At 62.4% G+C, this 56640-nt stretch carries 52 protein-coding genes and 2 tRNA genes (2 of these 54 only partly in view); 28 read left to right on the top strand and 26 right to left on the bottom strand.

The genetic code is table 11. The features are described 5' to 3' along the window. The 11 genes from DEA8626_RS11475 to DEA8626_RS11425 all read left to right on the top strand — a co-directional run. Positions 1 to 209, top strand: the final stretch of a protein-coding gene (locus DEA8626_RS11475) for an ABC transporter transmembrane domain-containing protein (RefSeq protein WP_108853171.1). Its footprint begins 1582 nt before the window's first position; 209 of the gene's 1791 nt are visible here — the last part of the coding sequence; the start codon falls outside the window, past its left edge; it ends in the stop codon at positions 207 to 209. A gap of 146 nt (positions 210 to 355) precedes the next feature. Beyond that, positions 356 to 2251: an acyl-CoA synthetase gene (locus DEA8626_RS11470; RefSeq protein ID WP_108853169.1), complete on the top strand. Its 1896-nt coding sequence runs from the start codon at positions 356 to 358 to the stop codon at positions 2249 to 2251. Positions 2252 to 2664: 413 nt separating this feature from the next. Further along, positions 2665 to 3075 carry a TadE/TadG family type IV pilus assembly protein gene (locus DEA8626_RS11465; protein ID WP_108853167.1) on the top strand — a complete coding sequence of 137 codons (411 nt, stop codon included), beginning with the start codon at positions 2665 to 2667 and terminating at the stop codon, positions 3073 to 3075. 6 nt (positions 3076 to 3081) lie between these two features. Continuing rightward, positions 3082 to 4443 carry a pilus assembly protein TadG-related protein gene (locus tag DEA8626_RS11460; protein ID WP_108853165.1) on the top strand — a complete coding sequence of 454 codons (1362 nt, stop codon included), beginning with the start codon at positions 3082 to 3084 and terminating at the stop codon, positions 4441 to 4443. 201 nt (positions 4444 to 4644) lie between these two features. Continuing rightward, positions 4645 to 5895 carry a sarcosine oxidase subunit beta family protein gene (locus DEA8626_RS11455; protein WP_108853163.1) on the top strand — a complete coding sequence of 417 codons (1251 nt, stop codon included), beginning with the start codon at positions 4645 to 4647 and terminating at the stop codon, positions 5893 to 5895. A gap of 139 nt (positions 5896 to 6034) precedes the next feature. Further along, on the top strand, positions 6035 to 6352 hold the full coding sequence (locus DEA8626_RS11450; protein WP_108853162.1) for a sarcosine oxidase subunit delta: 318 nt from the start codon (positions 6035 to 6037) through the stop codon (positions 6350 to 6352). Beyond that, a complete protein-coding gene (locus DEA8626_RS11445) occupies positions 6349 to 9288 on the top strand; it encodes a sarcosine oxidase subunit alpha family protein (protein ID WP_108853160.1) in 2940 nt (979 codons plus the stop codon). Before DEA8626_RS11450 ends, DEA8626_RS11445 begins: the two co-directional genes overlap by 4 nt. After that, a complete protein-coding gene (locus DEA8626_RS11440; protein WP_108853158.1) occupies positions 9281 to 9829 on the top strand; it encodes a sarcosine oxidase subunit gamma in 549 nt (182 codons plus the stop codon). The genes DEA8626_RS11445 and DEA8626_RS11440 overlap by 8 nt, the downstream gene beginning before the upstream one ends. A 145-nt stretch (positions 9830 to 9974) precedes the next feature. Then, positions 9975 to 11909, top strand: coding sequence for a DNA primase (gene dnaG, locus DEA8626_RS11435; RefSeq protein WP_108853156.1), 1935 nt, complete (start codon positions 9975 to 9977; stop codon positions 11907 to 11909). Between the two features lie 113 nt (positions 11910 to 12022). Then, positions 12023 to 14017 (top strand): RNA polymerase sigma factor RpoD, encoded by a 1995-nt coding sequence (gene rpoD, locus DEA8626_RS11430; protein WP_108853154.1) that lies wholly within the window; start codon positions 12023 to 12025, stop codon positions 14015 to 14017. Positions 14018 to 14144: 127 nt separating this feature from the next. Next, positions 14145 to 14384 (top strand): hypothetical protein, encoded by a 240-nt coding sequence (locus DEA8626_RS11425; RefSeq protein WP_146188863.1) that lies wholly within the window; start codon positions 14145 to 14147, stop codon positions 14382 to 14384. 568 nt (positions 14385 to 14952) lie between these two features. Here the strand turns inward: DEA8626_RS11425 and DEA8626_RS11420 are convergent. The 4 genes from DEA8626_RS11420 to DEA8626_RS11405 all read right to left on the bottom strand — a co-directional run bounded on the left by DEA8626_RS11420 (position 14953) and on the right by DEA8626_RS11405 (position 17998). Next, on the bottom strand, positions 14953 to 15156 hold the full coding sequence (locus DEA8626_RS11420; protein WP_108853150.1) for a dodecin family protein: 204 nt from the start codon (positions 15154 to 15156) through the stop codon (positions 14953 to 14955). 181 nt (positions 15157 to 15337) lie between these two features. Continuing rightward, positions 15338 to 15526, bottom strand: a complete 189-nt coding sequence (locus DEA8626_RS11415) for a hypothetical protein (RefSeq protein WP_146188862.1) — start codon at positions 15524 to 15526, stop codon at positions 15338 to 15340. Between the two features lie 116 nt (positions 15527 to 15642). Further along, positions 15643 to 16935, bottom strand: coding sequence for an AGE family epimerase/isomerase (locus DEA8626_RS11410; protein ID WP_108853146.1), 1293 nt, complete (start codon positions 16933 to 16935; stop codon positions 15643 to 15645). Positions 16936 to 16984: 49 nt separating this feature from the next. Continuing rightward, the gene (locus DEA8626_RS11405; RefSeq protein WP_108853145.1) at positions 16985 to 17998 is read right to left on the bottom strand and encodes a LacI family transcriptional regulator; all 1014 of its coding nucleotides are present in this window, start codon (positions 17996 to 17998) and stop codon (positions 16985 to 16987) included. 217 nt (positions 17999 to 18215) lie between these two features. Here DEA8626_RS11405 and DEA8626_RS11400 point away from each other — a divergent pair, with 217 nt between their 5' ends. The 4 genes from DEA8626_RS11400 to DEA8626_RS11385 all read left to right on the top strand — a co-directional run bounded on the left by DEA8626_RS11400 (position 18216) and on the right by DEA8626_RS11385 (position 22471). After that, complete coding sequence (locus tag DEA8626_RS11400) at positions 18216 to 19460, top strand: ABC transporter substrate-binding protein (RefSeq protein WP_108853143.1); 1245 nt, start codon at positions 18216 to 18218, stop codon at positions 19458 to 19460. Positions 19461 to 19578: 118 nt separating this feature from the next. Beyond that, positions 19579 to 20475, top strand: coding sequence for a carbohydrate ABC transporter permease (locus DEA8626_RS11395; RefSeq protein WP_108853141.1), 897 nt, complete (start codon positions 19579 to 19581; stop codon positions 20473 to 20475). Beyond that, the gene (locus DEA8626_RS11390; RefSeq protein ID WP_108853139.1) at positions 20475 to 21353 is read left to right on the top strand and encodes a carbohydrate ABC transporter permease; all 879 of its coding nucleotides are present in this window, start codon (positions 20475 to 20477) and stop codon (positions 21351 to 21353) included. The genes DEA8626_RS11395 and DEA8626_RS11390 overlap by 1 nt, the downstream gene beginning before the upstream one ends. A gap of 5 nt (positions 21354 to 21358) precedes the next feature. Further along, positions 21359 to 22471, top strand: coding sequence for an ABC transporter ATP-binding protein (locus tag DEA8626_RS11385; protein WP_108853137.1), 1113 nt, complete (start codon positions 21359 to 21361; stop codon positions 22469 to 22471). Positions 22472 to 22864: 393 nt separating this feature from the next. On the opposite strand, the gene DEA8626_RS11380 is transcribed toward DEA8626_RS11385, so the two are convergent. Further along, positions 22865 to 24949 (bottom strand): ATP-dependent nuclease, encoded by a 2085-nt coding sequence (locus DEA8626_RS11380; RefSeq protein ID WP_181366415.1) that lies wholly within the window; start codon positions 24947 to 24949, stop codon positions 22865 to 22867. Between the two features lie 421 nt (positions 24950 to 25370). Between DEA8626_RS11380 and DEA8626_RS11375 the strand changes: the two genes are divergently transcribed. Together DEA8626_RS11375 and DEA8626_RS11370 are read left to right on the top strand one after the other, a co-directional pair. Further along, on the top strand, positions 25371 to 25934 hold the full coding sequence (locus tag DEA8626_RS11375) for a recombinase family protein (protein WP_108853439.1): 564 nt from the start codon (positions 25371 to 25373) through the stop codon (positions 25932 to 25934). Positions 25935 to 26891: 957 nt separating this feature from the next. Further along, positions 26892 to 27977 (top strand): tyrosine-type recombinase/integrase, encoded by a 1086-nt coding sequence (locus tag DEA8626_RS11370; protein ID WP_108853133.1) that lies wholly within the window; start codon positions 26892 to 26894, stop codon positions 27975 to 27977. An 18-nt stretch (positions 27978 to 27995) separates the two neighbouring features. Here the strand turns inward: DEA8626_RS11370 and DEA8626_RS11365 are convergent, their stop codons facing one another. Continuing rightward, positions 27996 to 29597 carry a site-specific integrase gene (locus tag DEA8626_RS11365; protein ID WP_108853131.1) on the bottom strand — a complete coding sequence of 534 codons (1602 nt, stop codon included), beginning with the start codon at positions 29595 to 29597 and terminating at the stop codon, positions 27996 to 27998. Positions 29598 to 29664: 67 nt separating this feature from the next. Beyond that, positions 29665 to 29748, bottom strand: a tRNA-Tyr gene (locus tag DEA8626_RS11360). Between the two features lie 130 nt (positions 29749 to 29878). Here DEA8626_RS11360 and DEA8626_RS11355 point away from each other — a divergent pair. From DEA8626_RS11355 to DEA8626_RS11340, 4 genes are all read left to right on the top strand, one after another. Next, the gene (locus DEA8626_RS11355; RefSeq protein ID WP_108853129.1) at positions 29879 to 30685 is read left to right on the top strand and encodes an SRPBCC family protein; all 807 of its coding nucleotides are present in this window, start codon (positions 29879 to 29881) and stop codon (positions 30683 to 30685) included. Positions 30686 to 30766: 81 nt separating this feature from the next. Beyond that, positions 30767 to 31552, top strand: coding sequence for a 23S rRNA (guanosine(2251)-2'-O)-methyltransferase RlmB (gene rlmB, locus DEA8626_RS11350; RefSeq protein WP_108853127.1), 786 nt, complete (start codon positions 30767 to 30769; stop codon positions 31550 to 31552). Between the two features lie 104 nt (positions 31553 to 31656). Beyond that, positions 31657 to 32121, top strand: coding sequence for a YHS domain-containing (seleno)protein (locus DEA8626_RS11345; protein WP_108853125.1), 465 nt, complete (start codon positions 31657 to 31659; stop codon positions 32119 to 32121). 160 nt (positions 32122 to 32281) lie between these two features. Then, positions 32282 to 32758, top strand: coding sequence for a CoA-binding protein (locus DEA8626_RS11340; protein ID WP_108853123.1), 477 nt, complete (start codon positions 32282 to 32284; stop codon positions 32756 to 32758). A 61-nt stretch (positions 32759 to 32819) separates the two neighbouring features. Here DEA8626_RS11340 and DEA8626_RS11335 read toward each other — a convergent pair whose 3' ends face one another. The 3 genes from DEA8626_RS11335 to hisF all read right to left on the bottom strand — a co-directional run bounded on the left by DEA8626_RS11335 (position 32820) and on the right by hisF (position 35211). Beyond that, positions 32820 to 34058, bottom strand: coding sequence for an MFS transporter (locus DEA8626_RS11335; RefSeq protein ID WP_108853121.1), 1239 nt, complete (start codon positions 34056 to 34058; stop codon positions 32820 to 32822). A gap of 86 nt (positions 34059 to 34144) precedes the next feature. Beyond that, complete coding sequence (locus DEA8626_RS11330) at positions 34145 to 34453, bottom strand: phosphoribosyl-ATP diphosphatase (protein ID WP_108853119.1); 309 nt, start codon at positions 34451 to 34453, stop codon at positions 34145 to 34147. After that, a complete protein-coding gene (hisF, locus tag DEA8626_RS11325) occupies positions 34450 to 35211 on the bottom strand; it encodes an imidazole glycerol phosphate synthase subunit HisF (RefSeq protein ID WP_108853438.1) in 762 nt (253 codons plus the stop codon). Before hisF ends, DEA8626_RS11330 begins: the two co-directional genes overlap by 4 nt. A gap of 101 nt (positions 35212 to 35312) precedes the next feature. Here hisF and DEA8626_RS11320 point away from each other — a divergent pair, with 101 nt between their 5' ends. Then, positions 35313 to 35759, top strand: a complete 447-nt coding sequence (locus DEA8626_RS11320) for a DUF302 domain-containing protein (protein WP_108853117.1) — start codon at positions 35313 to 35315, stop codon at positions 35757 to 35759. Here the strand turns inward: DEA8626_RS11320 and DEA8626_RS11315 are convergent. After that, positions 35756 to 36199: a DUF2867 domain-containing protein gene (locus DEA8626_RS11315; protein ID WP_108853115.1), complete on the bottom strand. Its 444-nt coding sequence runs from the start codon at positions 36197 to 36199 to the stop codon at positions 35756 to 35758. The two genes, DEA8626_RS11320 and DEA8626_RS11315, sit on opposite strands and share 4 nt — an antisense overlap. 3 nt (positions 36200 to 36202) lie before the next feature. Then, positions 36203 to 36922, bottom strand: a complete 720-nt coding sequence (gene hisA, locus DEA8626_RS11310) for a 1-(5-phosphoribosyl)-5-[(5-phosphoribosylamino)methylideneamino]imidazole-4-carboxamide isomerase (RefSeq protein ID WP_108853113.1) — start codon at positions 36920 to 36922, stop codon at positions 36203 to 36205. A gap of 138 nt (positions 36923 to 37060) precedes the next feature. On the opposite strand from hisA, the gene DEA8626_RS11305 reads away from it, so the two are divergent. Both DEA8626_RS11305 and DEA8626_RS11300 read left to right on the top strand, forming a co-directional pair. Next, positions 37061 to 37444, top strand: a complete 384-nt coding sequence (locus DEA8626_RS11305) for a DUF2147 domain-containing protein (RefSeq protein WP_108853111.1) — start codon at positions 37061 to 37063, stop codon at positions 37442 to 37444. 120 nt (positions 37445 to 37564) lie between these two features. Further along, positions 37565 to 37966 carry a DUF2147 domain-containing protein gene (locus DEA8626_RS11300; RefSeq protein ID WP_108853109.1) on the top strand — a complete coding sequence of 134 codons (402 nt, stop codon included), beginning with the start codon at positions 37565 to 37567 and terminating at the stop codon, positions 37964 to 37966. A gap of 8 nt (positions 37967 to 37974) precedes the next feature. Here DEA8626_RS11300 and hisH read toward each other — a convergent pair whose 3' ends face one another. Next, positions 37975 to 38613, bottom strand: coding sequence for an imidazole glycerol phosphate synthase subunit HisH (gene hisH / locus DEA8626_RS11295; protein ID WP_108853107.1), 639 nt, complete (start codon positions 38611 to 38613; stop codon positions 37975 to 37977). A 4-nt stretch (positions 38614 to 38617) separates the two neighbouring features. Beyond that, on the bottom strand, positions 38618 to 39205 hold the full coding sequence (hisB, locus tag DEA8626_RS11290; RefSeq protein ID WP_108853105.1) for an imidazoleglycerol-phosphate dehydratase HisB: 588 nt from the start codon (positions 39203 to 39205) through the stop codon (positions 38618 to 38620). A gap of 219 nt (positions 39206 to 39424) precedes the next feature. Here hisB and DEA8626_RS11285 point away from each other — a divergent pair, with 219 nt between their 5' ends. Beyond that, positions 39425 to 40072: a transglutaminase-like cysteine peptidase gene (locus DEA8626_RS11285; protein WP_108853103.1), complete on the top strand. Its 648-nt coding sequence runs from the start codon at positions 39425 to 39427 to the stop codon at positions 40070 to 40072. A 63-nt stretch (positions 40073 to 40135) separates the two neighbouring features. Here the strand turns inward: DEA8626_RS11285 and DEA8626_RS11280 are convergent, their stop codons facing one another. The 9 genes from DEA8626_RS11280 to DEA8626_RS11240 all read right to left on the bottom strand — a co-directional run bounded on the left by DEA8626_RS11280 (position 40136) and on the right by DEA8626_RS11240 (position 51116). Then, positions 40136 to 41227 (bottom strand): hypothetical protein, encoded by a 1092-nt coding sequence (locus DEA8626_RS11280; protein WP_146188860.1) that lies wholly within the window; start codon positions 41225 to 41227, stop codon positions 40136 to 40138. 283 nt (positions 41228 to 41510) lie between these two features. Next, a complete protein-coding gene (locus DEA8626_RS11275; protein ID WP_108853437.1) occupies positions 41511 to 43433 on the bottom strand; it encodes a beta-galactosidase in 1923 nt (640 codons plus the stop codon). A gap of 5 nt (positions 43434 to 43438) precedes the next feature. Next, positions 43439 to 44287 (bottom strand): SMP-30/gluconolactonase/LRE family protein, encoded by an 849-nt coding sequence (locus tag DEA8626_RS11270; protein WP_108853099.1) that lies wholly within the window; start codon positions 44285 to 44287, stop codon positions 43439 to 43441. Continuing rightward, positions 44284 to 44892 carry a 2-dehydro-3-deoxy-6-phosphogalactonate aldolase gene (locus DEA8626_RS11265; protein WP_108853097.1) on the bottom strand — a complete coding sequence of 203 codons (609 nt, stop codon included), beginning with the start codon at positions 44890 to 44892 and terminating at the stop codon, positions 44284 to 44286. The genes DEA8626_RS11270 and DEA8626_RS11265 overlap by 4 nt, the downstream gene beginning before the upstream one ends. Further along, a complete protein-coding gene (locus DEA8626_RS11260; protein WP_108853095.1) occupies positions 44889 to 45812 on the bottom strand; it encodes a 2-dehydro-3-deoxygalactonokinase in 924 nt (307 codons plus the stop codon). Before DEA8626_RS11260 ends, DEA8626_RS11265 begins: the two co-directional genes overlap by 4 nt. A 124-nt stretch (positions 45813 to 45936) precedes the next feature. Continuing rightward, entirely contained in the window at positions 45937 to 48021 is a 2085-nt protein-coding gene (locus tag DEA8626_RS11255) for an alpha-galactosidase (RefSeq protein WP_108853093.1), read from the bottom strand. Next, positions 48018 to 48863, bottom strand: coding sequence for a carbohydrate ABC transporter permease (locus DEA8626_RS11250; RefSeq protein ID WP_108853091.1), 846 nt, complete (start codon positions 48861 to 48863; stop codon positions 48018 to 48020). Before DEA8626_RS11250 ends, DEA8626_RS11255 begins: the two co-directional genes overlap by 4 nt. A gap of 1 nt (position 48864) precedes the next feature. After that, positions 48865 to 49779, bottom strand: a complete 915-nt coding sequence (locus DEA8626_RS11245) for a carbohydrate ABC transporter permease (RefSeq protein ID WP_219929196.1) — start codon at positions 49777 to 49779, stop codon at positions 48865 to 48867. Positions 49780 to 49871: 92 nt separating this feature from the next. After that, positions 49872 to 51116 carry an ABC transporter substrate-binding protein gene (locus DEA8626_RS11240; RefSeq protein WP_108853087.1) on the bottom strand — a complete coding sequence of 415 codons (1245 nt, stop codon included), beginning with the start codon at positions 51114 to 51116 and terminating at the stop codon, positions 49872 to 49874. A gap of 102 nt (positions 51117 to 51218) precedes the next feature. Between DEA8626_RS11240 and DEA8626_RS11235 the strand changes: the two genes are divergently transcribed. Both DEA8626_RS11235 and DEA8626_RS11230 read left to right on the top strand, forming a co-directional pair. Continuing rightward, positions 51219 to 52004, top strand: coding sequence for an IclR family transcriptional regulator (locus DEA8626_RS11235; RefSeq protein ID WP_108853085.1), 786 nt, complete (start codon positions 51219 to 51221; stop codon positions 52002 to 52004). A gap of 14 nt (positions 52005 to 52018) precedes the next feature. Next, positions 52019 to 53080 carry an ABC transporter ATP-binding protein gene (locus DEA8626_RS11230; protein WP_108853083.1) on the top strand — a complete coding sequence of 354 codons (1062 nt, stop codon included), beginning with the start codon at positions 52019 to 52021 and terminating at the stop codon, positions 53078 to 53080. 217 nt (positions 53081 to 53297) lie between these two features. On the opposite strand, the gene DEA8626_RS11225 is transcribed toward DEA8626_RS11230, so the two are convergent. Continuing rightward, positions 53298 to 53372, bottom strand: a tRNA-Gly gene (locus DEA8626_RS11225). Positions 53373 to 53798: 426 nt separating this feature from the next. Here DEA8626_RS11225 and DEA8626_RS11220 point away from each other — a divergent pair. Then, positions 53799 to 54437, top strand: a complete 639-nt coding sequence (locus DEA8626_RS11220) for a Hint domain-containing protein (protein ID WP_181366413.1) — start codon at positions 53799 to 53801, stop codon at positions 54435 to 54437. Between the two features lie 63 nt (positions 54438 to 54500). Here DEA8626_RS11220 and DEA8626_RS11215 read toward each other — a convergent pair whose 3' ends face one another. Together DEA8626_RS11215 and DEA8626_RS11210 are read right to left on the bottom strand one after the other, a co-directional pair. Further along, positions 54501 to 54968 carry a hypothetical protein gene (locus tag DEA8626_RS11215; RefSeq protein ID WP_108853080.1) on the bottom strand — a complete coding sequence of 156 codons (468 nt, stop codon included), beginning with the start codon at positions 54966 to 54968 and terminating at the stop codon, positions 54501 to 54503. A 79-nt stretch (positions 54969 to 55047) separates the two neighbouring features. Beyond that, positions 55048 to 56640: the final stretch of a pyruvate carboxylase gene (locus tag DEA8626_RS11210; RefSeq protein ID WP_108853078.1), read on the bottom strand. It continues 1851 nt past the right edge of the window; 1593 of the gene's 3444 nt are visible here — the last part of the coding sequence; its start codon lies beyond the right edge, outside the window; the stop codon is at positions 55048 to 55050.

The following is a 56640-nucleotide window of genomic DNA, read 5'->3' as shown; positions in this document are numbered from 1 at the left end:
TGCAGAAGGCGGTCGAACGGCTTGCCGAGGGACGCACGACGCTGATCGTGGCCCACAGACTCGCTACCGTGAAGAAGGCTGACCGGATCGTCGTCTTCGACCGGGGCCGCATCGTGGCGACCGGCACGCATGAAGCGCTTGTTGCCGAGGACGGCCTCTACGCCCGGCTCGCGCGCCTTCAGTTCACCGAGGGACTCGCGGCCGAGTAGCGCGCAATGCCCTGTTCGGTCGTTCGGCCCATTCTGACGTGGCGTCGCGCCGCCTCTGAGCCCCGTGTCAGTCTTGCCCTGCGGACGCTTTGGCCGCATCCTGCGCCCCAACAAAGAGCCCCCAAGGGGATCGAGGGAGGATCGGAATGGCAAGATTTGCAGGGATAGCCGACCGCGATGCGGTCGAACAGGAAATGCCGTACGAGAAGCGCGACCTGCCGGTCACGCTCTATCAATTCCTGAGCCGCACGCGCGATGCGCACGGCGCGCGAAACGCCGTGAGCTTTCAGATCCTGTCCGATCCGAAGTCCAAGGCCGAGACGTGGTCATGGAACACGCTTCTCGGCCGGGTCAATCAGACAGCAAACCTTTTCCGCGACCTTGGTATCGGCGAAAAAGATGTTGTGGCCTATCTCCTGCCCAACAGTCTCGAGACGGCGGCCACCCTGCTCGGGGGCGCCGTCGCGGGCATCGTCAACCCGATCAACCCGCTCTTGGAGCCCGAACAGATCGCCGCGATTCTGCGCGAAACCAACGCCAAGGTGCTGGTGACCCTCAAGGCGTTCCCCAAGACAGATGTGCCCCAGAAAGCCGCCGAGGCGCTGAAGCTCGCCCCCGGCGTCCAGACCGTGCTCGAAGTCGACCTGAACCGCTATCTGTCGCCACCGAAAAGCTGGATCGTGCCGCTCGTGCGTCCGAAGATCTCTGTCGAGCACAAGGCGGTAGTGAAGGATTTCAATGCCGAATGCGCGAAGATGCCCGCCGACCGGCTCAGCTTCGAGGACAGCGTCAAAGACCGCGTTGCGGCCTATTTCCATACCGGCGGCACGACAGGAATGCCCAAGGTGGCACAGCACAAATATTCCGGCATGATCTACAACGGATGGCTCGGTGGCAGGCTTCTGTTTGACGAGACCGATGTGCTGATCTGTCCTCTGCCGCTCTTTCATGTCTTTGCCGCCTATCCCGTGTTCATGTCGGTCATCGCAGCGGGTGCACACATGATCATGCCGACGCCCGCCGGCTATCGCGGCGACGGCGTGTTCGACAACTTCTGGAAGCTCATTGAGCGCTGGCAGGTCAGTTTCCTTATCACGGTGCCGACTGCCATCGCCGCGCTGATGCAGCGCCCGGTCGATGCCAATGTCTCCTCGCTCAAGACAGCGATCTCGGGTTCCGCGCCGCTGCCTTTGGAGCTTTACCGCCGGTTCGAAGAGGCTACCGGGGTGCAGATCGCGGAAGGCTACGGGCTGACCGAGGCGACCTGCATGGTGTCCTGCAACCCGATCAATGGCGAGAAGAGGGTGGGGTCCGTCGGCATTCCATTGCCCTACAGCCATGTCCGGATCCTGCACACGGATGCTGATGGCACAGTCAGGACCGAATGCGGCGTCGATGAAGTGGGCGAGATCTGCGTCTCCAATCCCGGAGTATTCGAAGGCTCGACCTACACGGAGGTGGACAAGAACCGCCATCTCTTCGCAGAAGGCCGCTACCTCCGAACCGGCGATCTGGGCCGGCTTGATCCTGACGGGTATCTCTGGATCACGGGCCGGGCGAAGGACCTGATCATCCGCGGCGGCCACAACATCGACCCGGCCGAGATCGAGGAGGCGTTGGCAGGCCACCCCGCCATCGCCTTCGCGGGCGCTATCGGACAGCCCGACGCCTTCGCGGGCGAACTGCCCTGCGCCTACGTCGAGCTTGTCGATGGCGCCAGCGTCACGGTCGAAGAGCTTCTGGAACACGCGAAGGCACACATCCACGAACGCGCGGCAATTCCGAAGCATATCGAAATCCTGCCGGAGTTGCCGAAAACGGCGGTTGGAAAGATCTTCAAGCCGGCCTTGCGCAAGCTCGCGATCCAACGTGTCTACGATGCCGCGCTGACCGAAGCGGGCTTCGCGGTGCGTGTTCGCGAGGTCACCGAAGACAAGAAGCGCGGGCTCGTCGCATGCCTGAAGAAAACCGGCGACGTGGACGAGGAGGCGCTGAAGCACAAGCTTGGCGAATTCACTCGGCCATGGGACTGGGCCGAATAAGCCGCCCTAACATTGTTCCGCGTGCCTTACCCGCTTCGGTTGAAGCCCCGACTGAAGTCATGGCGCGCGCTCGCCGGTGCACGCCCGATGCATTCCGCCCAGCGGGCACAGCACGAGTGATCAAGGCCAAGTTGTGACGTTTTCGCGGCGGCGTCATGCCGGCACGGAAATCCGCACCGAATCGGTCCACAGGGGGGCCCGAAGGACGCGTGTATTGGCAATCTTCAATATGAATGGGGTGTTAACAAACATGAACGCATGATTAACGGAGGTATAAAATCGCCGGAAATCCCGCGTTTGTTTACGGAATCCGAGGGGCTGCCACATTTTCGCCAGATTTCGGGCGAGTTTGAAATGCGGGGGCGAAAAAGCGCGCTGGTTAAACCGGCGGTTGATCTGGGGAACGTGTAACGATGCGCTGCCGCTTCGCTTGCTTCCGGCCTTTTGTCCGATTTTCGCGCGATGAGCGCGGGGCGGCGACGATCGAGGCCGTCCTCTGGCTGCCATTCTTCCTGACGATCCTGGCGTTGCTCGCCGACGTCTCGCTGATCTTTCATGGGCAGTCTCGCATTCTAAGTGTGGTGCAAAGCGCCAACCGGAACATGGCGGTTGGTCGCCTGACGACCGAGTCCGAGACCGAAGCATTCGTCCTGACCCGGCTTCAGACGCTCAGCAGCAATGCGCAGGCCGATACCGTGCTCTCAAGCAGCGGTCTGATCATGACAACCGCCAGCGTCCCGCTCACCGATCTCGACATATTCGGCATTGTCGGCGCCTTCGCCAACACAAGGCTCACGGTGCGCGCAGAACATCTTCAGGAGTGACCAGCGATGACCGGCATGGAACAATGGGGCTGCACGAATATGAATCGCTTTCTGAATGACGAGAACGGCGGCATTACGGCGCTGAACCTGCAGCTTTTTGTAGCGTCATTGATACTCGGCGGACTGGCTGTGGACTACGGCAACGCAATGGCGAACCGCACCCATCTGCAAGTCGCTGCCGACTCCGCAGCTCATGCCGCGATCTTGACGCGCGAGCTTAACGGCGCCGAGGACGCAAAGGCGAGGGCGATCGAACTCGCGTCGGCGTCGATGCCGGCGCCATCGTTCGGCAGCGTTCTGAGTCAAGAAGACATCATGTTCGGCGACTGGGACCGTGACGCCGAGCTCTTTACCGCCGATTCGAACTCGCGCAATGCGGTGCTTGTCTCGACCAAGCGCCACGCCGCGAATGGCAACGGCGTGGCGACCTACCTGCTGGGGCTCGCGGGCCTCGCGAACTGGGATGTCACCAGCGGTACGGTCTACGAGACTTACTATCCGGCATGCTTCAGGGAAGGCTTCGTCGCTCAGGACCGCGTCGAGGTGCAAAGCAACAGCTACTACACCAACGGCTTCTGCATTCATTCGCAAAGCCACGTCAAGCTCAGCTCGAATAACGTTTTCGAGCCGGGCGTGGTGATCTCAATGCCAGACACGGCGGATGTCGAACTGCCCGCGTCGGGCTTCAAAACCAACTCAGGCGCTCAAGAGGCGTTGCGTTCGGGCTCTTACCGGCTACGCATCCTGCAACGGATTGATAGCATTCTTCAGGGCATCGAGGATCCTTACCATACTGACTACGGCATCATGTCCTCAAGCGCGACGGAGTATTATCGCCAGTACATCTCGAACGCGGGCGTCGTCAGACTGAACTACCGAAAGGATGCCGAGCCGGGCACCTTCACCGAAAACGCGATCCATGACGTCACCTGCAAGAAGGACAAGATGAACTACTCCCTAAACCCAGGCTCGGAGCTGAAAAACGCGGTGCTATTCACCAACTGCCGGCTCCAGATCAAGGCCGGGGCGGTGATCGAGAACGCGGTCATCTTCAGCAACAACGCCGAATCCACTGCTGTGACCGGCAGTGCCGGCGTCGTGATCGGGCGTGACGACAATTGCCTGCCCGGCGGCGATGTCCAAATCGTCTCGCATGGCAGCGTCAGCTTTCCTTCGGATGCCAGCATCTTCGGCAGCCAGATCATCGCGGCGCAGGACATCTCTCTGACGGCGAGAGCCGACGGGCTCGAGGGCGTGTCGCTCGTCGCGGGCGGCATGATCGACGTCACCTCGAACGGCGGCTACGGGTTCTGCGGCTCGGGTATGGAGAACAGTTACGAAGCGGCGTATTTCAGACTCGCCAAGTGACCCGTGCGGCCCCGGGAAGCGGGCCTGTGATTCCCTCGTCGGTTTCCGACGCGCGTTCCGGTCGGGTCATCGCGAACCGGCCGCTTTTTTGCCTCGGGCGCGTCCGGGCGACATCTGATGTCGTGGAATGACAGGATTTTACGCGTGGGCATTGAAATCTCTGCCCCGTCCCGGTTCACTAGAACCGGGACGGAGGACACAATGCGCTATTCGGGTTTCAAGGTCATCTCCGAGGGTTTTTCCGGCAACAAGGGCTGGAAGCCCGCCTGGCGCGATCCTGATCCGAAGCCGGAATACGAGGTCTTAATCATCGGCGGCGGCGGACATGGGCTCTCGACCGCCTACTATCTCGCGAAAAACCACGGCATCACAAACATCGCGGTGCTAGAAAAGGGCTATCTCGGCGGCGGCAATGTCGGGCGCAACACGACGATCGTGCGCGCCAACTACTTCCTGCGGGGCAATCAGGAATTCTACTCGCACTCCTTGAAGCTCTGGGAGGGGCTCGAGGCCGACCTCAACTACAATGTCATGCATTCGCAGCGGGGCCTCATCAACCTCTTCCATTCCGATGGCCAGCGCGATGCGTTTGCGCGGCGCGGCAACGCGATGGTGGGCCAGGGCGACGATGCCGAGCTCCTCGACCGCGAGGGCGTGCGTCGGTATCTGCCCTATCTCGATTTCGAGCAGACGCGCTTCCCGATCTATGGCGGGCTCCTGCACCGGCGCGGTGGGACCGCGCGGCACGACGCGGTCGCCTGGGGCTATGCCCGCGGCGCCGACCAGCGCGGAGTCGATCTGATCCAGAACTGCGAGGTGACGGGAATCGACATCGTGGACGGGCGCGTTCGCGGCGTAGAGACGACACGGGGCCCGATCCGCGCCCGCAAGGTAGGCATCATCGTCGCCGGGCGGTCCGGTCAGGTGGCGGCGATGGCGGGCATCCGGCTGCCGGTCGAAAGCCACGTCCTGCAGGCCTTCGTGACCGAGGGGCTGAAGCCGTGTATAGACCATGTCGTCTCATTCGGCATGGGCCATTTCTACATCAGTCAGTCTGACAAGGGCGGGCTCGTGTTCGGCGGCGATCTGGACTTCTACGCCTCCTACGCGGCGCGCGGCAACCTGCCGATGGTAGAGCATGTTATGGAGGCCGGCATGACACTGATGCCGATGATCGGCAAGGCGAAGGTGTTGAGGAGCTGGGGCGGTATCATGGACATGACGCCCGATGGTTCCCCGATCATCGACAGTACCGATGTCGGCGGCCTGTATATCGATTGCGGCTGGAACTACGGCGGGTTCAAGGCCGTGCCCGCCTCTGGCTGGTGCATGGCCCACCTCATGGCGACCGGAGACCCGCACGAATACGCCCGCCGCTTCCGCCTAGACCGCTTCGCTACCGGCCACCTCATCGACGAGGAAGGCACGGGCAGCCAGCACAATCTGCACTGAGGGGGACGGAGATGTTGCACAGACCGATCGACCTGCCCCGCTTGGTGGAAATGCCGGACCGCGCCCGACCCACCCCCCGGGCGCAGGCGCTGCCCTCCGCGCCTCTGGTTCCTCCCCATGAGTTCCGAAAGGTCGCTCCATGCGCATAACCTGCCCCCTCTGCGGCGACCGCGACCGGCGCGAATTCTACTACTACGGCGACGCCGTCTATGCCGACCGCCCGGCCGAGGATGCCGCCTTCGAGACTTGGGACGACTATCTGCATCTGCGCGACAACCCCGCCGGAGAAACGCGTGATCTCTGGTATCACGAACTCGGCTGTTCGGCCTGGATCGAAGTGACGCGCAACACAGTCACGCACGAGGTCTTGTCGACGCGCCTCCTGACCGATCGCGCCGGCGGCGGCGGGGCGACGCCCGGGAAATCTGCCGCAAAGGGCAAGGAGCGCGCGAAATGAGGGTCTCTGGCAAGGGCATCATCGACCGCACCGCCCCTGTAGGCTTCCGCTTCGACAGTAAGGACTATGCCGGCTTTCAAGGCGACACGCTCGCCTCCGCGCTCCTTGCCTCGGGCGTCAGACTATTCGGGCGGTCCTTCAAGTATCACCGGCCGCGGGGCGTGATGACGGCCGGTTCGGAGGAGCCGAGTGCGCTCGTCACCGTCGGGCGCGACGCAAAGCAAGTTCCCAACGTCCGCGCTACGGTACAGGAGATCCATACCGGCCTCGATGCGCGCGGGCAGAACTGCTGGCCTTCGCTCGGATTCGACGTGATGGGAGCGAACGACCTTCTGGCACCTTTTCTAAGCGCGGGCTTCTATTACAAGACCTTCATGTGGCCGCGATCCTTCTGGGAAAAGGTCTACGAGCCGTCGATCCGGCGCGCTGCCGGGCTGGGCGCGCTGTCGCGGAAGTCGAACGACGAAATCTACGAGAAGGCCTGGGCGTTCTGCGATCTCCTCGTGATCGGTTCGGGACCCGCAGGGCTAATGGCCGCGCTCACCGCCGGGCGCGCCGGTGCCGACGTGATCCTTGCGGAGGAAGATCACCGGATGGGTGGACGCTGCCTGGCCGAGACGCACGAGATCGGCGGTCAGTCCGCCGCGGGCTGGGCGGATGGGGTTCTTGCCGAACTGGCGGACCTGCCGAACGTCCGGCTGATGCCACGCATGACTGTCACGGGCGCTTATGACGGGGGCACCTACGGCGCGCTCGAACGCGTCGGCCTTCACGTCGCTAGCCCGCCCTCGGCGCTTCCGCGCGAATGCTTCTGGCGGATTGTGGCGAAGCGAACCGTGCTCGCTGCCGGCGCCCACGAGCGCCCGATCGCGTTTCCGAACAATGACCGGCCCGGCGTGATGATGGCGGGGGCCGTTCGCACCTATCTCAACCGCTACGGAGTGGCGCCGGGTAAATCGGTCGCGATCTTTGCCAACAACGACGATGCTTACCGCGTGGCACACGACCTCGCGGCTGCCGGCGTCAACGTGGCTGCCGTAATCGACGTGCGCGAGGAGGCGACCGCCAAAAGCGATCTTCCCCTTCGTACCGGCGCGCGGATTGTGAATACCGTCGGCCGGCTCGGGCTCCGTGAGGTCGTGATCGCCGACAAGGCGGGGCAGATTTCTCGCGTCGTCGCCGACTGCCTCGCCGTCTCGGGCGGCTGGAACCCCGCGCTGCACCTTGCCTGCCACATGGGCGGCCGGCCTGAATGGCGCGACGAGATCGCGTCCTTCGTGCCTAGGCCCGGCATGGTGCCCGGGCTGACGGTGGCTGGTGCTGCAAACGGCGCGTTTTCGACAAAGGCCTGCCTCGCCGAAGGCGCGGCGGCGGCGGCGGAGACGCTCGCCGCGCTGGGCCGGAAGGTCAAAGCGGCGGACCTGCCCGAGGCCGAGGACGGCGCGGTCCGGCTCCGCGCCTATTGGGAAGTGCCTGACGGCAAGGGCCGCGCCTGGCTCGATTTCGCAAACGACGTGACGACGAAGGACGTCCGCCTCGCCGCGCAGGAGAACTTCGCCTCGGTCGAGCACATGAAGCGCTACACGACGCAGGGCATGGCGCCCGATCAGGGCAAGAACTCCAATATCGCTGCGCTTGCCATCCTCGCCGACGCGACCGGACGCGGCATCCCCGAAACCGGTACGACGACATTTCGTCCACCCTATGTGCCGGTCTCGATCGCCGCGCTCGGCGCGGGCGGGCAGGGGACGGGCTTCGCGCCCCAGCGCTTCACCACCTCGCACAAGGCCGCCGCCGAGCGCGGCGCGCCGATGATCGAGGCCGGGCTCTGGTACCGCCCCGCCTACTTCCCGCGGCCTGGCGAGCCGACCTGGCGCGAGACCTGCGACCGCGAGGTCACGATGGTGCGCGAAAGGGTCGGCGTGTGCGACGTCTCGACGCTTGGCAAGATCGACATCCAGGGGCCGGACGCCGCGCGCTTTCTCGACCTGGTTTACACCAACACCTTCTCAACGCTGAAGGAAGGCCGGGTCCGCTACGGGCTTATGCTGCGCGAGGACGGGATGATCTCCGACGATGGCACGACCGCGCGGCTCGGGGCGAACCACTACATGATGACCACGACGACGGCGGCTGCGGGCCTTGTCATGCGCCATCTCGAATTCGTACTCCAGGCGCATTGCCCGGACTGGGACCTGCGCATGATCTCCGTCACCGAACAGTGGGCGCAGTTCGCCGTGGCGGGCCCCCTGGCGCGCGAGCTTCTGAACTCGGTCCTCGAAGCCCCGATCGACGGTGACACATTGCCTTTCCTCTCTTGGGGCACGGCCCGGCTGATGGGGGTGGAGGCGCGGCTCTTCCGGATCTCGTTTTCGGGCGAACTCGGCTACGAGATCGCCGTGCCCGCCCGCTACGGCGAGGCGCTCTACCGCGATCTCGTCGCGCGCGCGGAAAGTCTCGGCGGCGGCGCCTACGGGATGGAGGCGCTGAACGTCCTCAGGATCGAGAAGGGCTTCATCACCCATGCCGAGATCCACGGTCGAGTGACCGCGTTCGACATCGGGCTCCAGTCGATGGTCTCGGGCAAGAAGGAATGCATCGGCAAGGCGGCCAGCCAGAGGCCCGGACTCGCAGGCCCGGAACGCGAACAACTCGTCGGGCTGAAGCCGCTTCCACGAGGCCGATCCATCGACGCGGGCGCGCATCTCTTCAACGAAGGCGCGGAGCCGGTCTCGGCGAACGACCAGGGCTATGTCACCTCGGTCGCCTATTCGCCGACGCTCAAGTCGTGGATCGGGCTGGGCTTCCTCAGGAACGGCCGCGAACGGGTCGGCCAGACCGTGCGCCTCGTCGACCACCTCAGGGGAACCGATGTCGTCTGTGAGGTCACGCACCCCGTTTTCTTCGACCCGGAAGGAACCCGCGCCCGTGCCTAGCCTGATCGAAAAATCACCCTGCGACGATTTATTGCCCGTCCTCGACGGTGGCCTGAAGCTGAGCGAAGCCAGAGAGGCCCGTATCACTTCAGTCACCCCGTTCGCCGGAAAAGATCGCGGCGTGGCAACCGCGCTGAAGTCGCTGGGCCTCGGCTGGCCCAAGCCGGGGCAGGCCGTGACGGGACAGGCGGGCGCCTGCCTGTGGACGGGCCGGGGGCAGGCGTTCCTCGTCGGACCAGTGCCCGAGGGCCTCGACGGCATCGCCGCGCTGACCGACCAGAGCGACGCCTGGGCGCGAATGGAGCTGACCGGGCCGCATGTGGCCGAGGTACTCGCGCGCCTCGTGCCGCTCGATCTGCGCGCGGCGGTGTTTCCGGTCGGGACGGTCGCGCGGAGCGGGCTCAACCACATGATGATGATCCTTCACCGCACGGGCGATGATTGCTTCGAAATCATGGTCTTCCGCTCGATGGCGGCGACGGCGGTGGAAGAGATTCGCCATGCCATGGCAGCGCGCGCCGCCCGCACTTCGGTACTCTAAGGCAAGCGTCAGTCGGCGGCGCTGGCCTCATCGCCGCTGACGCGCGTTTCCCCACGAGTTAACGGGAAAAAGAAGACGCAGGTGTGTTTTCTTCTGTACCGAAAGCCCTCTTGCTCCGCATTCCACGAGCGCCGATATTCGCACTATGAGTCTCCCAACCGGATTCCTGGACGAACTGCGCAGCCGAACCACGCTGAGCCACGTGGTCGGGCGCAAGGTCACTTGGGACAACCGCAAGTCCAATCAGGCGAAGGGCGACTTTTGGGCGCCGTGCCCCTTCCATCAGGAAAAGACTGCCTCGTTCCACGTCGACGATCGCAAGGGCTTCTACTATTGCTTCGGCTGCCACGCAAAGGGCGACGCAATCTCGTTCCTGCGTGAAAGCGAGAACATGGGATTCATGGAAGCGATCGAGCTTCTCGCGCGCGAGGCCGGAATGCAGATGCCGGCACAAGATCCGAAAGCGGCCGAACGCGCGGACCGGCGGACCGAACTGGCCAAGGTCATGGAAGAGGCTGTCCGCCACTACCGGCTGCAGCTGAAGACAGCGGCGGGCGCGGCGGCGCGGGACTATCTCATGCGGCGCAAGCTCGGCGAGGCGGCGCAGGAGCGGTTCGAGATTGGCTTTGCCCCGGATCAGCGGCAGGAGCTTTTCCGGGCACTTCAGGGCAAGGGGATTGGCTCAGACCTCATTGTCGATGCGGGGCTGTGCGCCCGGCCGGACGATGGCGGGCAGCCCTATGACCGCTTCCGGGGGCGGATCATCTATCCAATCCGCGACCCGCGTGGGCGCTGCATCGCGCTCGGTGGCCGGGCGATGGACCCCAACGCGCGGGCGAAATACCTGAACTCCCCCGAGACCGATCTCTTCGACAAGGGCCGCAGCCTCTACAACCACGGGCCCGCCCGCGAGGCGGCGGGGAGGGGCCAGCCGCTGATCGTCGCCGAGGGCTACATGGACGTGATCGCGCTGGTCGGCGCGTTCTTCGAGGCGGCGGTCGCGCCCCTGGGCACGGCGATCACCGAAGAGCAGCTACGCCTTCTATGGCGCATCCACCATGAGCCGCTGATCATGCTCGACGGCGACACCGCCGGCATCCGCGCGGCGACGCGGCTCGTCGATCTCGCTTTGCCGCTGATCGAAGCGGGTCAGGGGCTGCGCTTCGTGATCTTGCCCGAGGGCATGGACCCCGACGATCTTCTCCGGATGCAGGGCCGCGAGGCGATGGCGAAACTCGTCGCCGAGGCGCAGCCGATGGTCAACCTCCTCTGGCGGCGCGAGACCGAAGGCAAGGTCCTCGACAGCCCCGAGCGGCGGGCCGCGCTCGACAAGAGCCTGCGCGCTCAGATCGGACGGATCGCCGACCCGTCGATCCGGGCGCATTACGGCGAAGAGGTCCGCAGGTTGCGTGCGGAACTTTTTGGCCAGGCGCGCGCGCTCAGAGGCGCGCCCGCGCGCCGCGACGGCCGTTGGCGGGCTGCGCCCGCCCAGCCCCTGCCGCAGACGCGCGCGTCGCTTCTCGGCCCGGCCGCCGGTCCCGAGGTGGAGGACTATCTGCGTGAGGCGATGATTCTTGCGATCTGTATGAGCCATCCCGCCTGTGCCGAGCGGTTCGAAAGCCAGCTCGAGGCAGTTGAGATGCGCAACCCCGTTCATGATCGGCTGCGTATCGCGATTCTGGGTGCCGCGGGCGAAGAGGCCGGCGCCTTCCACGAAAAAGTCGCCGAGGTCGCGGGTGCCGACCTTGAAAAGCTCATGGGCCTTGCCCAAGTGCAGATCGCTCCCCCTGTGCGCAACACGGCCGACACCGATGCCGCCGCCCTGTGCCTCGCCGAGGAGTTGGCGAAACTCGAGGCGCGGCGGGGCGTGGCCACAGAGGTCGAGGAGGCGATGGAAGATCTGACTGGACTGGCCGACGAAGGCTTGACCTGGCGTTTAACCCAGGCGGCGGAGGCGCGGCATCGCGCCGAACGGTCGAAGCTCGACGACGACAGCGACCTGGGCGAAGACCGCGCCGCGTTGTCGGCCCAGCTGCAAGGCCTGATCGACAGGGCAGTGTGGGAAAAGAAGAAAAGCTGAACCGGGCGGACGCACCAGCGCGCCCCCTGTGATTCGCGTTTGTGATTCGCTAAGACAGACGGAACCGATTCGCGCTTGGCCCCGCCGAATCGCCGAGACCGGAAGGAGCCCTGATGGCAGCCAAGGACACCGAAGACGAAAAGCCCGATACCGACGGTGCCGAACACTCTCTCGACATGAGCCAGGCCGCGGTCAAGAAGATGATCGCGGACGCGCGCGAGCGTGGCTACATCACGTACGACCAGCTTAATCAGGTCCTCCCGCCCGAACAGGTATCGTCCGAGCAGATCGAGGACGTGATGTCGATGCTGTCGGAAATGGGCATCAACGTCATCGAGGACGATGAGGCCGAGGAGGCCGAAGGCGCAACGACGGCAGTCGTCGAGACCTCGACCTCCCGCGAGGTGACCGTGGCCACCACGTCGGGCGAGACGCTCGATCGCACCGACGACCCGGTGCGCATGTACCTGCGCGAGATGGGGACGGTGGAGCTTCTGTCGCGCGAGGGTGAGATCGCCATCGCCAAGCGCATCGAGGCAGGCCGCAACACGATGATCGCCGGGCTATGCGAAAGCCCGCTGACCTTCCAGGCGATCACGATCTGGCGCGACGAACTTCTGAACGAAGACATCCTTCTGCGCGACGTCATCGACCTTGAGACGACTTTTGGTCGATCGCTCGAAGATGACGCCGAAGCCGACGAGCCGGTGGTCGAGGGCGCCGGTAGCAGCAAGCCCGAAAAGTCCGCCGACAGCGACGAACCGGAACTCGACGCCGACGGCAACCCTATCGTGAGCAGCGACGACGAGGACGAGGACGAGGACGACGACGCCTCCAACATGTCGCTCGCCGCGATGGAGGCAGCGCTGAAGCCGCGCGTTCTGGAGATGCTCGAGGCGATCGCGCGCGACTATGCCGAACTTGCCGAGATGCAGGACCAACGCATGTCGGCCACTCTGAATGAGGATGGCAGCTTCTCGATCGCCGACGAGACCGCCTATCAGAAGCTGCGTTCAGAGATCGTGACGCTCGTGAACGAGCTGCACCTGCACAACAACCGGATCGAGGCGCTGATCGACCAGCTTTACGGCATCAACCGCAAGATCATGTCGATCGACTCGAACATGGTGAAGCTCGCCGATCAAGCGCGCATCAATCGGCGCGAATTCATCGACGAATACCGCGGCTACGAGCTTGACCCGACCTGGGTCGAGCGCATGGACGAGAAGGACGGGCGGGGCTGGCAGGCGCTGATCGAAAAGAGCCGCGATAAGGTCGAAACGCTGCGCAGCGACATGGCGCAGGTCGGTCAATATGTCGGCGTCGACATCTCGGAATTCCGCCGAATCGTGAACCAGGTCCAGAAGGGCGAGAAGGAAGCGCGGCAGGCCAAGAAGGAAATGGTCGAAGCGAACCTTCGCCTAGTCATCTCGATCGCCAAGAAGTACACGAACCGCGGCCTGCAGTTCCTTGATCTCATTCAGGAAGGCAACATCGGCCTTATGAAGGCCGTGGACAAGTTCGAGTACCGCCGCGGCTACAAGTTCAGCACATATGCAACATGGTGGATCCGCCAGGCGATCACCCGGTCGATCGCCGACCAGGCCCGCACGATCCGCATCCCGGTCCACATGATCGAGACGATCAACAAGCTTGTCCGCACCGGCCGCCAGATGCTGCACGAGATCGGCCGCGAACCGACGCCCGAGGAACTGGCCGAGAAGCTCCAAATGCCACTGGAGAAAGTGCGCAAGGTGATGAAGATCGCCAAGGAACCGATTTCCTTGGAGACCCCCATCGGCGACGAGGAGGATTCGCAGCTTGGTGATTTCATCGAGGATAAGAACGCGATCCTGCCCTTGGACTCGGCCATTCAGGAGAACCTGAAAGAGACAACGACACGGGTCCTGGCCTCCCTCACCCCGCGCGAGGAACGGGTTCTGCGGATGCGGTTCGGCATCGGCATGAACACCGACCATACGCTTGAGGAAGTGGGCCAGCAGTTCTCGGTCACGCGCGAGCGCATCCGTCAGATCGAGGCGAAGGCGCTTAGGAAGCTGAAGCATCCGAGCCGGAGCCGGAAGCTCAGGAGCTTCCTAGATCAGTAGGGATCAGCCTAAATTAGCTCGCCTGCTTGCATCAGAAATTGTTGGCGCTGCAGGCGAACATCTCGTGATGGGCGAACTTCTTCGGCGCGGCCACATTGCTGCGCTAGCGCCACAAGGTGCGCCAAGCATGGACATCCTCATCGCCGGCCGCAGCGGGGACCGGCTCTTTTCAATTCAGGTCAAGACCCGGACAACAGTTGGTGGCGATGGCGGTTGGCACATGCATGAGAAGCATGAAGAAATTCGTGCCGAGCGTCTCTTCTACGCTTTTGCCGATTTGGGCAAACCGGACGGGGAAGCGCCCGACTACTACATCATACCCTCAAACCAGAAAGCCGATGCAGTCCGCGTAACTCACGAAGCATGAAAACGGAACCGCGGAAATCTTGGGCGGCAGCGAAGCGATAACAATTCCAAGCGAAGGATAAGGCCAGACTACTCAAGTAGTTACACGAATGAATCGGCCCGATACACGCTTGGTTGGATGGACGAACATAAGAACGCATGGTGGCAGTTCGAGCTGTCGCTGTGAAGTCTACCTCATAGCAAGTCTAGACCCTGTGGTCACCTGCACGGTTCGTCCGCCCCCGGGCGGGCGCTGCCCTCCGCTACGCGAAACCGCCGCCAAGGCCGCGCCTGTCGGCCGCGACCGGTGCGCTTCCGGCGTTCGAACGCACGCACCTTTGGAGGCTAGAGATGGGCAGGCACGAAGGCGACCTAATCGACCTGGCGCCCGCCGGCCGCGATTTGTCGATGACCACTCCCTACATCGACACAACCCTCAACGGGCAGCGCCGCAAGTAAATCGAAACGGACCGTTCATCCAGACGTACACGTCCCTCGGTGGTTTCAAATAAGCAAAAGGGAAACCGCAGATCCAAGCGATTTCAATTATTTGCTTTCCGTTTCACGCGTGAAAAGGCGTGAAATGCCGGTCAATCGTCCAGAACGAAGGTCACGGCCATGTTGACCCGAAATTCAGATACCTGGCCGTTCGTGACCTCGACGGTGCTTTCCTTGATCCAGGCGCTCTTGATGTTGCGGACCGTCTTGGAAGCGCGGGCGATGCCCTGCTTCACTGCATCGTCGAAGCTTTCCTTTGAGGTCGAGGAGATCTCGGTTACGCGGGCCACACTCATGGGGTTCTCCCTTTCTATCTAGAGAAACAGCAACTCACGCGACGGGCCGCGGGTTCCCGCATTTCGATTGGTCATGCGTTGTCCCGCGGAATAGGAGGTTCCGGTGCCGAGCGAGATTGTCCGGTTCGCAGTTCTCAGGGCGCCGAGGACGGGTCCGACGCTCCTTTCCAATCATCTGGACCTAACACCGGGCGTGCATTGCCAATTCGAACTCATACGCGAACACATACTCGAATTTCGGCAGCTCAATGTAAAGGATAGCGATGAGATCGCCCGCCGGGAAGGCGATCCAGTGGGGTTCCTTCAGCATGTCTTCTGGGAAGCTGACACCGCCGATCACACGGTCGCGAGATGCAAGCGTTTCGGCCAACTTCCCCGTCAAGTGGCGCGCTACCTCGCGGACCGTAAACTTTCCCACTGGCCGGAGCAGAGCTGAATCGCGCCGGGACGGTGCACTATGAGCAGATTTGTTGAGGGCAACTCCCTTCAGGCTATTCCGCCGTCTCTCGGTGCGGCGGCAGGCCGTCCGGAGTCCAGTGCGAGCGAACCCATCTTCTCGCCCAGGCGCGACAATCCGGGAACAAGCGGCAGGAGCGCCGCCTGAACCGAGTGGTAGACGTCTGGCTTGCCCTTGAACTGCGTCGTCGTTGGCTGGCCGTCGTCGTCGATCTCGGGAAACCATCCGCCGCGCTCATGATCGACAAAATGGCTGCCGGCAAATATCCACAGACGACGATACCAGCCCTCGTCCCGCTCGCCATGATCGAGCTTGATGAACGCAGCAAGGGCCCCTATCGCTTCCGTCACAGGCCACCAGTAGCGTGATCGGATGGCGGGCGTTCCGCCGAAATCTAGGGTATAGACCAGCCCCCCACGCTCCTCGTCCCAGGCATCGGCGAGCGCGCGATCGACGAGGTGCCGAGCGGCGGCGGGCCACTCGTCGCCCGGTCGTCCACAAAGATCCCAGTACTGGAGCGCGAGGCGTGCGAGTTCGAAGGAGTGGCCAGGGGTTGTGCCCGCCGGACGAAACATCGGATTTCCGGAATAGCTGCGGTCAACCTGCCAGTCGGCCGTGTAATGTTCGGGCAATCGCCAGTCATGAGCTGGGGCGATCCTGCGCAGGAAAAAATCCAGGACTCGCCCGGCGCGGTCGATGTACTTCGCGCGGTCTGTCGCCTCGTATGCGGTGAGCAGCGCCTCGACCGCATGCATGTTGGCGTTCATGCCGCGATAGGTCGAAAACGGCGACCAGTCGCGGTTCCACTCGTCGAGGAAGAGCCCGTGCTCCTCGTCCCAGAAACGCGCGTCGAGCACGCCGTCGACATCGTTGATCAGCCGCTCGGCATCGGGATGGCCGGCCATCTGGGCGCTCGCTGCTGCGAGAAGGACGAAGACATGGCCATAGGCAAGCTTGCGTCCGTCGTGAACGCTGTTACCGTCCATCGCCCAATGATAGCCGCCATGTTTTTCGTCGTGGTGATGGCTAAAGAGATACCGCATCCCCTGGTCGATAACCGCGTCGCAATCGCCGAGACCCGCGCGCTTGCCGAGCGCAAAGGAATGCACCAGCCGTGTCGTGGTGTGCAGTTCCTGGACCGTGTCGGGCAGCGGTGCGCCGTCATAGTCGAGAACATGGAAGCCCGCGACAGGGTTTAGGCTGGCGCGGAAGAAATCGAACTGGCGCCGCGCGTCGGCGGCAAGCCACGCGCGATGCGCTTCGCAGTCAAGCCAGCAGCCGTCGGCGTCGGCGGGGCCGGGTAAGTGTCTGTCGATCACAATCCAAACCTCATGGATGGAAACCAGAGTAGGGCTATAGGCGCTGCCTGGTTCAGCTTACGGGCGTCTCGGCCACTGGTTGTACAAATTGAAGCGCGGCTGCCGGCTCTCCGTTGATCCGCCGCAAGAGCAGGGCCGCGAGTTTTTCCCCTGCCGCTCCGAGATCTTCGTACAGACTTTCCACGCGCGGCCGGACAAGGCCGAACATACCCGAAGCCTGCTTCACGATCAGGTGGACCTCGCGCCCGGGCACGAGACCCAGATCCTGGATCGCGGCGAGCGCGGCAAGACCCGCCATGTCGCCCGGAAGGACCAGAGCGTCGGGCGGGTCAGGCTCGGCATACCTGCGCGCTATGGCATCCTTGATTGTGTCGGGGGGGCTGACGAGCGTGGCATTGTCGAGGATTTCGTGGCGTACGCCATTTTCCCGTACCGTCGTCATGAAGCCGTGCAGGAGATGGTGGGAGAACATGAACCTGCGCGGCGGAAGCAGAATAGCAAGGTGCTGCGCGCCGATAGCGACGAGCCGCTTCGCGGCGCGGCGCGCGAACTCGAAATTGTCGTAATCGACGTAGGGGTGGGGTGTCGCAAGCTCGGATCTGCCGTGGCTGACGAAGGGAAAATCCTCCTCCAGAAGGAACCGGATGCGAGGGTCGTCGGGCTCCGTACGGGAAAAGATGATGCCATCGGCGAGGCTGTCGCGAACGACCCTGCGGATCGTCGCCTCGGATTCCCCGCGCCCGAAGTCCGGCATGGCGACTAGGTGATAGGGCGTTCCGTCCAGGGCCGTGGAAATGCCGCGGATCATCGACGTGCCGAAGCCGAAGATCTCGTCATGCGGCGGCAGGATCAGGCTGATGACATGGGTGCGCCCTGTGCGAAGTCGCTGCGCCGCCCGGTCCGGCGTGTAGCCGATCTCCTCCGCGATTTTCCGCACGAGCGCGCGCGTTCCCTCGGCGATCAGTGGGTCGTCGGCCAGCGCACGCGAAACGGCGCCCACAGAAATCCCCGCCTGTTCGGCGATCGTGCGCTGTGTCGGTCGTTGCGCTTTCGAGCGTTCTGGCATGGTAGCCGGCCTTCGAATCCCCGGTTTCTCTCACTTGTAGGTTATGACGATAAAAATTTCAATCGAGCCATTCTGTCAGGCAAGAGTTTCGAGAGTTAGGAGATAAATCAGTTGCGTTACAGTAAGTTGCCTGACAACCAATCGAGTCAACGAATCGCTTGACAGGGGTAGAGTTTAAAACGTTATAAGTGAGTATTACAAAACTCGGGAGGAACCAATGAAAATCAGACAGCTCGCCGCAAGCGCGGCCGTTGTGGCAATGACGGCGGGCGCGGCGCCCGCAGCGGATGTTGAAGTGCTGCACTGGTGGACGTCTGGTGGCGAAGCGGCCGCCCTGAACGTCCTGAAGGAAAGCCTCGCGAGCCAGGGCATCGGCTGGATCGACATGCCCGTTGCGGGCGGCGGCGGCGAGGCGGCGATGACGACGCTTCGCGCGCGCGTCACGGCGGGCGACCCTCCGACCGCTGTACAGATGCTCGGCTTCGACATCCGGGACTGGGCGGCAGAGGGCGTCGTGGGCAACCTCAACGAGGTTGCCGAAGCGGAGGGGTGGGATTCCGTCGTACCCGACGCGCTGCAGTTCTTCTCCAAGTACGACGACAACTGGATCGCCTCACCGGTCAACGTCCACTCGACCAACTGGGTGTGGATCAACAAGGCGGCGCTCGACGCGACCGGCCTCGGCGAGCCGACGAACTGGGACGAGCTGATCGCAGTGCTCGACGCGATGAAAGCGAACGGCATCACGCCGCTCGGTCACGGCGGCCAGGCCTGGCAGGATGCGACGATCTTCGACGCGGTGGTCCTGAGCCTCGGCGACGACTTCTACAAAGCCTCGATGATCGATCTCGACCCCGAGGCGCTCGGCGGCGAGACGATGGTCGAGGCGTTCAACCGGATGGGCGTCCTGCGCGGCTACGTCGACGACAACTTCTCGGGCCGTGACTGGAACCTCGCCTCGACGATGGTCATCAACGGCGAAGCAGGGATGCAGATGATGGGCGACTGGGCCAAGGGCGAGTTCCTGCGCGCAGAGAAGGTTCCGGGCCAGGACTTCGTCTGCATCCGCTTCCCCGGCACGCAGGGTGCGGTCACTTTCAACTCCGACCAGTTCGTGATGTTCGACGTCGCCTCGGACGATGCGAAGGCCGCCCAGCTTGCCATGGCGTCGGCGGTCATGGACCCGGTGTTCCAGTCCGCTTTCAACGTGGTCAAGGGGTCGGTCCCGGCGCGCACCGACGTGCCGAACGACGATTTCGACGATTGCGGCAAGAAGGGTATGGCCGATCTCGCCGATGCGAACTCGAACGGGCGGCTCTTCGGCTCGATGGCGCATGGGCACGCGGTCCCCGCCTCGGTGAAGAACGCGATCTACGACGTCGTGACGGCGCATTTCAACGGCGAGTATGATGCCGAGACGGCCGCCGAGGAGCTGGTCAGCGCGGTCGAGGCCGCTCAGTAATCCCGCACCTTCGGGGAAGCCGGTCCGTCCGGCTTCCTCGGCGCCGGGCCGGGGACACTTCCGGCCCGCCAGGATCTGACGCAGAGCGCGGTGCTCCGGGCGCCGGAAGGGGGAAACGATGGCGCAGCATGCCACCGAGGCGGATTTCCGCACCCGGCTTCAGGACTGGATCCCGAAGCTTGTCCTATCGCCCTCGCTGGCTGCGATGCTTGTCTTCGTCTATGGCTTCATCATCTTCACAGTCTATCTGAGCCTTACCGGCTCGAAGATGTTGCCAAGCTACGACCTCGTCGGGTTCGACAACTACGCCCGGCTCTGGGGCCTTAGCCACTGGTGGACGGCGATCGCCAATCTCGGGATATTCGCCGCGCTCTACATCACGATCTGCACCGCCATCGGCCTCGGCCTCGCGATCTTCCTCGACCAGAAGATCCGCGGGGAGGGGATGCTGCGCCCGATCTATCTCTACCCGATGGCGCTCAGCTTCATCGTCACCGGCACGGCCTGGAAATGGATCCTCGACCCCGGAATCGGGCTTGAGAACACGATGCATCTCTGGGGCTGGGAGACATTTCGCTTCGACTGGATCAAGGACCGCGACATGGCGATCTATACCGTCGTAATCGCGGCGGTCTGGCAGACCTCGGGCTTCGTCATGGCGATGTTCCTCGCGGGGCTGCGCGGCATCGACAACGAGATTCTGAAGGCCGCCCAGATCGACGGCGCCTCAAACTGGAATCTCTACCGGCGGATCGTGATCCCGCTGCTCAGGCCGGCGTTCCTCTCGGCATTTGTCATTCTCAGCCACCTCGCGGTGAAATCCTACGACCTCATCATCGCGCTGACCGGCGGCGGACCGGGGCGCGCGACGGAGCTGCCCGCGACTTTCATGTATTCCTACACATTCACCCGCAACCAGATGGGGGTGGGCGCAGCATCTGCGGTGATCATGCTGATGACCATCGCCGCGATCATGATCCCCTATCTCTACGCCGAGTTGAAGGAGAAGTCGTGATGTCGGTTGCGACCCAGGACACCGCCATCCGCACCGGGCGCGTCACGCGGACCTTCATCTACGTTGTGCTCATCGTCTTCGCGCTCTTCTACCTCATGCCGCTCTTCGTGATGCTTTCGAACTCGCTCAAGCCGCTTCCCGAGATCACCGGCGGCAACATGATGGCGCTGCCGGAGAATTGGACGGTCACGCCCTGGTTCCAAGCCTGGTCTTCGGCGCAGATCGGGGTGGAGCCGACCGGGCTTAGGCCCTACTTCCTCAATTCCGTGCTCATGGTCGTGCCGGCGGTCGCGATCTCGACCATCCTCGGGGCGCTGAACGGCTACGTTCTGACCAAATGGAGCTTCCGGGGCGACAAGATCCTCTTCGGGCTGATGCTGTTTTCCTGCTTCATCCCGTTCCAGATCGTGCTGATCCCCATGGCGATGATCCTCGGCAAGCTCGGGCTCGCAGGCTCGATCCCGGGTCTCATCCTCGTCCACATCGTCTACGGCATCGGCTTCACCACGCTTTACTACCGCAACTACTACGCGGCCTTCCCGACCGAATTGGTGCGCGCCGCGATGATCGACGGGGCGGGGTTCTTCCGCATCTTCTGGCGGATCATGCTGCCGGTCTCGGGGCCGATCACCGTCGTCTCGGTCATCTGGCAGTTCACCAACATCTGGAACGACTTCCTGTTCGGCGCCTCGTTCGGCGGCCAGAGCCAGCCGATGACGGTGGCACTCAACAACCTCGTGCAATCGTCGACGGGCGTGAAGGAATACAACGTCCACTTCGCCGGCGCGATCCTCGCGGCTTTGCCGACGCTTCTCGTCTACATCGTCGCCGGGCGCTACTTCGTGCGCGGCCTGATGGCCGGCTCGGTGAAAGGATAAGGACAATGGGCTTTCTCGATATCTCCAACGTCACCAAATCCTACGGCCCTGTCGAAGTCCTGCACCGGGTCGACATCGAGGTCGAGGAGGGAGAGTTCCTGGTTCTCGTCGGGCCGTCCGGTTGCGGCAAGTCCACCCTTCTGAACATGATCGCCGGCCTCGAAAGCATCACGTCGGGCGACATCTCTATCAAGGGGCGGGTGGTCAATGGCGTGCACCCGTCGAAGCGCAACATCGCGATGGTCTTCCAGAGCTACGCGCTTTATCCGAACATGACCGTCGGCCAGAACATGACCTTCGGGCTCGAGATGCACGGCGTGCCGAAACCGGAACGCGACAAGGCGCTTGCGGACGTGGCGCAGCTTCTGCAAATCGACCGCCTGCTCGACCGTAAGCCCGGCCAGCTCTCGGGCGGCCAGCGCCAGCGCGTCGCCATGGGCCGTGCGCTGGTGCGCAACCCCGACGTGTTCCTCTTCGACGAGCCGCTGTCGAACCTCGACGCCAAGCTCCGGGTCGACATGCGCACCGAGATCAAGAAGCTGCACGAGAAGCTGAAGACCACCATCGTCTACGTCACCCACGACCAGATCGAGGCGATGACGCTCTCGACCCGGATTGCGGTGATGTACCAGGGCCATGTCCAGCAACTCGGCACGCCGAAGGAGATCTACGACACCCCCACCAATGTCTTCGTGGCGACATTCATGGGCAGCCCGGCAATGAATGTCTTGCCCGCCCGGGTGTCGCTGCGCGAAGGGGTGCCCCATGCAGCCGTGACAGATGCTGAAGGAACCGAACAGTTCCTGCGCTTCAGCCAGGAGAACCTCGCCGGTTGGGACGGCCGGGAAATCCTTCTCGGCATCCGCCCGGAAGCAATCACCGACCCCGACGGTGCCGACCGCAATTCTAGAAACATCGCGACACTTAAGAACCTCATTGGCGTAACCGAACCGGCGGGCTCGGACACTTTTGTCACCATGACCCTCGGTGGCACGGACGCCATTGCCCGCATGCGCGCCGACGTCAACGTCGCGCCTGCCCAAACCTTCGAGTTCGCCGTCAACATGGAGAAGGCGGTCGCATTCGATCCGAAAGACGAAACCAGAATTGTTCCGTGACGGGGCGGTCTGAACGCAAGGGTTGGAAAATGGTGGGCGACCCTGGAACGGCCACCATTTCCGTAAGCACTTAGAAACACGAGCTTTCCCTGTGCAGGTTGCCGGATGTGTCTCACCTTCGTGTCTCACCTAGAGCACCTAATGTCGTGCTTGCCAAGCCGCAGTACAGAGAATTCAAGGGCACCTAACAGTTGCTCGCCTGCCGTTCCCAATGCTGCTAAGGCGGTATGCAGGATGTGGCGATGCACGTAAGCCATACGTGGAGACAACAAATGTCTTCATCATTAATCTAAGCCATTGAGACGGTTAAGCAATGAAGTGTACGGTTGGAAGTGTGCCGCGCTCTAGTGTCACACTTTAGTGTTAGGCAAGGACGCGCAATGCCTAACGATACTATGCGTTGAGTATGCTCGCGATTACCGCTTTCATTCCGGGAGGCTCGTACTGGCTCTCCCTCATGCGAGCAACCAGCAGATTTCTCAGGTGTTCGTAAGGAGTACCCGCTCCGTGAACACCCACAAAGTGCCTCAGGATGTTCCTGCCTCGGAACTCTGACATCCAAGTGCCGTTCGCGAGTGACACCCGCAGTCCATCGGATATGCTTTTTTCCATTTCGGCGATGTTTTCTGGTTGAAGTTCAGAGCCAACTACCTTTGTCAAGGCGTTCAATGAACGATTGGCAGCAGCGCTAAATCCGTCCACATTATTCAAAGACGAATCGAAGCCCAATGATAGCGCCCCCACAAGCCTTGCATTCACTTGTTCTCTTAACTTGATGCGGGTGATCTCATCTAGTGTCGCAACCGCTGAATTGCGCAGCTCTCCAAGGACGGCCTCCTCTGAAAGGCGTATCACTCCAAGACTGGCGGCGTGTAGTGCTTCTTTGATGAAGCTTGGGGAAAGAAGGTAGTTCTCTATGTGGTAGACGTCCCACGAGAAGCGGCGCGGAGATGGCACAAGTTGGTCTCCGCCAAAGTCTCTGTCGACAATTGCGAAGAAGCGCGCATCTAGTCTGCCCTGTACCGCTGCCTTTTCTAAGATAATGTGCGCGCTACGGACATTTTTCTTGCTTCCCAACGATACTAGGCTGACCCTGTCTGCGAAGGCCGGGAACAGTTGCGTTATGATCTTTGCATCAATTTCTGATGTCTCGCCTTCAAGCAGTACAACCTTTGATCGCGGATTATAGGAAGCTAGATCGCCAACAAGGTCTATGATGGCATTCTCAAGGTCGGCGCCCGCAGAAATTTTATCAGCTTGGTCGGTGCCAGATGCAACTTGCGCTGCTGGTTGCATGTGAAAGACGGCGTAGGATGGCTCCTGAACTGCCTCACGGAGGATTGCATCTGAATGAGTGACTAGCCATATTTGATTACTCAACGCCTTACTTAAATGCTTCTCATAGAAGCGAGGCAGACTACGCGCTAGTCGCGGGTTAAGATGCAATTCCGGCTCGTCTAGCAGGACGATGGAGTTGCGAGGCGCGCTATTTCGCAATCTTAGATAACCCAAGAGCACCTCTTTCTCACCCGAACTCAGTTCATTGATGTCATGGGTTTTTCCGCTTTCTAACTGCACTGGGAACTCAAGCGCACCCTCTTTTGTAGGAATAGGCCCTAGAAATTTCTTCCCCGGAAAGAAGTTGTTAAAGAGCTCGTCAAGTGTAGCCATCAAAGTGGTTTCCTTGACTAGCTCAACACCAGCCCGTTCGGCCAAAATTTCTCTAATATACGACTGTGCCATTTCAGTCTTTACGCCCGTGTACTTGCTCTTAGTGTTATAAAGTGCGTGTTGGGCTTTCTTATTAGATGTATCCTGAATTTGCAGGTTGAGCCCGCCAATCTGCTCGCGGTCGTATGACCTAATCGGACCTTGGTACTCTAGGACACCGAGGTAATCCGGCTGGTATACAGCGAACATCAGTTCGAGTAGCGGCGACCTTACAGTGCTCGGTGCTTGACCTGGTTCCATGGCCAATCGCGCCAGATGGCTTGGTTGGTCCAGTGTCTTCAACAGGTCTTCACTGAGCGCCAGCGCTTGTGCTTCTACGATTTCGCCGTCGGCTTGTTTAGTCAGAGGATTGACTATTTCCATGTCCCCTACAGCGCCCCGGCGTCTAAGTAGATGTGACCAGTTCAAGCCGCGATAAATATCGACGGCATGGGCGCGCAAGAACCCAATCTCGCTGCTAGATATTTGGAATTCGATGGAGATGCTTAGTGATTTCTTGGGGTCGTATAGCATCCTACTTGCATCTGTCTGCAGTCGCCTAAGGTCAATTTGAAACTCGCCGAACCATGTCGCGAGTTCGTTTTGTTGGTACCCTCCGTAGGCCGACTTAACTAGTCGAATGGCATCAAATATACTCGACTTACCACAGCCATTGGGGCCAGCAACTACCACTGCGTCGGTAAGATCAGTCAAGGTTAGTCTGCTGATTGCGCGGAAGTTAAGTATCTCTATTGCATTAATACGCAACTGCACTGCCCCCGAATAAATTTGCGAATCCTGAACCTATAATGCTAACCGGCTAGCGCCTAGCTGACAGTATGGCCCACATAGATACTTCTCAACTATTGCGTGCGCGTCAAGAACTCCTGCGACTTCTTCAACGTTATTTTTTGACACATTTTTCCGATGGGGTATCTATAGCTTGCGGACGCGAAACTTCCCCCCTTGGGGGCCTACGGCTCCAAACAGCAACTAAGCCTGAGAGTTCTTTGTGCATCTTCGCAGTGTGACGATAGCAACCTGCTTCATCCTGTCTGTCTCGCTAGACCTTGCCACAGTGATACGCCTCAGTTCGCACCCATTTGTGTCTCATACGAATAGGTATTGACTTAAGAGACAGGCGAGCCCTACATGTCTTAGACGTGTATGAGACAGATTGGACCACCTCATGTTGATTGGATATGCCAGAACCTCGACACTCGACCAGAAGGCAGGACTTGAGGCGCAAGTACGAGACCTCAAGGCTGCGGGATGCGAGCACTTGTTTGTCGAGCAAGTGTCGTCGGTGAATGTAGTGCAGCGAGAGAAGCTGGCGGAAGCACTGGACTTCATCCGCACAGGTGACGTGCTTGTCATCACCAAACTTGATCGCCTGGCCCGGTCGGTGCAGCACTTGATGGAGTTGCTAGACACTCTCACCAAGAAGGGCGCTAGCCTTAACATACTTGGATTGGGCATCGACACGTCCACATCCACCGGCAAGCTGATGATAACGATCTTGGGAGGCATTGCAGAGTTCGAGCGGGGCATCATGCTTGAACGCCAGAGAGAAGGCATTGCAAAGGCCAAAGCTGCGGGCAAGTACAAGGGGCGCAAACCTACCGCACAAGCGAAAGCAGATGAAGTCATCAAGCTGCGCGACGAAGGCATGGGCGCATCCGCCATCGCCCGAGAGGTGGGCATCGGCAGGGCTTCGGTCTATCGGATCATCGGGGATCGGGCGGCTGGCTAGACCGTGAGTAGACCACCCCCGGAATTTGGGCGCTGGGCGCTCGTATCAGCCGAATAGCTAACCAGCCTACGTAACTCGCGCGGAGCCGCTCACTGGGCAGCCCATGGCTTCTGAGCGCGTTTCTCCATCGCCTTCTGTGTTGAGCGCGGGGAGGGACAGAGAACCGATCCGGACGCCGTATCTGTTTCCTTTGGATGGGCGCGTTTGGATTAACTCCTCGTCCTAAGAAAGAACCTCAGCAGGCCGTCCAGAAGGCGCTTCTAAGGGGGCATGTCGGGTTAGCGCAGACCCGCAGCCAAGCCGGATGCACGGGCCTCCTGCGGCTCTTGGAAAGGTTGCCGATGTCGGTATGCGTTGGTTACCGATCCTCAGCCCGGGCTGGAGGCAACCCGGAGTGTGGGCAAACCCTCAGCAGTTCCGGACAGATTGCTTATCCCTTCGTCCTAAGACAGATTGCCGAGTGCGGTATCTGTTACAAACCCGTCCCAGACTGGAAGCAGATCATGGAAAGCCTGCCAGTTGAGCAGCAAGCATATTTCTAGAATGTACATCTAGCAAATTTACCCAACACCTATTCCCAATAGTTACACCTGATAAATACCTGCCTGCGTATCTATAGAGTGTCTCAGATAGATACTCCTGAAAGCCAAACTAATAGATATCTACACGATAGCTGTGAACAATCTTGAAATAGATACCCATGATTTATTAGCAAATGTCTAGATATATAACTAATGTACTAATTTAACTGAAAACCTATCATGTAAGCTGGATAGCCAACTAGGTAGATTTCCATTTGGCGGTGTAATGCACGCTGTCGGATGATACCACTCCGATGATATTTCATAACGCACCCGTCGATCAATCTCGGTCGATCAATCTCAACATCAATGACACCTGCATGGGCCGTGGCGCAGTTCACCGGCACTGTCGGGTATTGGTCGAAAGGACACGACAATGCACGCTCAATCCCCCGAAACCAGATACCCCAACGTGAGCGGCTTCCGGGACCGTCATGGCAAACTACGCTGGCGATACCGGAAGTGCGGCTTCAACATAGCACTCGGCACCGACTATGGTAGCCCTGAGTTCCTGCTCAAATTGGAACACGCTCAGCGCGGCGAACGGCTGACAGGCATTCCCGATGGAATGCGGCGCGGCACAGTTGGGCATGCATTGGCAGCATGGCTGGCGAAGCCAAAGCATCTGAAAATGACAAAGTGCACACGAGATGCGAAGGCAAAGCAAGTTGAACTACTGCGCGCCGCACTTGGCCACAGACAGTTAAACGCGCTGACGATAGAAGACATCCGCGAATTCGTGGACAGCCATGCAGCACAGCCCAGCAATGCAAACCGCTGTCTAGGTGCTCTACGTGCCGCGCTGGATGATGCAGTTGGCGACGGCACAATCAAAGCAAACCCAGCGAAGTCAGTTGACCGGCTGCCTGTCATTGGGCGGCGTTGTCGTGAGTGGTCAGAAGCGGATATTGCTGCTTTCTACAAGACCCATGTTGATAATCAGCTTGCCCGTCTCGTGCTCACGCTCATACTCTACACCGGGGCGCGGCGGGTTGATGTAGTTGCGCTCGGCTGGAAGAATGTCTCGGGTGGCCGCATCCGGTTCGCGAAGAACCAAGGGGCCAGTCAGAACTTGATGCACGTAGATGTACCCCTGCATCCTGTACTGCGCGAGACGTTGCGCGACTGCCCGGAAGATCGGCAGACATTCCTACAGACACAGGCAGGCAAGCTGCGCAACACTATTGGCCTCGGGAACCTAATGCGGCGTTGGTGTGATGCAGCCCAATTGCCGAATTGCTCTGCCCAAGGTCTAAGAATAGCCTGCGCCCGCAGGTTGAAGGATGCCGGGATGCCAGAGCAGGAAATCTCTGCGGTCCTTGGATACGCCGATACCCACTCCTCGCATTTGATCGTCGGCATGGGTAATCGACCGGACCTCGCAGATACCGCAATTGGTGGTCTCCCGACAGCCGATCCGGCTGGTCTTCTTAGTGCGTTCGGTCAACCGCCAAGAAGGTAACTGCGAAGGGTTCAAGAATTAGAACCCGAACGTGTTGACGGCACTGACCAACTGGCTAGGTAGGAACCCGGCCTTGAAGTAGCTGTTGTAGGTCACGCCAGCTTGCCGATGTCCGACGATAGCTTTGACTATGGGGTCCGGGATGTCCTTTCGGCCAAGCTGAGTGATCATCGAGTGCCGCAGGCAGTGGAACACAAGCCCGCTGCCTGCCATCCCCAGCGAAGGTAGTAGGCTTTCATTAAACCAGCGACCCGCATTGCGCCCATAGCCGTTTTGCTTGCTGTACGTCAGGCTCGGGAACAGCCGAGAAGCGCCTTCCGTACGCCGTTGCTTCACGTACGACAGCAAGCCTAGGTCCAATAGCCGTGCGTGTACCGGCACTAACCTGTGTGAAGACTGGTTCTTGAGGCTCTTGTTCGCATCGCCCGTGGTGTTCACATCGAAGCACCAGACTTCATCAATGCAAGTGATGTCGTCGGGCTGCAACTGGGCAACCTCATTCAGCCGCATACCAGAAAACATAGCTATTAGCGCAGGCCATTTGTGATCGTCTTTTTTGACCAAACCTTCGGGGTTGTCGGTAAGATGAAGGTAGATCAAAGCTAGCTGCTCACTGGTGAATGCAGTTCTGCCATCCTCGCTGTTACTGTGAGCCAGCTTTACTCGGGTACCGTCGAAAACGTTGCGGTCCGCGTGGCCGTTTGCCACTGCCCACTTCACGAACGCTTGCAGGTGGCTGACATAAGCGTTTAGCGTTCTCGGGGAGATGGGATCGACACCCTCGACTTCAAGCATTTCTAGCAACGTCAAGTTTCGGGTCGCTGGGTTCTTCCGTCTGTTCTTCGGAAGCCGCAACAGTACACGCTTGACCTCTCGGGCATCCGCTTTTGTCAATCGAGATAGCGGTTTGCCCCCGGTTATCTCGCCTAGAAGTGATAGCGCATCTTCCTTCTCGCCCCTTGTCTTTTCTGCCCAAACACCAGCGCGGGCGTGCTCCGCCAAGTATTGACGCACTACCTCCGAGAAGGGCTCACCGACTTCCGATTGCATTGTTTGCGGGATGGGCGCATCCGTGATGTCGATTTCATCAAAGGACGCGTTGTGGGCGAGCGCCGCCGCCACGTAGGTTTGATATGCTTTGAATATCTCCTGCACGAACAACTTGCGGTCTGCGGACGTGAGTTCCTCCCGGATGCCAGCTAGTTCGCAGAATTCGCTCAGGAGGCCGTCGAAGCCGTCCGGGTGGCCCAGTGCCAAGAACCCCTCGCCTTCGGCCTCAGCGAGGCCCTGCGCGGCTCTTACACCCTCTAGGCGTTCCCCTTCGATGGGGCCGGTCTCGGCAACCATAGCCTTGAACATGCGCAGCTTGTCGCGGAAGTGGTCTTGAACGTGCTGACGGATGTCTTGATAGCGCATTGCGTGACGTGATGCCCGCTCTAATGCCGATTGACCAGCCGAAATCAGCGACCGGGAAAGCCGCATAGCAAGGCCCGGAGACCGCGTTCTCAACGAAATCTTGATGTCGGTGCGTTTCCCGAGCGGGTGGAGCGCTGCTGGGATGGGCCAGCGGAAGTAGAAAATGCCGTGACGCGAGGTGCTTAGATAAGCCGCATGATGCATGCCGTGTGTCTCACTTGTGCGTCGCACCGAGAGAAAACGGCTTCTAAGCTGTTGATCTTGAGGGGAATGGTGGGCGACCCTGGAATCGAACCAGGCATGGGTCTCCCCGGCGGAGTTACAGTCCGCTGCCGCACCTTGCAGCACGTCGCCCGACGCCGGGGCTGATTACTGCCCCCCAAGCCGGGCGTCAACAGCAAATGGGCCGTGGACGCGCCCGCCTTATTGCTGACGCGCTCTGCCGCTAGCCTCAGCCGCGTGAGCTACTTTCCGCGAGGTCGCCAATGCAGCCGTTGAAGATCGCCGCGAGGGTTGCGCTGGCCCTCCTCATACTTGTCGCCGTGCTTATCATCGTGACCCGCGCGCTCGATACAGTCGCCTATATGACCGGCATCGCCTGGTTCGCCGAGGGCAATCCGGTGTTCGTCCTCATTCTCGCCCTGATCCTCGTTCCGGCCCGGTACCGCTACTTGCCTGTCCCAGTAAGCGTGAGCGGTTCGACAGAGATCGAGGCCGCTCCCGCCGATGTGTGGCCTCGGATCGTGCCGCGGCCCGGCTATCCCTATCACGGCCCGACAATCGCGGGGATCGACGCTGTGCCAGGCAAGACCGACGAGGTGTTCTTCCGGTTCCACAAGAGGCTCGCGGACGAAAAGTTGACCGGATTCCGAGCTCGCATCGAGGAGGAGGTTGCCGAACGGAAGGTCGCGATGACCTATCCCGAGGCCCACAAGTTGCCCCTGTTCGCTCAGGATGTCGTGCGCAGCGAGACGCGCATCGAGCCGACCGCGCCGGGACGGTGCCGCGTCACGTTTACCGAGCACCTCAGGGGCATACGCTTCAGCACGCTCCTGATCTTCGTCCATCTCAACCCGGCCCGCGACGCGGCGCGGCGGCTGAAGGCGCTCTGCGAGGGGCAAGACGACCCGTCCTGGATGGGGCGCACTGTCAGGGAGATGGGGCCGGCGGGCGAGGCGCGAGAGACAGCCGAACGAGCGGCACGGATTGGGCCCGGCAAGGTTCTGATCATCTCGTTGCTGCTCGTGGCTACCATGTTTTTCCTGGCGGAAAAACTCCTGAAGGGCGGCTGACGCATGACGCGTCCATCGAACGGCTTCACAGCAGCCTCGGCATGAGTTAGGCCACCGCAACGTCAAACCGCAGGTCCGATCATGAAGAAGCCCGCGTGGGTGGTCGACAAGGAGCGTGCGCGCCGGAAGGCGGCAGCCGAGACGGTGTGGCTGTTTGGGCTCCACGCCGTCAGGGACGCGCTTCTGAATTCCGCGCGCGAGAAGCAGCGGCTCGTGGTGACGAAGAACGCGGCCGACCGATTGGGAGAGACGATCGCGGCTGGCGGGCTCGTGCCCGAAATCGTCGATCCGCGCAAGTTCGATGCCCATGTTCCGCTCGACTCCGGAAGTGTCCATCAGGGCGCGGCGCTCGAAGTCAAGCCGCTCGGCTGGGGCAGCCTCGACGCTATCTGCAGCGCGGGTGAGGGGGCGCCTCTCGTCGTGCTCCTCGACCGTGTGACCGATCCGCACAACGTCGGCGCGATCCTGCGTTCGGCCGAGGTGTTCGGGGCGCGCGCGGTCATCGCGCCCGCCCGCCATGCTGCGCCGGAAACGGGCGCCCTCGCCAAGACCGCGAGCGGGGCGCTCGAACGGCAGCCCTATCTGCGTGTCAGCAATCTCGCCGAGGCGATGGAGCGGCTGAAAGCGATGGGCTACGTTCTGCTTGGACTCGAGGGCGAGGCCGAGACGGCGCTCGGTGAAGCGCTGGACACGGCGGGGACGCGCCCGGTGGGCCTCGTTCTCGGCGCCGAGGGACCGGGTTTGCGCGAAAATACGCGCGCGACCTGCGACGTGCTGGTCAGGATCCCCTTCGCCCGCAAATTCGGCTCGCTCAATGTGTCGAATGCCGCTGCGATTGCACTTTATGCAGCGTCACGGCGGGCCTGAAGCGATCACCATTCTCACCCGACCGATCACGCTTGCGGGAGGTGTCTTTCACGACTGCGCGCGGGGTGGCATTTTTCCAGAACCTGGCCACTATTGGAAACAACATGACCACAACTCGCCGCGCGTTGATCTTCGCCGCCATGGCCATTCCGGTCTTCGGCACGATCCTGCGCCCCGCTCTGGCCGCTGAGCCAGAGGTCTACGCGCCCGGTGGCGTTGCGATATCGGGCTACGACGCCGTTGCCTATTTCATTGAAGGCCGACCGGTTCCCGGACGCGCGGAATACGCGCTCAAATGGCATGGAGCAACCTGGTACTTCGCGAATGCCGAGACGATGGAGGCGTTCGAGATGAATCCCGCTGCCTATGCGCCGCGTTATGGTGGCTACTGTGCCTATGCAATGTCGAAGGGGGCCGTGGCTCCGACTGTACCCGAAGCCTTCACTGTCCATGACGGCCAACTCTATCTCAATTTCTCGACGGAGGTGCGTACGATCTGGTCGCGTGACATCCCCGGCAACATCGCGCTCGCCGACGCACATTGGCCGACGGCGCTGACCCGGAAGTGATCACATCCGCGCGACGAGGTCTTTTACATCACGTTTACGTTCCTAAATCATAATGTGAGGCGTAGCACCGGAACAGTTGCGCCTCAATTCACTGTCCCTCGTTCCGTGACTGGCGCCCATCCTCTAGGATCGGGCGCCTTTTTCTGGCAAAGCGCGATACATGAACGACTATAGCGACGCTTTCCTGCGCGGAATCCTCTCCGACACTCGGGTGATTGCCATAGTGGGCGTTTCGGCCAATCCGGTGCGGCCGTCCTACTACGTCGCGCGCTATCTCGGACTGAAGGGGTTCACGGTCATCCCGGTCAATCCGGGCCTTGCCGGGCAGGAACTACTTGGCCAGAAGGTCTACGCCGACCTCGCCTCAATTCCGAAAGGGGCCAATGTGGACATGGTGGACGTCTTCCGCCGGTCCGAGGCGGTTCCCGGGATCGTCGACGAGGCGCTCAGCGAATTGCCCGCACTGCGCACCATCTGGATGCAGATCGGGGTCTCGCATGCGGAGGCGGCGGCCCGGGCCGAGGCGTGCGGCATGCGCGTCGTTCAGAACCGCTGCCCGAAGATCGAATTTCAACGCCTGTTCGGCGAGCTTCGCATGGGCGGCTTCGCGACCGGCGTGATTTCGTCGAAGCTCTGAGGTTTGCCGGTGACGCGCCGGTCGATACTTGACGCCAGCCGTCTCGCACCGGGTTTGACGGTCAGCCCGTCGGCGCTGTTGGGCGCCGCGGCAGCGTCTTTCCGGCCTTGCCGATCGCTGCGACCATGAGCAGCGTCGTGACCACGAAGTAAGCCGCGACTGCGGCGTACTGGTTCTCTAGCCCCAATCCGAGGTCGATCAGCAGTCCTGTCAGTCCTGGACCGATCGCCGAGCCCAGAACCATCACCGCCGCCGCCATCGCCTTGACTGACCCGATATGGGCCGTGCCGTAGAAATCTGCCCAGAACGCATTGGGAAGAGTCGCGTTCGCCCCGGATGTAAGCGCAAGAAAGAAGAGACCGAGCGCCATCGTGGCAGGGCTATTCGCGACCGCAAAGATCAGGAAGCCCGCAACCATCGGCAGTTGGTAGAACGGCGTCAGCCGCGCTGTGCCGAACCGGTCGAGCGCCCAGCCGGACAGCATCATGGCTCCGATCGACATGAAAGTGTAGAGCGGGAAGAAGGAGACGAGTTGCATATGGCTCCAACCCTTCACCTCGGCGAAGTGGACCTGGTGGAAGAAGAAGGCTGTATTGAAGGCGGCCGGTCCGAGAATCGCCGGCACCATCGCCCAGAACAGGCGGTCGCGAAGTGCCTGGCCGCGAGTCCAATGGCGCCCACCCATGCCCAGGTTGCTTTCTGCCTGCGCTGTGCTTTGAGGCGTGCGCTCCTTCCGGAGGAGCCGGATGAGGACCGGCAGGCCGACCAGACAGACAGCGGCGCAGGCAATCCAGAGGTAACGCCAATCGAACGCTCCCATCAGCGCAACGAACAGGATGGGCAGGCTCGCTTCGCCCAACGCGAAGCCGAGCGACGCAATCGACAGCGCCCGCCCGCGCGTTGCCACGAACCAGCGCGCCATGGCGACGACGGCAATGTGGCTGCTCATACCCTGCCCGAAGAAGCGCAGCGCGAATATGACGAGCGGCAGGGCCCAGAAGGCCCGGTTCAGCGCCATCGCGAGGCAGGCGGCGGCCAGACCGACAAGGATGACCGGCCCAAGGACGCGGACGCGGAAGATGTCCGTCAGCCCGCCCGCCCAGATCATCACCACGGCCGAAAGCGTCGTGCCGATCATGTAGATCCCGCCCCACTCGCCGTGAGAGATGTCGAAGGCCTGCCGGATTTCCCCCGAGAACACCGAAATGAAGAAGGTCTGCCCGAAGCTCGACAGGAACGTCATCATCGCTCCCGCCGCCAGGAAGGGAGCGTTCTCGACAAGGAACCGGGTAGTCTTCATCCGCTCCGCTTGCCCGGCTTCACGCCGAGGTGCAAGCGGGATTTCAGGGCTATCCGACAGGTAAGCAGCGACCTGGCGGTACGCCGTCAGCGGCGCGCCTTTTCCGCGATGCCGGACGTGCCCTCGCGGCGCTCCAGCTCGGCCATTACCTCGGCAAGCGTCACGTCGCGCGCGGCGAGCATGACGAGAAGGTGGTAGAGCACATCCGCAGCCTCGGCGGTCAGGCGCCCCCGGTCGCCCTTGACGGCCTCGACTATGGCCTCGACCGCTTCTTCGCCGAACTTCTCGGCGCATTTTTCCGGGCCCTTCGCCAGCAGCGTGGCGGTCCAGGACGTATCAGGGTCCGCACCGCGACGCTCGGCAATCGTGGCCGCAAGCTTTTCAAGGGGGTTCATTCGAGCCTCATCGGGATGCCGGCGGCGGCCATGTGTTCCTTCGCCTCGCGGATGGAGAAATCGCCAAAATGGAAAATCGACGCGGCGAGAACGGCGGCAGCGTGGCCGTCTGTCACGCCTTCGACCAGATGGTCGAGCGTGCCCACACCGCCGCTCGCGATCACCGGAACATCGACTGCGTCCGCAATGGCGCAGGTAAGCGGAATATTGAACCCCGACCGCGTGCCGTCGCGGTCCATCGAGGTCAGAAGAATCTCGCCCGCCCCCATCGTCGCTACCGTCTTGGCGAAGTCTACTGCGTTGATCCCGGTGGGCCTGCGTCCGCCGTGGGTGAAGATCTCCCACCGCCCCGGCGCCACGGTCTTGGCGTCGATCGCCACCACGATGCACTGGCTGCCGAACCGGCCCGCCGCTTCGGCCACGACCTCCGGGTCGGCGACGGCGGCGGAGTTGAAGCTGACCTTGTCGGCGCCCGCAAGGAGAAGCGCACGCACGTCTTCGTGGCTGCGTACGCCCCCGCCCACGGTCAGCGGGATGTAACACTGCTCGGCCGTCCGGGTGACGAGGTTGTACATCGTGCCCCGGTTTTCATGCGTCGCATGGATGTCGAGAAAACAGAGCTCGTCCGCGCCCGCCGCGTCGTAGGCTTTCGCGGCCTCCACCGGGTCACCGGCATCCACGAGGTCCACGAAGTTCACGCCTTTGACGACGCGGCCGTCGGCCACATCGAGGCAGGGAATGATCCGGGTCTTGAGCATCATGCGCGGTCCGTTGCCGATCACGGCATCTTTTATTGGCAAGGACGCGCGATGGCCAGAGCATTGCAAACCTTAGTCGAGTGAAGCCAAGGGAGGCCCCCATGACCCGTTTGGGTATTGCACTGTTTACCGCCTTGATGGCAACCCAGACCCATGCCGGGGACGTCGTCCGCGTTGCCGCCACGGGCAGCGTGGGCGAGGTCATGGACCGGCTTGAGGGCGCGGTGACCGGCGCAGGCGCGACCGTCTTCGCGCGGATCGACCACGGCGCAGGGGCTGAAAGCGTTGGGATGGAGATCGGCGCCGCCCAGCTTCTGGTATTCGGCAATCCCGCGCTTGGCACACCGGCGATGCAGCAAGACCCGCTCGCCGGGCTCTATCTTCCGCTCAAGGTCTTGGCCTACGAAGATGCCGCGGGCGCCGTCTGGCTGGCCTACGAAGAACCGTCCGACACGTTCGGAGAACTGGCGATTCCGGCCGATGCCGAGGTTCTGGCAAAGATGTCGGGCGCGCTTGGCAAGCTGACGTCGGCGGCTGCTGGCGGCTAGCCCGCCATTCGTGCAACCGCCTGGCGCATGATCGCGACATGAAACGGCAGGACCGCGGCGAGATAGGCGCGGCCTGCCAGATTGTGGGTATGCACCCAGGCCGAGCCAAAGGCGCGCCGGCCGTCCACCAGGACCGAGACGCGGAAATCGAGGTGCCTGTCGTCGAAACCGAGGACCAGTTCGCTGTCGCTGCGCTGGTCGAGCGGGAAGATCCCGATCTTTTCGCCCTTGGGCCGAGCAATCAGGCCGAGCGGCGCGACGAGCAGGTTGCGCATTCCCAACAGCATTGTCACCCAGCTTGGAAAATTCATCGCGCGCTCGGCTGCCTGATCGACGTTCAGCGTGCTTTGGCACGCAAAACTGTCCAGGTAATCGCCGGGCTGCGCAAAGGCTTTGAGCAGGCTGTCATGGGGCAGTTCGACGCGCTCAACCCTCGCCACGGACTAGCCTTTCAGTGAAGCCAGAGCTTCCGCAAGATCGATCGCACCGTCATAGAGCGCTCGGCCTGAGATCGCCCCTGCGATGACCCTGGCATCGCGCAGCGCGACAAGGTCGGCAAGGCTCGAAATGCCGCCCGAGGCGATCACCGGGATCGTGATCGCACGGGCGAGCATCTCTGTTGCCTCGATGTTCGGACCCGTCATCGCACCGTCGCGATTGATGTCGGTGTAAATGATCGCAGCCACGCCCGCATCTTCGTAGCGCCGGGCAAGGTCAGTGACCATGACATCGGTCTCCTCCGCCCAGCCCTTCGTCGCGACGCGTCCCCCCCGAGCGTCGATGCCCACCGCGACCTTGCCCGGAAATGCCAATGCCGCCTCGTGCACGAGGGCCGGGTTCTCCACCGCGACCGTGCCGAGGATCACGCGGGCGAGGCCTTTCGAAAGCCACGCCTCGATTGTTGCCATGTCGCGAATGCCGCCGCCGAGCTGACAGGGCACCGAGACGCGGGCGAGGATCGCCTCGACCGCCATCGCGTTTTCAGGCTTGCCCGTGAAGGCACCGTTCAGATCGACGAGATGCAGCCATTCGGTTCCGGCGGCCTCGAAGGCGGCCGCCTGCGCCGCGGGGTCGTCGCCGAAGACCGTGGCCCTGTCCATGTCGCCACGCAGAAGCCGGACACACTGGCCCTCCTTGAGGTCGATCGCGGGATAAAGGATCATGCGGCCTCCGTCGCGGGTCGCGCGCCTCTTGCCACAGGCGGATGGCGAATGCAAAGGCGGCCCAACGCCACGTCACGCTGGACGAGACGGGCGCGTTTCGCGGATGATATGTGCGGGATGTCAGGGAGGACACCGTAGATGAGAAACATCTTGATCGCCGGCGCCATGACGCTTTTCGCCGGCGCTGCCTTGGCAGATCCGGTCGAAGGCGTCTGGCAGACTGAGGTTGATGACGGCGCCTACGCTCACGTCACCATGGCGGCGTGTGGTTCCGCTTACTGCGGCGTGATTTCACGCACCTTCAACTCAGACGGCGAGTACAATTCGCCGAATCTGGGCAAGACACTGGTGATCGACATGGTGCCTAACGGCGGCGACTCTTACGCCGGCAAGGTCTGGCGTCCTTCGAACGACAAGATATACATCGGCAAGATCCAGCTTCAGGGTGATCGTCTCCGGCTTGCTGGCTGCGTCGCAGGCGGGCTGCTCTGCTCCAAACAGACCTGGATACGCGTCAAGTAGACGGCTCCGCACCGCATGAGGCCAAATGTCGCGCCGCGCCGATCTGGCGCGACGCCTTTGTGATTGCCATCTCTCCTTCGCTGTGCTGGAACGTTTCGCCCGGCAGAAAGGGGGAAAGCCATGGTCTTTCGTCCGTACCTGTTCGCCGCAGTTCTGATATCTGCGTCGGTTGCGGCGCTTTCTGCGCAGGCAGACCCCATCCAGGGCACGTGGCAGGTCGAGCCCGACCACAAAGGGCAAGTCGGCCAAGTTGTGATACGTCGTTGCGGTGAGTCGTTTTGCGGCCGCGTCGTGAAAGTCCATGATAGCACCGGAAAGAGCGTCGTCACCCGCAGCATGGGCCGCGACCTTTTCTGGGGCCTGAAAGCAAAGGGCAATGGTCGCTACGAGGGCGGTCGTGTCTGGGTCCCCCTCTATGACCGCGAATACGACGCCAAGGCTCAGCTACGAGGCGACCGGCTGCGGGTGCTCGGCTGCATCGGGCCGCTCTGTGACGGGCAGACTTGGTTCCGCTCGCGCTAAGCTGCCGCCTACGGCGCCCAGGACAGGAAGTTCGCGATTATCCTCAGCCCGGTTTCCTGGCTCTTTTCGGGGTGAAACTGCGTTCCGATCATGTTGTCGCGTCCGACGATCGCGGTGATGTCGCCCCCGTAGTCGCAATGGGCGAGCCTGTGGGCGGAGTCGGCCACCCGGAAATGGTAGGAGTGCACGAAATAGGCGTGCCGTCCCGTCGTTATCCCGTCGAGAACTGGGTGTGGATGGTCGACAACAAGGTCGTTCCAGCCCATATGCGGCACCTTCAACCGCGCCTCGCCAGGCTCGATCTTCACGACCTCGCCCGGGATCCAGCCAAAGCCTTCAGTTTCGCGGTACTCGAGGCCGCGCGTCGCCATCATCTGCATGCCGATGCAAATGCCAAGGAAAGGTCGGCCGCGCCCTGTCACCGCCTCTTCGATCGCCTCGAAGAGCCCCGTGAAGCGGTCGAGCGCGCTCCGGCAAGCGGGAAAGGCGCCATCGCCCGGCAGCACGATGCGATCCGCGCGCGCCACGTCTTCGGGCCGCGAGGTGACAAGCACCTCACCACCCTCCGCCTCGGCTGACATGCGGGCGAAGGCTTTCTCGGCCGAGTGCAGGTTGCCGCTTTCGTAGTCAACGAGAACCGTCAGCATCGGATCAGAGCGCACCCTTGGTCGACGGCAGCAGGTCACTGGCACGTTGGTCCGGCTCCACTGCCATCCGCAGCGCACGGGCGACCGATTTGAACGCGGCCTCGGCAATGTGGTGACTGTTGATCCCGTGGATGCGGTCCACATGCAGCGTGATCCCGCCATGGGTCGAAAGCGCCTGAAAGAATTCGCGCACCAGCTCCGTGTCGAGGGTCCCGATTTTCGCCGTCGGGAAATCGACGTTCCACACAAGATAGGGCCGGCCGGAAAGATCGAGCGCCGTCATCACCTGTGCGTCGTCCATCGCCAAACAGAAATGGCCGTAGCGTCGGATACCGCGCTTGTCGCCAAGCGCCTGCGCAAGGGCCTGGCCGATGGCGATGCCGCAATCCTCGACCGTGTGGTGGTCGTCGATGTGCAGGTCGCCCTTTGCCCGGACCTTGAGGTCGACCAAAGAGTGCCGTGCAAGTTGATCCAGCATATGGTCGAAGAACCCCACGCCGGTTTCGTTCGCATACTGCCCGGTGCCGTCCAGGTCGATTGCAACCGTGATCGCCGTTTCGGCCGTCTTCCGGGTGATCTCTGCCTTACGCATGGGTGCCTCCGCTGGCCTCACCCGGCGCTTATAAGTGGCCACAACGCCGGTGAAAAGGGCCGGGTGTGCGCCGCCCATGGGCGGGGTTCCGCCGGCCAAGACCGGCGAAGCTTGATGAGAATCGTCGAACCGACTTTATTTCGGCATGCCGGCGCCTTCGGCGCACGGAGGGGGATAGTGAATGAAAATGATGGCTTTTGAACCCGCGCTGGGCGGGGGATGGTGAGCCTTGTGCGTCTTCACGGGCGCAGGGGTTGTTCTGCGGCGCGGCGCATCGGTCGTCCGCTGGTGGCCGCTACCTTCACGGCCATGGTCGTGGCGTGGTCTGGCGGTGCCGCAGGGGCGGCCGACGCACCGCGCCTGATCGCTCGCAAGCCCATTGCTGCACCATCGGCCTTCGCCGGGATCTGTACGCGATACCATTGGGCCTGCGCGCGTGCCGGTCGGAGCACGGCAAGCGGAAGCGCGGAAATGACGCTTGCCCGCGACGTCAACCGCGCAGTCAATCGCAAGGTTCGCGAAGTCTCCGATCTGCGGCAATATGGCAACGACGATGTTTGGGCGCTTCCGACTGCCAAGGGCGGCGATTGCGAAGATTTCGCGCTGCTGAAGAAGAAGGAACTCATCCAGCGCGGTGTCGCTCCGCAGAACCTGCTCATCGCGACGGTGCTCGACCGCCGGGGCGGACCGCATGCAGTGTTGGTTCTTCGCACCTCGCACGGAGACTTCGTGCTCGACAATCTGGACAGCCGGATCCTGTCCTGGCGCCAGACCGGCTACACGTTCCTGAGGATGCAGGATCCGTCGAATCCGCGTCGTTGGAACGCCGTTTTCTCCGGCGGACTGATCAAGCTCGCTGGGTCCTGACAGCGGACTGAAAAAAGCCGCGCGCCATTGGCGCGCGGCTTCGATCTTCAGGAGCCGGGGCAGTTACTTGCGGTCGCGATCCCTGTCGCGATCCCTGTCCCGGTCCTTGCCACCGTTGCCCTTGCCGTCACGGTCCTTCTTGCCGTCACGGTCCTTCTTGCCGTCACGGTCCTTCTTGCCGTCACGGTCCTTCTTGCCGTCATGGCCCTTGCCGTCACCGTCCTTGCCGTCACCGTCCTTGCCGCCGCCGTTGTCGCCGCCGCCGTTGTCGCCGCCGCCGTTGTCGCCGCCGCCGTTGTCGCCGCCGCCGTTGTCGCCGCCGCCGTTGTCGCCGCCGCCGTTGTCGCCGCCGCCATTGTCGCCGCCGCCGTTGTCGCCGCCGCCGTTGTCGCCGCCGCCATTGTCGCCGCCGCCGTTGTCGCCGCCGCCATTGTCGCCGCCGCCGTTGTCGCCGCCGCCGTTGTCGCCGCCGCCGTTGTCGCCGCCGCCGTTGTCGCCGCCGCCGTTGTCGCCGCCGCCATTGTCGCCGCCGCCATTGTCGCCGCCGCCATTGTCGCCGCCGCCGTTGTCGCCGCCGCCGTTGTCGCCGCCGCCATTGTCGCCGCCGCCATTGTCGCCGCCGCCGTTGTCGCCGCCGCCATTGTCGCCGCCGCCATTGTCGCCGCCGCCATTGTCGCCGCCGCCGTTGTCGCCGCCGCCGTTGTCGCCGCCGCCGTTGTCGCCGCCGCCGTTGTCGCCGCCGCCGTTGTCGCCGCCGCCATTGTCGCCGCCGCCATTGTCGCTGCTACCGCCAGTGCCACCACCGCCAGTACCGCCACCGCCACCACTGCCCGACGCCGGCCTGTCGTCGCGGCGTTCACCGCTGTCACTGGTGCTAATCGTCGCCGTCGGAAGATCGGTGAGAAGTGCCGCAATCTGCGGGCAGTTTTCGATCGTGTAGGCGAGAATGTCCGCGTATTCGGGACTGTAGCGCAGCCGCAGCGCCTCTTCACGCGTCATTGTTCTGCGGTCGCAGATCGTCTTGGCGACCTCATCAGGAATCTTTGTGATCTCAAGCCCGCCGGCCCGTGCATTCAGCGCGATCGCGCCCGGCAAGACCAACGCTGTAGCCACAAGCAACCATCTCGCTCGCTGCGAGTATTTTCTCAGTTCCATATCCACCCTCCACCCAAAGGGACACCAAAATACGCTAAGGTCTGCGTCAGGACCCCCACTCTGTAGTGGTGGTGAGTATACACTTGCCGCTGGCAAGCGTGACTAGAAATTAGCGATACTGTGGTCGGATCGTGGACAAAGACGCCGAATGCGTCGTATCTGCCACAACTAAAGCGGTTCCCCTCTGCCGGAGTTCTCGGTAGGTAGAGGGATCGCGACGGTCGCTTGTCGAGGAGGCTGAGGGCATCCGATCCGAGATTCGCTGAACCTTCCAGTCGGCGCTTCAGCGCGGCACGCGAAGGACTCCTGCGGCCGGGAGACGCCCCGCGGGCGTTTCGACCGGGCAGGAATTGTGGTTGAACCAGAACCGTTCGATGGCCGTATCGCGGACACGAACCCCGAGCGGAAGTTGGAGTATCGGTAGCTGCGACCGTAGGCCGATTCCGACAACCAGCCGGTCGAGAAGCTCCGCGTCACCCCAGCCGCCCATGTAAGTAAGCCGGCCCTGCCGGACTGCGACGGGCGCGCCACTGTAGTCGGCGAAAACCGTATCGGCCGAACCGGCGAGTTCCTCCCGGTACCCTGTAACTGTGCCGCCGCCCTCAACCGGCACCGGCATATCGGGCCTCAGGCTTTCGACCCGGGAGACAGTCACGTCGAGGCCGGGCAATGACGGCGGTAGCGGCACTGGAATCGAGAAGTTTCGGTCCCGCGCGCCACTGCGGGGACCGATCACGATCTCTGCGCCGCTTTCAGCCAGCGCGCGTTTCAGATCCGCCGCCATGTGAATCAAGCCAGGCGCAAAGACCGCGCGATATCCAGAGAAGTCGCGTGCCGAAGGCGGCAGGATATCCACGGACAGTCCCGCGCGGCGCAGAGCGCGGTAGTGGTCGAAGACGAGCGAGAAGTAGCTCAGGCCTTTGCCATGCGGCTGCACCTTCCAGGCCCAGTCGGCATCATAGTCGAAGATAAGCGCAACCGGCGCCTGCTCCGGGTCGACCCCGGGCGCATCCGCAAGCTCGCCGGCGACCTGACGGGCCTCGGCCAGACCAGGCGCCTCGGCACTGTCGGGCCGCAGGAGCCCGGCATGCATTTGCTCCTGCGCGAACGGCGCTTGCCGCCAGCGGAAATAGCAGACGGCCTCGGCACCATGCGCGAAAGCCTCCCACGTCCAGAGCCGGACCATGCCGGGAAGGGGCGCAGGATTGTATGGCGCCCAGTTCACCGGCCCCGGCTGCTGTTCCATGATCCACCAGCGCCCGCGGCCTACGGCACGGTAGAGGTCGTGGTGGAATGCCTGGAAATCCGGATCTCCCTGCCGTGCGAAGTGCCGCTGATCCGCGTCGCTCGCCCCCACTCGGTCTTCGAGGAAACCCAGCGGATAACTGTCCCACGAGGCGATATCGAGATCGGCGCCCAGATCAAAGTGATCGAACTCCGTCACGCGACCCATGTAGTTGTGCGCGATGGGCGCATCCGAATGGGCGCGGATGATGTCTGCCTGCGCGCGGTTGAAACGGACGACCTGAGCCGAGGAAAAGCGCCGGAAGGCGAGGCTGTGGGCGGGATTAGGTTCCGTCACAGTGAGGTTCGGCAGGTCGATGTCGTCGAAATCGGCGTAGTCCATCGACCAGAACACGTTGCCCCAGGCGCGGTTCAGCGCACCTATGTCTCCGCCGTTTCCGTTGACGGCCGGGAACTGTGCGCGCAGCCAGTCGCGAAAGGCGCGGCGGGCGGCGTCGGAATAGGAAATGACCGTGTCGTGGCAGCCGTATTCGTTGTCCGCTTGCCACGCGGCGACATAAGGGTTGCGGCCGTAACGGTGGGCAAGCTCGGTCACGATGCGGCGGCACTCCTCCAGATAGCCTGCATGGCTGAAGCAGTAGTGCCGGCGAGAACCGAACTTGCGTGGGCGGCCCTCGGAATCGAGGGCGAGCATGTCGGGATGACGGTTGAGCATCCATCTAGGCGGCGTCGCGGTGGGCGTGCCGAGCACCACCTTCAGCCCCGCCGCGCCCAGCGTCTCGATCGCGCGATCGAGCCAGCCCCAGTCCAATTGGTCGGGCTCGGGCTCGATCCGGCTCCAGGCGAATTCGCCGATGCGAACCCAGGTGAGCCCCGTCTCGGCCATTCGGCGAGCGTCTTCGGCCCACAGCTCTTCGGGCCAATGCTCCGGGTAGTAGCATACGCCCAGAGTGCGGCGCATGGCTGTCATGCCACAACCTCCGGATCGGCGAGGCCCGCGACATCGATGCGCGTCCCATAGGTCTTGCCTGCTTCGTCATCCTTCACGCCGTCAGCAGCGGTCGTGATGTAAAGCGTCTTCAGGTCGTCGCCGCCGAAAGCAGGGCAGGAGGCCTGCGAAGTCGGAACGCCAACAGTTTCCAGAAGCCGCCCGTCCGGCGCGTAGCGCTCCACCCGAGACGCGCCCCATTGCGCGTTCCATAAGCATCCCTCGCTGTCCATGACCGAGCCGTCGACCCCGAGGGCATCGTTGTGGCCGAGATCAAGAAACACCTCCGGCTCACCCTCCGGCCAGCCATCCGCGGCGGCAAGCGGCTGGCGCATGATCCTGCCGATCCTCGTGTCGGTGTAGAAAGCCGCGCTTCGGTCCGCACGGAAGCAGATGGAATTGCTGATTGTCACGTCCGCGATCAGCTTCTGCAGCTCCCCCCGGTAGAAGCGGTAGATCGCACCCGCACCGCGTTCGGCCGTCTTACCCATCGTGCCGATCCAGAATCCGCCCCAGGGATCGGCCCTGCCGTCATTCGAGCGTGTGACCGGGTTGTCGGCCTCAAGCGCGACGACGAGGCTCCGCTCGCCTGACCCGATGTCAAAGCGGTAAAGCCCGGTTTCGCTGGCGATCAGAAGCGTCTCGCGGTCGATCCGCCCAGCGGCCGAGATGTGCTCGTCGAATTGCCAGTTCCGCTCGCCGCCCGCACCCTTCGCGTGTAGACGCTTGCCGAGGATGTCGAACCAGAAAAGCTCCGCCCGCTCGGGATGCCACATTGGGCCTTCGCCAAGCGCACAGCGGGTGGCGGAGAAGACCGTCACGCTCATGCTGAGAAGACCGCGTCATAGGCGGTGACGACGGCATGAGCGCGCGCGGCCACATCGTCGACCGTCATGTCTGACTTGTAGACCGCCGCGCCAATTCCAAAGCCCGTCACGCCTGCTTTGTGCCATTCGGCGAAATCGTTTGGTCCGACGCCGCCCACCGCATAGGTCCGCGTCCCTTGCGGGAGCACAGCCCGGATCGCCGACAGGCCCGCCGCGCTCAATTGGCTTGCCGGGAAGATCTTGATCCCGTCCGCCCCTGCGCGCAGCGCTGCGAAGCATTCCGTCGGTGTGAATACGCCGGGGTAGGAGAGCAGTCCAGCCGCCTTCGTCGCGCGGATCACCTCAGGGTTACAGTCGGGTGACACGACCATCTGGGCGCCGATCTTCGCCAGTTCATCAACTTCCTCGACCGTCAGGACGGTGCCGGCACCGACGATTACCCTGTCACCGGCAAGCAAGCACATTCGCTTGATGCTGACGAACGGCTCTGGCGAATTCAGCGGCACTTCGATTCGTGTGATCCCGGCCCGGATCAAGGCCGCCGTGACACCTTCCGCTTCATCGGGGCGGATGCCGCGAAGGATCGCGATGATCTCGCGGGTCATAAGGCGTGTTCCCTCAATTGGGCATAAGCGGCGCGGAGGCCGTTCAGCGTCATTTCTTCGGCATCGACCATGCGCGGGTCCGCCCCCTGCGCGGCCAGTGCGATCTGGTAGGCCGAGGCGATCCCGCTTTCGCCAGCGATCACGATGTCGCGGCCCAGCCAGTAGGACCGTGCAGCGGCCAGTTCCGCCCCGATCAAGAGGCCCGAGAGACGCGAACGCGCGGCGGTCGCGTCCAGCCCCGACAGGAGCGATTCAGCCCGAAGCGAGAAGAGATCGCCCGCGAGCCCCTCCGGGCGCGACATGACATGCGCCACGGCGCCAGAGAAGCTTTCAGGGTCGAGCCCCGAGGAGGCAAGGGAGTGCCGGAGCACCGACTGGCCAGAAAGCAGCGCGAACAACTCGCCCGTCATGAAGGTGCGGAAGCTCACCACCTCTCCGGCGCTGACATGCGCCCACTTGCTATGAGTGCCCGGCAGGCAGAGGACGCCATCGAAATCAGGCTCCGTTGAAAGAAAGCCGGAAATCTGGGTTTCCTCACCGCGCATGACGTCGGCGGGGGAGGCTTGACTCAGGCCCGGCAGGATGTGGACGGAGAGGCTTGGGCTGCGCGTTTGCACATGTGTTGCCTGCGCGATGCTCGGCGGCGCGGACGGAACGGCCAGATAGCGCGCCTCTGACCAGCCCTGCCGCGATCCCGCCATGCCGCAGCAGATGACCGTCAGGTGCCCTTCGGCGGGCAAATCGTTTTGCACGAGGTCGAGCAGCACCGGCTCGAACTGATCGCGGGTGAGCCTGCCCATGCCCTTGTCGCTATCTGTGCGGTCCAGCGCCACGCCAGATCGGGGCATCCGCCACAGGCGCAGATGCGATGTCCCCCAGTCCACCGCTATCCATTCGGGACGGGGGGCCGAGACGCTCATGCCGTCACCACCAAGCCGGCGTCAGGCACGGGGTCAAAGGTCTCATGGTGCTTCCTCCACGAACGGCGGATGAAGCAATCCCTGCTCTGCTTTCCGTTCCTACCGCAACTCAGGTTTACCTTCCTCACAGGCTTTGTCCTTCGATAACCCACATTCGCTCAGGAAAGCTCCACGGAAGTGTCAGCCCGTGGCTCATCAGATATTGCCCGCTCAACTCCAGAGGGCCGGACTTCAGGGGCTGATCGCCACGCGACAGGTCCGGCGCGTCGGCGCGGTTGATGAGTTCGACCCGATACCTGATGTCGGGCGAAAGCCGGGTCAGTCGCAGCGGGCGAGGCGCGATCTGGGTGGATGACGCAGCCCTGCCGGCGAAAACGACGAAGCGGTCGCCGCCGTCCGACAACTGCTGTTCGGCAATTAGCGCCGGGTCGGCACCGTCGAGCCTCAGGATGTCCGCGCGGCTCATCCACTCGCGATTCGTCTTCCACCAGCTGGTGACCTCGGTTAGTACGCGCGACTCTTCCTCTGTCAGTTCGCGCGGGTCCAACTCGAACCCCATGTGTCGCTGGGCGGCGACCCAGGCCCGGAAGCGGATGTCGAGCACACGTCCTGAGGTGTGGCATTTGCGTGGACCGATATGGCTTCCGGTGACTGCGAGCGGCAGGAAGATCGCTGCATTGTGCTGGATCTTCAGCCGTTCCAGCGCGTCGTTGCTGTCCGAAAGCCAAACCCGGTGCGTGCGTTTCAGGATGCCGAAGTCGATCCGCCCGCCGCCTGAGGCGCAGCTTTCAATCTCGACCTTCGGAAACCCGTCGCGCAACCTGTCGATCAGCGCGTAGGAACCGCGCGTCTGTGCCGCGTCCGGCATCGGGAGCACGCGGTTGTGGTCCCACTTGATGTAGTCGATCGGGTGCTTCGACAGAATCGCTGATATCCGATCGAACAGGAACTCGCGCACTTCCGGAAGCGCCATGTTCAATGCCTTCTGGTGGCGTCCCAGAATCTGGTCTTCTCCACCCAGCGCCCAGTCCGGGTGCTTGCGGTGAATGTCGCTGTCGGGGTTGACCATCTCTGGTTCGAACCAGATCCCGAAGGTCATGCCCAGCGCGTGGACGTGGTCGATCAGCGGCCCGAGCCCGTCCGGGTACTTGCGCGGATCGACTTCCCAGTCGGAAAGCGCGCGGGTGTCGTCGTCGCGGGTGCCGAACCAGCCGTCGTCCAGCACGAAACGCTCTGCTCCGAGGGCGGCGGCGCGCTCCGCTATCTCCTTAAGTTCGGGCAGATTGTGGTTGAAGTAGACAGCTTCCCAGCAGTTGTAGTGCACCGGCCTTGGACGGGCTGGGTTCGGGAAGGCGACGATACGGTCGCGCACGTGGCGTTGGAAGGCTACTGCGCAACCGTTGATGCCGTCATCCGAGAAGACCGCGTAAAGTGGGGCGGTCTCGAACCGGCGCTGCGGTTCGGTTTCGAGCCGGCCGGCATGGCCGAATTGGACTTGGCGGCGGCCGTCGGGCAACTCTTCGGCCACCATGCGATGCCCGCCGGACCAGCCGTAGTGGAACCCGTAGACATGGCCGCGCGCGTTCGTGGCGCCGCGGCAGGGGACAAGAAGGCCCGGGAAGTGCTCGTGACCGGTGCGGCCGGTCCGGTTTTCGCGGAGCCGTATCCCGGGCGACCACGCAGTACGGTTCATCTGGAACTCGCTGCACCAGCGTCCGGCGAAGTCGATCATCTCGTCGGAAGTCTGCGGTGCGGGAAAGACCGGTGCCGCCAGCCAGTGCAGGTGCATCGCCGCATCGCAGTCGAGCGACGCGGAGGTCTCGATCAGATGGGTCTTCGGGTCGATGGTGAAGCGCGCGCTGTAGATGAGACCGTGGTTTCGATCGCGATAGATCAGCGTGAGACGATCCTCGCCTTCCTCCGCGGCTTCGAAGCAGAATTTCGGCAGGAGCGGAGAGCCCCCCTCGCTTCGAAGGATCGCGCCCGGCTGGCCGGGGAAGGTCCGAGTCGCCTCGGGGCAGATCGACAGTTCCGGGTTGCGGTCGAGCATTCCGCCGGTCACGTCGATAGCGTAGGCTTGGGCGAGCGTGGCGAGGTCTTCGTCATCGGGCAGGCGCGGCCCCCAGTAGACGATTTCCGGCAGGCGCTCGCCTCGGGAGGCGAGCGCGAGGCTTTGCCGGTCGTCCTTCAGGCACCAGGTCCGGATCACTTCACGGCTCCGAGCGTCAGGCCGGCGATGAAGTGCCGCTGCATCAGGAAGAACATCGCGACCGGCGGCACAGCAGCGAGGATCGAGCCCGCGCTGACGAGATGCCACTGCGCGATCCACTGGCCGTTCAGCGACGAAAGCCCCGCCGTGATCGGCTGCGAATCCGGCGAGTTCGAGAGAACCGTCGCCCAGAAGAAGTCGTTCCAGATGAAGGTGAAGATCAGGACGCTCAGCGCTGCGATGGCAGGCCGCATCAGCGGCAGAACGACGTGCCAGAAGATCTTGATCTCGCTCACTCCTTCGACCCGGGCCGCCTCGATCAGTTCGAAGGGCAGGGCCTTGATGAAGTTGCGCATGAAGAGCGTGCAGAACCCCGTCTGGAACGCGATGTGAAAGAGTGCGAGCCCGTACCAGGTGTTGTACATGCCGAGCGTCAGCGTCAGGTCGCGCACCGGCACCATCAGGATCTGGAACGGCACGAAATTGCCCGCCACGAACATGAAGAACACGAGAAGGTTGGATTTGAAGTTGTAGATGGCGAGCGCGAAGCCGGTCATGCAGGACAGCGCCACCGCCCCGATCACTGTCGGGATCGTGACCTTGAATGAGTTCAGCATGTACGCCGCCATCGGCGAATTCGCAAAAACCTCGTAGTAGTTCGAGAATGCCAACGCCGAGGGCATCCCGAAGTAGTTGCCCTGCGCGAGGTCGGACGCTGGCCGGACCGAGGTCACGGCCACGCCGAGAAGCGGCAGCAGCCACAGCAGCAGCGCGACCGGGACCGCGATCTTGTAGAGCCACTGCGTCGCGGCGGCCGTCTGTTCGATGGGTCTGGGAAACATCCTAGCGCTCCGTCTCGTCGCGCCACATCTTCCAGATGAAGCCCGAAATGAAGACCATCATGATCGCGAAGAGAACGACTGCGATCGCCGCGCCGTATCCCATCCGGTAGCCGTATTCGCTGAGCGCCTGTTCGTACATGTAGAAGGACAGGACGCGGCTGGAGCCGTAGGGGCCTCCATCGGTCATCACCGAGACGAGGTCGAAGGACCTGAGCGCGCCGATCACCGTCACCACGACGGCGATGAAGGTGGCCGGGCGGAGCTGCGGCAGCACCACGTGCCAGAGCATCTTCCAGCCCTTGGCGCCGTCCAGCCGCGCCGCCTCGATCTGGTCGGGCGAGACGTTGTTGAGGCCGGTGAGATAGAGGATCATCACATAGGCGATCTGCGGCCAGAGGCCCGCGGCGATGATGCCATAGGTGACATAGCGGTCGTCAGCGAGGATCGCGACGCCGGAGCCTGTTAAAATCTCGATCAGCTTGTAGAGCAGGCCGAAATCGGGGGCGTAGAACCACGAGAAGATCAGGCCGACGACGACCTGTGAAATCACGAAGGGGAAGAAGAAGAGCGACTTGTATAAACGCATGCCGGTAATGGTCTGATTCAGAAAGACCGCGATCAGTAGGCCGGCGGGAACCGATAGCATGTAAAGCAATAGCCAGATGACATTGTTCTTCAGCGAGGTGTAGAACGCGTCGTCGTCCATAAGCTCGACGTAGTTCGCCGTTCCGATCCAGGCCTTTTCGCCCAGACCATCCCAGTCATAGAAGCTGATCCACATGCTCTGGAAGATCGGGATGACCACATAGACGGCGAACATGATCAGACCGGGCGCCAGGAACAGCCAGGGCGCGAAGCGCCGCTGGTGGGTGCGCCACAGAGAGCGGGGCGGCGCTTCGGCCGAGGCAACGGGCATCGCGGCACGGGTCATCTGGAATTCTCCACCTGGTTCGAGTGGCTTGTCCGCGGTGAAGGGCGGCCGAAGGACCTCGGCCGCCCCCAGACTGACTAGTAGACGCGGCCGCGAATCTTCTCGAGACGCTCGAGAATCCGGTCGAGGTTTTCAGGTTTCACCATGAATTCCTGGAAGCCCTCCATCCCCGCCTTGGCCATCTCGGCCGGGGCGTCGCGGTCGAAGAACTGCGCAATGCCGCCTTCGGCGGTCGACAGCATCTCGAAGCCCGCCCGCAGGAACGGATCATCCGCTACGGTCGAGTCCTTGTTGATCGGAAGCTGGCCCATCGCGGCGTTGATCTTGTTCTGGGCGTCCGCCGTCGCGAGATAGGCAAGGAACTTCTTGGCGTCCTCGACATTCGTCGCACCGGCCGGAATGTGGACCGTGTCGGTCGGCGCGTCTTCGGCGCGTGGCACGTCGGGGTTGATCGTGGGGAAAGGCATGAAGCCGAGATTGTCGTCCGTCATCCCGCCCTCCTTGAAGACGGCCACGGCGAAGTTGCCCATCACGTAGTTCGCGGCCTTGCCCTGTACCAGCAGCGCGGCGGCGTCCTGCCAATCGAGCGCGGCATGATTCTTGGTGAGGTAGGGCTGGATCTTCGCCCATTCCGCGAAGGTGGCTTTCACCCGATCGTCGGTCCATGCCACCTCGCCGGCGGTAAGGTCCATGTGGAACTCATAGCCGTTGGTGCGCAGGTTGAGATAGTCGAAGATCCCAGCACCCGGCCACAGCGCCTTCGTGCCCGTCGTGATGCAGTCGATGCCCGCTTCGGCGAACTTTTCGCAGTTGGAGATGAATTGCTCCCAGTTCACGCCTTCGGGTCCCGGAACGTCCACGCCGGCGGCCGCGTAGGCGTCCTTGTTGAAGTAGATGCCCCACTGATAGTAGGTGTAGGGGACGCCCCACTGCTTGCCGTCGATCGTCATCGACGCAAGCGCGGAGCCGAGCGAGTCCTTCAGGCCATTGGCTTCCCAGACATCCGAGACATCCATGAACTGGCCCGAGGTGACGAAGGGCGCCATGCGGTTTCCTGCGTACCAGTTAGCCAGGTCGGGCGCGTCGGCGGTCAGGAAGTTGCGGATCGCTGTCTTGTAGCCTTCGTGGTCGAAGTTGTTCAACTGAACATCGATATCGGGGTTTTCCGCTTCGAAATCGGCGATGACCTGCTCCATTGCCGCGAGCGGGGCAGGGTCGTAGTCCGCGTTGTACTTCACGATGCGCTTGTCCTGCGCGATGGCCGCCGTCGTTGTCAGCAACACGGCGGTCAGGGCGACGGCGCCCTTGGCATAACGGACCATGGTATCCTCCCAGTTGGTTCCATTAAGTGAAACTAAGTCTTGAATAATGGAAACTATGTACGCTAATGTGAGTCCTGTCAACAGAGTCGCGGAGGAGGGCTCATGACGTTAGAGGGCCATGCGGACGGTACTGTGGGCAAGGCGCTGGACGTGCTCGAGATGATCGCCGAGCGCGGTGGCCCCGTGCGGTTTTCCGAACTTCTCGAAAAGTCCCGCTATCCTAAGGCCACGCTCTATAGACTGCTCCAGACGCTCACCAAGCAACATATGTTGCGCCATGATCCGGAAAACGGGGCCTATTCGCTGGGCGTGCGGCTGGTTCGGCTTGCGCACAGCGCGTGGGCGCAGAGTTCCCTCGCGCCGTTGGCGCGGCCCTATATCGACGAGTTATCGCGAGAGACCGGGGAAACCATCCATCTGGCCCAGCTCGACCGAGGCCAGGTGCTCTACGTCGACAAGCGCAACGCCGTCCGCGCCATCGAGATGTTCGCGCAGGCGGGCAAAGTCGGCCCGGCCTATTGCACAGGCGTCGGCAAGGCAATGTTGGCCTATCTGGACGAGGAAAGCCTTGCAGAGGCCATGACTGCACAGAGCTTTTATCGCCATACGCCGAACACGATCACCAGCGAACGCGGTCTTCGGGCCGAACTCGTCGGTGTCCGCGAACGCGGCTACGCCTTGGACCGCGAAGAGCACGAGCCCGGCATTATCTGCTGTGCCGTACCGATCCTGAGCCGCGCGGGGCGCGTGCTCGGCGCATTGTCGCAGACCTCATCGACGAACAGAACAACTGTCGAGCAGCTCGACACACTGGCGGGAGCGCTGAAGGGCGTGGCCGACAAAATCGCAAGGGATGCGGAAAGCTGGCACTTTCCGGAACGGACATAGGTTTGGAGAACAGAATGACCGGCGTGACGCTTAGAAACGTAGTGAAGAAGTTCGGACCCGTCGACGTGATCCACGGCGTGGATCTTGACGTCGACGATGGGGAGTTCTGCGTGTTCGTGGGCCCCTCGGGCTGCGGCAAGTCTACGCTCTTGCGCATGGTCGCGGGGCTGGAAAACACGACCTCCGGCGCCATTCGGATCGGGCAGCGCGACGTCACCGGTCTCGACCCCGCCGAACGCGGCGTCGCGATGGTCTTCCAGACCTACGCGCTCTACCCGCACATGACGGTCGAAGAGAACATGGGCTTTGGACTCAAGATGAACGGCCACCCGAAGGGTGAGATCAAGCGCAAGGTGACCGAGGCCAGCCGGATCCTGAAGCTCGACGAGTATCTCGGCCGCAAGCCTAAGGCCCTGTCCGGAGGACAGCGCCAGCGCGTTGCCATCGGTCGCGCCATCGTCCGGGGGCCGGAAGTCTTCCTGTTCGACGAGCCTCTGTCGAACCTTGACGCCGAATTGCGCGTCGACATGCGGGTGGAGATCGCGCGTCTCCACAAGGAAATTGGCGCGACGATGATCTACGTCACCCATGATCAGGTTGAGGCGATGACCCTCGCCGACAAGATCGTCGTTTTGCGTGCCGGAAGGATCGAGCAGGTGGGCAGCCCGATGGAGCTCTACAGCGATCCCGACAACAGGTTCGTTGCGGGCTTTATCGGATCGCCCAGCATGAATATCCTTGAAGGCACCGTGGACGAGGGCCGGGTCCGTATTCCCTCGCTCGGTAATGGTACGATCGAGACCAGCGTCGCGCTGCCCGCGAATGGCCAGAAGGTGCTCGTCGGCCTGCGGCCGCGCCATCTGACGGTAACCGCTGGCCCATCCGACCTCACGCTCGACATACGCGAGCGGCTGGGTGGGGTTTCCTACGACTACATAAACACGCCGCAAGGAGAACGGCTTGTCGCAGAATCGCGCGATGACGAGATGATCACGGAGGGCACGCCTGTTCAGGTCAGCTTCGACCCGGCAAGCGCACTGCTGTTCGATCCCCAGACCGAAAGGCGACTGCGCTGAAGGAAGCGCAGCGCCCGACGGCGACTGTGCGCAGGGCGACCGGATCGAGGCGGTGTGGGCCGTCCCAGGCGGCAGCGACTCTACCCAGTACGGACCCACACGGAGAACTGAGCCTGGCAGGCGAACGTGCAATGCGATAACCACGCATAGCGTGCGCGTCGAGTATCCGAGCGTCGCTCGCAGGTACCGCGACATTCCGCACTTGTCTTGAAGGTTATGGAGCGGGCGATGAGATTCGAACTCACGACCCTTACCTTGGCAAGGTAATGCTCTACCCCTGAGCTACGCCCGCGTCCTTGGGTGACAGCCATGTATAAACTCTGCCGCATGGCCGCAAGAGGAAAATCACGCCTGGCGCAGAGAAAGTTGCGCCGCCGCGGATGCCGCGCTTTCGCGGTCCGAGTGGGCGCGGCAGCGAAGGGGCGAAGCGTGCAATTCGTCCAAGTAGGGCAGGGACGGTGATTCGGCGTTCGGCGCATTTCGACGGGTTAACTGGCTGAATTTGAAAAGTAAAATGCTTAAGTAATACCTAAGCGCGCAAAGGATGGTTGCTAAAACCCCATTGCATGGCCGGATTAACGAACCGGGCGAAATAGTGCCCCTGCTTCGTCGCAACTATGTCGAAATCCGGGCGAATTTCTGGTGCCGACTTGGTTCATCGCCCGAGTGGCACGTAAGCGGACTCGCAAGGACCGCCCTGAACCGAAAGGACCAAACAATGTTCATGAAGCATTCGACGCATTTCGAGCCTGCCGAGAAAATCACCCTAGCCCGCCTGGGCGTTGGCCACGTGACAGAGCCTGTCTCGGCCGGACTCCTGGTGGGGAGCCTTGTCGAGACGACGTCCGGCTGGCGGCCCGTCGAGACGCTGAAGCAGGGAATGCGGGTCGCGACATATGACGGAGGCTTTAGGCCGGTCGTCAGGCTGGGTCGCCGCCGACTTTCGCCAGACGGTCCCCGGAAGATCATTCACGTGCCGGCCGGCACGATAGACAATTGCAGTGCGCTCAACCTCCTGCCGGATCAGCACGTGTTTCTCGCCTCGCAAGCGGCCGAGGAGGTACTCGATACTGCCGGTGCGCTGCTGCCTGCCGGGGCGCTGGTCGGCTATCGCGGGATCGTGGCCCGGCCGGTCGCCGCCCCGGTCGAAGTGCTGACCGTGCGTTTCGACGAGGAGGAGGTAGTGTACGTGAATTCCGGAGCGCTCCTCCACTGTCCCACCGCTCGGCCCGATGCCGGCGATGGCCGCGTTCGCTCGGAGTTCTTCGAGGTGCTGGATGAGCCGCGCGCCCGGGCGATGCTCGCTCTGATCGCGGACGCGACAACTGCGGGAGAACGGCTGCGAATGGCTGCCTGACCCTTGGGCCAGAGTTGACGACTGCGGGGGCCCTGTACCCCCGTTCTTGTTTGTCACGCCAGCTCAGCCGCGCTTCGAGCGAAATACCGGACTCTCCGACTGACCCCGGTCCCGATCTCCGTGAAGCGCATCGAGTATGGCGGTTTCGATTGATAAGGCGTCTCGTTCCGGGTCTGCAGCGCAGCTCGCAAAGCTCTCCGTCGAAATCGCTGGTGCGAAGGGATCGCAGGGCAGCAGCGGTGCGTCCGAGCCGCCAGCGGCATCGCCAGCCCCCGTGCAAGCACCGAACGCTTGGGCCTCTTGCTCTGCTGTGGCACCGGCGGCGCGAAGCTGGCGGCAGACATCGCGCGCGCGATCCTCAAGAAGCTCGATCTGGCGGCCGAGCCGGTCGATCCCGACGCGGTGCTGCGCCGGCTCCACACCGGCGTCGTTTGCGCCGATCCAGCCCAGCGAGCTGCGCACGTTGCCCAGAGTCAGGATCACATCCTCCATGAGGAAGGATTCGATAGCCATTTGAAGGTCGTCGCTCATTCTCTCATCCCAGATGCCCCCGGGGTGCGAGCCTATTGCCGCAATTCCTAAGAACCGACTAATGGTGGCGCCCGACGCCTCAGCCTTCCAGCTCGACCAGCAAGTCCTTCGCCTCGATCTGGCTGCCCGGATGTACGAGCACCGACTTCACGGTCGCAGCGCGGTCGGCGTGGATGCCGCTTTCCATCTTCATCGCCTCGATTGTCAGCAGAAGATCGCCCGCATTGACCTTCTGGCCCGCAGTAACCGCGACGGTGGCCACCGAACCCGGCATCGGCGCGCCGATGTGGTTGGCGTTGCCCTCCTTAGCCTTGGGCTTCGCGGCGGTCTTCGACTTCACGAGGCGATTGGGTACGCGGATCACGCGGGGCTGGCCGTTCAGCTCGAAGAAGACCTTGACCTCGCCTTCCTCGTTGGTCTCGCCAACCGCCTGCAGGCGAATTTCCAGCGTCTTGCCGGGATCGATCTCGGCGGTGATCTCCTCGCCTGGCTCCATTCCGTAGAAGAAGGTGCGCGTCGGCAGCGTCCGAACGGGACCGTAGATGCGGTGGCGCCCCATGTAATCGAGGAAGACCTTGGGATACATGAGGTAGCCGTTCAGGTCCTCGTCATCGACCTTGAAGCCCAGAAGTTCTTTCGACACGGCGGCGCGGGTCGCCTCGATATCGACGGGGGGCATATTCTTGCCCATCCGCTCCGTGATCGGATTTTCCCCCTTCAGCGCCTTCCTCTGGATCCCTTCCGGCCAGCCTCCCGGCGGCTGGCCGATATTGCCGCGCAGCATGTCGATCACGGAGTCGGGGAACGACACCTCGACTGTCGGATCTTCGACCTGTTCGCGGTTCAGGCCCTGAGCGACCATCATCAGCGCCATGTCGCCCACGACCTTGGAGGACGGCGTCACCTTGACGATGTCGCCGAACATCTTGTTCACATCCGCATAGGTCTGCGCGACCTCGTGCCAGCGCTCTTCCAGCCCCAATGAACGCGCCTGCGCCTTGAGGTTGGTGAACTGACCGCCTGGCATTTCGTGCAGATAGACCTCGGATGCAGGGGCCTCCAGACCGCTTTCGAATGCGGCGTACTGATGGCGAACGGCCTCCCAATAATTCGAAATCTGCCGGATCGCGGAAATATCGAGACCGGTCTCCCGGTCTGTATGTGCCAGGGCCTCGACGATAGAGCCGAGGCAGGGCTGCGACGTGCCGCCGGAGAACGCGTCCATCGCCGCGTCGACAGCGGCGACGCCCGCCTCGGCGGCAGCAAGGATCGTCGCGCCGGAAATACCCGACGTATCATGCGTATGGAAGTGGATCGGCAGTCCGACCTCGTCCTTCAGAGCCTTGAAGAGAACCCTTGCGGCCGCCGGCTTTAGAAGCCCAGCCATGTCCTTCAGGCCGAGAACATGCGCACCCGCGTCGCGCAGTTTCTTGCCCATCGAGACATAGTAGTTCAGGTCATACTTCGCCCGGTTGGGGTCGAGGATGTCGCCGGTGTAACAGATTGCGGCCTCGCAGACCTTATTATTCTCAATCACCGCATCCATCGTGACGCGCATCGCCTCGACCCAGTTCAGGCTGTCGAACACGCGGAAGACGTCGATGCCGGTCTTTGCCGACTGGCGCACGAATTCCTTCACGACGTTGTCGGGGTAGTTCGTGTAGCCCACGCC

Source organism: Defluviimonas aquaemixtae (assembly GCF_900302475.1).
Taxonomy (GTDB): domain Bacteria; phylum Pseudomonadota; class Alphaproteobacteria; order Rhodobacterales; family Rhodobacteraceae; genus Albidovulum; species Albidovulum aquaemixtae.
The sequence above is the reverse complement of the archived record's forward strand: the minus strand, read 5'-3'. Positions and strand labels throughout refer to the sequence as shown.

Bases quoted from the DNA above. Each gene is read 5' to 3' on its own strand.
- DEA8626_RS11215 (WP_108853080.1), bottom strand. From the start codon at position 54,968: ATGAGCGACGACCTTCAAATGGCTATCGAATCCTTCCTCATGGAGGAT.
- hisB (WP_108853105.1), bottom strand. From the start codon at position 39,205: ATGCGTAAGGCAGAGATCACCCGGAAGACGGCCGAAACGGCGATCACG.
- DEA8626_RS11365 (WP_108853131.1), bottom strand. From the start codon at position 29,597: ATGCATCATGCGGCTTATCTAAGCACCTCGCGTCACGGCATTTTCTAC.
- DEA8626_RS11340 (WP_108853123.1), top strand. From the start codon at position 32,282: ATGAACGACTATAGCGACGCTTTCCTGCGCGGAATCCTCTCCGACACT.
- DEA8626_RS11250 (WP_108853091.1), bottom strand. From the start codon at position 48,863: ATGTTTCCCAGACCCATCGAACAGACGGCCGCCGCGACGCAGTGGCTC.
- rpoD (WP_108853154.1), top strand. From the start codon at position 12,023: ATGGCAGCCAAGGACACCGAAGACGAAAAGCCCGATACCGACGGTGCC.
- DEA8626_RS11375 (WP_108853439.1), top strand. From the start codon at position 25,371: ATGTTGATTGGATATGCCAGAACCTCGACACTCGACCAGAAGGCAGGA.
- DEA8626_RS11465 (WP_108853167.1), top strand. From the start codon at position 2,665: ATGCGCTGCCGCTTCGCTTGCTTCCGGCCTTTTGTCCGATTTTCGCGC.
- DEA8626_RS11280 (WP_146188860.1), bottom strand. From the start codon at position 41,227: ATGGAACTGAGAAAATACTCGCAGCGAGCGAGATGGTTGCTTGTGGCT.
- DEA8626_RS11445 (WP_108853160.1), top strand. From the start codon at position 6,349: ATGAGGGTCTCTGGCAAGGGCATCATCGACCGCACCGCCCCTGTAGGC.
- DEA8626_RS11235 (WP_108853085.1), top strand. From the start codon at position 51,219: ATGACGTTAGAGGGCCATGCGGACGGTACTGTGGGCAAGGCGCTGGAC.
- DEA8626_RS11275 (WP_108853437.1), bottom strand. From the start codon at position 43,433: ATGCGCCGCACTCTGGGCGTATGCTACTACCCGGAGCATTGGCCCGAA.
- hisF (WP_108853438.1), bottom strand. From the start codon at position 35,211: ATGCTCAAGACCCGGATCATTCCCTGCCTCGATGTGGCCGACGGCCGC.
- DEA8626_RS11420 (WP_108853150.1), bottom strand. From the start codon at position 15,156: ATGAGTGTGGCCCGCGTAACCGAGATCTCCTCGACCTCAAAGGAAAGC.
- DEA8626_RS11385 (WP_108853137.1), top strand. From the start codon at position 21,359: ATGGGCTTTCTCGATATCTCCAACGTCACCAAATCCTACGGCCCTGTC.
- DEA8626_RS11300 (WP_108853109.1), top strand. From the start codon at position 37,565: ATGGTCTTTCGTCCGTACCTGTTCGCCGCAGTTCTGATATCTGCGTCG.
- DEA8626_RS11390 (WP_108853139.1), top strand. From the start codon at position 20,475: ATGTCGGTTGCGACCCAGGACACCGCCATCCGCACCGGGCGCGTCACG.
- DEA8626_RS11270 (WP_108853099.1), bottom strand. From the start codon at position 44,287: ATGAGCGTGACGGTCTTCTCCGCCACCCGCTGTGCGCTTGGCGAAGGC.
- DEA8626_RS11305 (WP_108853111.1), top strand. From the start codon at position 37,061: ATGAGAAACATCTTGATCGCCGGCGCCATGACGCTTTTCGCCGGCGCT.
- DEA8626_RS11240 (WP_108853087.1), bottom strand. From the start codon at position 51,116: ATGGTCCGTTATGCCAAGGGCGCCGTCGCCCTGACCGCCGTGTTGCTG.
- hisA (WP_108853113.1), bottom strand. From the start codon at position 36,922: ATGATCCTTTATCCCGCGATCGACCTCAAGGAGGGCCAGTGTGTCCGG.
- rlmB (WP_108853127.1), top strand. From the start codon at position 30,767: ATGAAGAAGCCCGCGTGGGTGGTCGACAAGGAGCGTGCGCGCCGGAAG.
- dnaG (WP_108853156.1), top strand. From the start codon at position 9,975: ATGAGTCTCCCAACCGGATTCCTGGACGAACTGCGCAGCCGAACCACG.
- hisH (WP_108853107.1), bottom strand. From the start codon at position 38,613: ATGCTGACGGTTCTCGTTGACTACGAAAGCGGCAACCTGCACTCGGCC.
- DEA8626_RS11450 (WP_108853162.1), top strand. From the start codon at position 6,035: ATGCGCATAACCTGCCCCCTCTGCGGCGACCGCGACCGGCGCGAATTC.
- DEA8626_RS11230 (WP_108853083.1), top strand. From the start codon at position 52,019: ATGACCGGCGTGACGCTTAGAAACGTAGTGAAGAAGTTCGGACCCGTC.
- DEA8626_RS11320 (WP_108853117.1), top strand. From the start codon at position 35,313: ATGACCCGTTTGGGTATTGCACTGTTTACCGCCTTGATGGCAACCCAG.
- DEA8626_RS11265 (WP_108853097.1), bottom strand. From the start codon at position 44,892: ATGACCCGCGAGATCATCGCGATCCTTCGCGGCATCCGCCCCGATGAA.
- DEA8626_RS11400 (WP_108853143.1), top strand. From the start codon at position 18,216: ATGAAAATCAGACAGCTCGCCGCAAGCGCGGCCGTTGTGGCAATGACG.
- DEA8626_RS11370 (WP_108853133.1), top strand. From the start codon at position 26,892: ATGCACGCTCAATCCCCCGAAACCAGATACCCCAACGTGAGCGGCTTC.
- DEA8626_RS11395 (WP_108853141.1), top strand. From the start codon at position 19,579: ATGGCGCAGCATGCCACCGAGGCGGATTTCCGCACCCGGCTTCAGGAC.
- DEA8626_RS11405 (WP_108853145.1), bottom strand. From the start codon at position 17,998: ATGCCAGAACGCTCGAAAGCGCAACGACCGACACAGCGCACGATCGCC.
- DEA8626_RS11345 (WP_108853125.1), top strand. From the start codon at position 31,657: ATGACCACAACTCGCCGCGCGTTGATCTTCGCCGCCATGGCCATTCCG.
- DEA8626_RS11245 (WP_219929196.1), bottom strand. From the start codon at position 49,779: ATGCCCGTTGCCTCGGCCGAAGCGCCGCCCCGCTCTCTGTGGCGCACC.
- DEA8626_RS11470 (WP_108853169.1), top strand. From the start codon at position 356: ATGGCAAGATTTGCAGGGATAGCCGACCGCGATGCGGTCGAACAGGAA.
- DEA8626_RS11460 (WP_108853165.1), top strand. From the start codon at position 3,082: ATGACCGGCATGGAACAATGGGGCTGCACGAATATGAATCGCTTTCTG.
- DEA8626_RS11285 (WP_108853103.1), top strand. From the start codon at position 39,425: ATGGTGAGCCTTGTGCGTCTTCACGGGCGCAGGGGTTGTTCTGCGGCG.
- DEA8626_RS11455 (WP_108853163.1), top strand. From the start codon at position 4,645: ATGCGCTATTCGGGTTTCAAGGTCATCTCCGAGGGTTTTTCCGGCAAC.
- DEA8626_RS11335 (WP_108853121.1), bottom strand. From the start codon at position 34,058: ATGAAGACTACCCGGTTCCTTGTCGAGAACGCTCCCTTCCTGGCGGCG.
- DEA8626_RS11260 (WP_108853095.1), bottom strand. From the start codon at position 45,812: ATGAGCGTCTCGGCCCCCCGTCCCGAATGGATAGCGGTGGACTGGGGG.
- DEA8626_RS11220 (WP_181366413.1), top strand. From the start codon at position 53,799: ATGTTCATGAAGCATTCGACGCATTTCGAGCCTGCCGAGAAAATCACC.
- DEA8626_RS11330 (WP_108853119.1), bottom strand. From the start codon at position 34,453: ATGAACCCCCTTGAAAAGCTTGCGGCCACGATTGCCGAGCGTCGCGGT.
- DEA8626_RS11355 (WP_108853129.1), top strand. From the start codon at position 29,879: ATGCAGCCGTTGAAGATCGCCGCGAGGGTTGCGCTGGCCCTCCTCATA.
- DEA8626_RS11425 (WP_146188863.1), top strand. From the start codon at position 14,145: ATGGACATCCTCATCGCCGGCCGCAGCGGGGACCGGCTCTTTTCAATT.